Below are 57,671 nucleotides of genomic sequence, written 5' to 3'. Positions count from 1 at the left end.
GCCCGGCAGCACCCGCTTGATCCCTTTAAAGATCGTGTTGCGCCCGGTGGAAAATTGCAGCTGTAAAAAGGCATCGCGTGCCGTATCGCGCACCTGCGGCTTGACCAGCCCGGCCCCGATCAGGGCTTGGGGTTCTGATGCAAAGGCAAAGCCGCGTTGAGTTTCTGCATAATAAAGCGGTTTAATCCCGAAAGGGTCACGGCTCAGGATCAAGCGACCACGATCGGCATCATAAATGGAAATGGCAAACATACCGCGCAGATCATCCACAAAAGCAAGGCCTTTGCGTGCATAGAGATGCAGCGGAGGTTCACAATCCGATGCCGTTTTCATCGGCACATCGGGTAAGGCGGCGCGCAGTTCAACGAAGTTGTAAACCTCGCCATTGGCGCTGATCACATTGCCGTCGGGGCCATGGATGGGCTGATCGCCTGTTTCCAGGTCAATGATGGCCAGGCGGGTCTGAACGAGGGCAACGTTCTTTTCGCGAAAACGTCCATGACCGTCTGGACCACGGTGGGCCAGACAATTGGCAAACGCATCCAGCACTTCATCACTGGGTGAAGTTCCATCAATCGTCATTAATCCTGCAATACCGCACATCGCACACGCCCTCAGCTTAGTCGATCCGCCTCATTATCCAGCGGACATTCTTTATTTGTTATCTTTGGTCACTTTGTCAAAGAAGTCGAGATACTTTTGCACAACAACTGCTTCGGTAAAGTCCCGCTGGTAAGTTTCCCAACCAGCCTTTGCCAAATTATGGGCGAATTCCTGATCGCTGAAAACCCATTTAATCGCATCCCCCATGGCACGGTCATCATCAACGGGACAGAGTACACCATTATCGCCATGATTGATCAGAGTCCCGGGGCCAAGGCTGTCAGCCGCAATAACGGGGCGCCCCTGTGCCCAGCCTTCCAGTACAACATTACCCAGTGGTTCATGACGAGAAGGACAAATATAGACATCGCAAGCTGCCAGCAATGCTGCCGTATCTTCGCGCCAGCCGAGGAAACGCACGCGCGGGCGAATACCCAGCTCTTCAGCCAGACTTTCAAGTGCACGACGTTCCGGGCCTTCACCTGCCAGCCACAGATAGACACCGGGTACACGCGCCAACGCGCGCAGCAAGGTATCAAAGGCCTTATTTTCATGCAAACGCCCCATAGACAGCAGCAAAGGAGCATCTTCCGGTGTGGACAGATCCATACGTGATACCGGATCGGCACGTTCAGAATTCACAAAATTCGGCAGATAATGGGCGCGTTCTGCAGGCCAGCCTTCTTTGATGAGATAATCAACGATATCCTGCGTATTGCCCACCAGATGGTCGCAGTCCTGATAATATTTCAGATCGTAATAACCGCCCAGACGCGCGACTTTAACAAATTTGCCTTTACCCGCCGGGGTCTGTTTTGTTGCCCGGTTCATCCAGGTCAGCACCACATCAGGCTTGAACTTTTTGATCTCCCGCTTGATGGACATGCCTGTTCTGAAATCCAGCGCCCCACCGAACGAAAGTTGCAATGGCTCCACCCCGCCTTCACGCAACATACGTGCGCGCATACGGTTTTCACGGATGATCACCTGCTGTTCAACAGAGGTTTTCTGTAATGCAACGGCCAGACGGGTAAAAAACGCTTCCGCCCCGCCGAATTCAGCGCCAGCCATGGTTTGGAGTACACGCATCAGATCAATTCCTCAAACGCTTCACAGGCCTGTTCCCAGCCCCAGTTTCGTTGTGTTGCAAGGCAGTTTTCATGCTGTTCAAACCAGTGGGGTCCATCTGTCAACAGTTTGACCACACCTGCTGAAAAGCTTGGATCATCCTTGGCAACCACACCTGTCTTGCCATCCACAACCCGTTCCGCCATGGACCCGAAGTCCTGCACGACCGTTGGCGTCCCCAAAGCTTGGGCTTCGGCTACTGCCAAACAGTAAGTTTCGTTAATATCACCGCGATAACACATCAGACGGGCTTTTTGCAGCTCGTCAATCAGCTCAGTTTTAGTCGCAGGACCACGAAGCACGATACCTTGATCCGCCATACTTTCCGCCCGGTTGAAAATTTCTTCCATCAGGGCAGCTTTCTCAGCACCCACAGAACCATAAACACTTGGACCGCCAAAGACATGCAGTTCGGCATCAGGGGCTTTGGGGTGGATATCGCGTTCCCACAAATCCAGCAACCAGTCCAGCCCGCGCAATGGGTTAGATGTAAAGATTGCACGTGGTGCCGGAAGTTCAGTGCGTTTTTCAGCGTGGCGAAACATGTCGGGGATACCATAAGGGATCACCGTGCGCCCGCCGTCCGGTACCCAGCCCGGCAATGTGTCAGCATGGTACGTCCCGATGAAGACGATGGTCGGGCGTACCTTCCAGAATTTCTTGATATAGCGCCACTTCACCATGAAGCGACAAGGATTGTGGGTCCAGAAAACCGTCTTCTTGGCTTTCGGCATCAAATCAATCAGCTTATCACCCCGGTTGGCGATATAAAGGTCGGCTTCTTCCGGCATACCCTGATCAATGGGTGCCCAGTCCACACCTTTGTAAACCATCGGCGCTTTACATTTGTTGCGCACCAGCACTTCATGGCCGCGCTTGGCAAATTCTTCCATCATCAGGATCACGGAAGATTCCACACCGCCAAGGGCACGTTCTTCCAGTGTTTTTCCGTCAAATTCAATACCGTCATCGGCAAATACAATGCGCGCCATGGGATCAGTCTTTCTCTAGGGTCGCTTTGAGGTAGGAGAGTAAGGGATAAAGGCCTGCAAACAAGGCGATCAAAAAGCCATATCCGCCTTCTTTATAACCTTTGCGTGACACATAGCACTTGAAGAAGCGCGAGAAAAGCCTTCTTAGATTATTTATGAAACTTCCTGCCTGGCCACTTTCACGCAGGTCTTTGGCACGCGCAGTGGAATAGCTGTCCAGACGGCGGATCATGTCAGAAATATTGCGATCCACATAATGTTTGATGCGCCCTTTTAACATGTGGCCTTTCTTGCCCGACCACTTAAGGGAAGGATGCAGCCGTTCCGGCCCCCATTCCTTCACACCCTTTTTAAACAGGCCCGGATAAGCTGCCTTGCCGAAGGATGCCCCCCAGCCATGGCGTACCAGACGATCACCCACATAATTATCCACCAGCACCTCATGCCAGTCATATGTTGTGGTTTCAATCACCTGTCGGATTTCAGCGGCCAGTTCCGGCGTCATATGTTCATCAGCGTCAATTTCAAACACCCAGTCACCTGTGCAGTATGAAATGGCCGTATTACGCCGTTCGCCTTCCAGCTTCCACGCCCCGACAAACACCTTGTCCGTAAACTTCCGGGCGATCTCTTCCGTACCATCTGTACATTTGTCACAAACGACCACGATTTCATCAGCGAAATCCAATGTTTCCAGACAGGAAGCCAGACGGTCTTCTTCGTTATGGGCAGTGATGAGGGCGCTGAGCTTCATTAGAGCAAGGCCTCAAACTCAGCAGCCGCCATATCCCAAGTTTGTGTCCGCTGCATCATGCGGCAATCGCGGCTCATATTCTCGCGTGAGGCTGACTTGGTCAGCAGATGCACAGTGACATTGGCCATACTGTCCAGATCAGGCACCAGAAACCCTGTCTGTCCGTTCTTCACACGTTCAGAACATGCGCCAACAGGTCGGGCCACACAAGGCAGGCCAATAGCTTGTGTCTCTGCCAGTGTGGAACAATACATTTCCGTTTCCACACCGGGATAGAGGTGACAGGCGGCATGACGGTACGCCATTGCCATTTCAAGATCAGATCCCGGTTTGTGAACAACGATATTATGGCTATTCAGCGTCTGCACCTTATCGAAAATCGGTTGCAGTTTTTCCGGCACCGGGGCACCGCTTTGACCGCGATAAAGACCCGCGGAATAAATATGCAAACTGGCTTTCCAATCGACCTGCGGCAGGATTTTATCAACCCAAAGATCAAGCACGCCGTCCAGCCCATGCAAGGGGTTGGTCGTCACAATCACGCGCGGTGGATCTTCCGGGGTATATTCTGCTTCGGTCAGATACTCCTTGCGCACACCGGGGGTTACAATCCCTTTGCGGAAATATTTCCAAGGTTCCCACGTACGAAAATGCGTATCGCCCATAAAGACCACGATGGGGTTGTGTTTTTCCATCAAAGCCTGGTTCTTCGGCTTGTTCAAAAGCTTTGCAGGTGTTGCAAGCCACAGAAGTTTCTTTTCCACATCGGGGAATTCATCCAGCAGAGCAGGCTTTTTAACACAGATCACCACATCAGTTTCCGGCGGGCGGGGCCCATCAAACGGAACCCAGGACACCCCATCAATCATCGCGCCTTGTTCAATACGGTTAACCACACAGACGTCATGACCACGTTTTGCCAAAGCTGGTGCCAGACTGGCCACTGCTTTTTCTGTGCCGCCCATAGGCTGAACCATCGGGCTGTTGCCGTCATATGCAATGGAATCGTCGATGATGGTGATATGCATGGAAGTCCCCGTTCAGAAATCTGTTTGATGACTGTTATAAGGTGATTTTTTGCATCTGCAAAGACAAGAGCCTTGCGAAAATGATCAAAATGACCCACTTTCTTAAAAAACACCCCCACTCCAATAAAAACAGGCCTTTGAACATGTCTTTATCCACCACTGTTTTACCCAATCGCGGCGTCCTTCTGATCGAAGGGGATGACCGTCTTGAATTCCTCCAAGGTCTGATTTCAAACGACATCAATAAGGTGAGCGACAAAAACGCTATTTATTCCGCCTTTCTGACGCCACAAGGTAAATTCATCTGTGATTTCTTTGTGATTGGGTCCGGCGACGGCTTGCTGATTGACTTACAAGATGACGCCCTGCCCGCTTTCAAGAAAAAACTGACCATGTTCAAACTGCGCGCCAATGTCACCATCAAAGACGTCAGTGACGACTATGATGTAGTGGCTGTCTTTGGTGAGGGCAGCGTGGATCAAGACGGTGTCTTTGCAGACCCTCGCTTGAAAAGCGCAGGCTATCGCGGGATCATCGCCAAAGGAACAGCTGTCGAAGGGGCAAGCGAGGCTTCTTTTGAAGACTACGACCTGCACCGCATCAAGCTGGGCCTGCCAGATGGCAACCGCGACATGACGCCGGAAAAATCCATCCTGCTGGAAAACGGCTTTGACGAGCTAAACGGTGTGGATTGGGACAAAGGCTGTTACATGGGACAGGAACTGACCGCACGCACCAAATACCGCGCGCTGATCAAAAAACGTCTCTTCCCCGTGAAGCTATCCGGCGATGCCCCTCAAGCCGGGACCGATATTATCAGTGGTGAAAAGAATGTGGGGGAACTTCATTCTTCCCAGGGTGATTATGCGCTTGCAACTATCAAGCTGGATGCTGTGGAAACGGAACTTTCAGCCAACGGTGTGGCGCTAGAAGTGATCAAACCAGACTGGATGGTTATTCCAGAACCTAAATAACCCCCTTCTCTTCGTCATCCCCGCGAAAGCGGGGACCTAGTTCTACAGGAAACCGATGATTGTCTGGGTTCCCGCTTTCGCGGGAATGACAATTAAATAGATAAAAAAAAGCCCGCTGAACACATGCTCAGCGGGCCTTTTTCTTGGACGTATTTATAACTTACAGACCGCTAATCAAAATCCAGCCGATGGCAACCGGGGCCACAAAGCGGCAGATGAACAGCCACACACCCATGAATGGGAACGTTTTTTCACCTTCGTTTGTGACTTCATCCTGCATTTTTCCAGCCACAGACCAGCCAACAAAAACAGAGATCAGGATACCACCCACAGGCAACATGATGTTTGCTGTGATGTAATCCATAAATGTCAGGAAGTCTTTGCCGAAGATGTGGAAATCAGACCAGATGCCTTGCGCCAGTGACGATGGTACGCCCAGAGCAAAGATAATCAGGCCGAAAACAACAGCCGTAGCTTTAAAGTTCCAGCCTTTTTCATCCACAAAATAAGCAACGATGGGCTGTAATAGAGATACGGCAGAAGTCAAAGCCGCCACACTCAGCAACAGGAAGAACAGGATGCCAAAAAATTCACCACCCGGCATCTGTGCAAAAACAGCAGGCAGCGTAATGAAGGTCAGGGCTGGTCCCGCAGCCGGATCAAAGCCAAAGGCAAAAACAGCAGGCAGGATCAACAGACCCGCCAGCACAGCAACAGAACTATCCAGCGTACTGACCCACAGGGCCGATTTTGCGATATTTTCTTTTTTGCTGAGGTAGGATCCATAGGTAATCATCGCGCCCATCCCGATAGACAGAGAGAAAAACGCCTGAGACAAAGCCCCGTTAAAGGTATCGGCTGTGACTTTTGAAAAATCAGGCGACAAGAAAAATTCCAGACCTTTTTCTGCACCCGGCAACGTCACTGCACGACCAATGAGCACAATCAAAAGAACAAACAGCATGGGCATCAGGATTTTACAAGCCCGTTCAATCCCGCCGGATACACCGCCCAGAACAACGGCAACAGTCAGGATCATGAACAAGGCATGATAGAGAATTGGATCAACCGGATCAGAAATGAAGGCTCCGAACGTTTTACCCAATTCAGCCGCATCACCCGCAAGATTACCCTGTGCCATTTCACCGATATAAGCCAGTGTCCAGCCAGCAACAACACTGTAGAAAGACAGGATGATAAAACCTGCCAACACGCCCATGGCGCCAACCAGTGGCCACATTTTGCCTTTCAGAATGGCAAAAGCGCCAACCGGGTTACGCTGTGCCGCGCGACCAATGGCAAATTCGGCCAGCATAACACTGATCCCGATGGTGAAGACCAACACCAGATAGATGATCAAAAAGGCACCGCCGCCATTTTGACCCGTCATATATGGAAACTTCCAGATATTTCCAAGCCCCACAGCAGAACCAGCCGCTGCCAGTACGAAACCGAGGCGTGAACCCCATTGCTCTCGTGATTGCATTTTTATATTCCCTAACTAAATTTTGCGGGAAAAGTACAAAAAAATGCGAGAAATAGGCTTGCGAAGATTCACGCTTATTCAAAATATAAAGCTGACCAAACGGTCCACTTTGTAACTTTATTTCAAGAACATAAAAAACGGCTTCCCCTTTACGAGAAAACCGCTTTTCATCTCTCTCAAGCAGATTTAATTAAAAGGCCAAGGCCTCTTGTGCTTCAGCTGCTTCTTCTGGTGTCCATTGGCGCACAGGTGTCGGTGCAGCAATGCGGGTTAGTGGCAGGAAAGTGCCTTCGCCCGGCTCATCCAAGACAACGGACCCACCAACAGCCTGAACTTCAATGGCCCCTTCGTAAATCTGAAAACCATAATGCGGACGCCCCGCAGGCATGCCGACGGTCAATTCCCCGCCCAGAAATTCTGTGCCACGAATACCAATAGTCGCAACCGGGGTGCGGAACGTCAAATTATCATAATTTGCTTTCGCGATAGAGCCAGAGACAAAACTGAAAACACCGCGCACCACATCAATGGTTTGGGATTGCTTTTCTTCTTCCGGCTGATAAAGCAAATCGTCCACAATGATCAAGGCATTCTCACCCAAGGTCAGACGCGAACCATCTTTAAACTTAATCAACAAACGGGCCTTACTTTCGGTCTTAAGGGAATCATCCACATAGATGGTGCTGCCCAGGGCCAGTTCGCTAACGCCTGTCTCATTCGTGGCCGTCGCAATACCGCGGATTTTTTCTACCATGCCGGCAACTTCCTTTGCACTTAAAGGGCTTGTAAAAAGGAAAGTCACCAAAGCAATGGCGAAGATTTTCAGATTTAACATTCTTTTCTAAACTCAAATGATATCAATAGATTTAGCCCTTCTACGTAAGACGTGACAGATTAGATCACAAGGGGCAACGGCTTTTTATTTTTCAGGGTTTAACCCATCGCCGTAAACCGTTATCAATCTATCGGCTGATCAACCTGTTTGCCCTTTATCGCGAACGCGTGCGCGAAGCTGTACCGGAAGAAGGCATCGTCAGCCATATGAAGGCCCAATACCACACCCGTGACACTGGATATGGACCAAAGGCTAGAAATGAAAAAAGACTAGCTTTTATAAAGCATCTGAAACTCTTCAGAAATCGCGAACAACCGCTCAAAGGGGGAAGCTGTTGGGCTGATATCCAGGTGATCCATCACCCGTTGCATACCGACACGACCGAATTTTTCACGCACAGCCTCTTCCAGCCATTGCTTGGCCTGGGTATGACGTGCGGGGTTCAGGAAACTGTTGTCTTTTAAAAAGGCGACATGGGTGTCAAACGTCTCAACCAGCTCATCAATGCCTTGTTTATGCATGGATGACAGCAGCAAAACCGGAATATCCCATGGGTCTGCGCCCATACGCCCGGCCAGGTTCAGCGCGCCCTTCATATCAGACATGGCCCTGCGTGCAGGTGCCCCCATATCGGCTTTGGTCACCGCCACGATATGCGGAATTTCGACAATGCCTGCCTTGATGAACTGCAGACTGTCGCCTGATCCAGGCTGGACGCAGAAAAGGACACTGTCTGCCACACCGACGATATCGGTTTCAGACTGGCCTACGCCCACAGTTTCGATCAATACAATGTCATAGACAGCGCGCATCAAGACCATGCCCGATACGGTCAGGCCCGCAAGCCCACCCAGACGATCGCGTGCTGCCATGGATCGCACATAAATGCCCTGATCTTCCGGGTCGGTGGTAAAGCGCGTACGATCCCCCAGCAAAGCCCCGCCTGTGCGGCGCGAACTTGGGTCAACAGCAATGACCCCCACCGTGCGCCCCAAGGAGCGCCAGTGGGAAATCAAAGCGTTTGTAAGGGTAGATTTGCCCACGCCGGGGGGACCTGTGATCCCGATGACGTGGGCTTTTGGTTCCTGATAAGCACGATTGAGAAGGTCCAGCGTTTCACGTGCATCCGGGGCACGTTCAACTTGCGCGAGGGCACGGGCCATCGCTGCTTTCTTTCCCGATCTTAGCTCATCAAAATTAATCATTCAGGGCTGCCTGCGCTGCGGCCAGTCGTGCAATCGGCACACGGAAAGGCGAACATGAAACATAAGACAGACCGATTTTCTGACAGAAATGAATAGAGGCCGGATCGCCACCATGTTCCCCACAGATACCAAGCTTGATATCCGGGCGGGTCTCACGGCCACGTTCAGCACCGAACTTCACCAGCTCACCCACACCGTCCTGATCAATGGACACAAACGGATCAACATCAATCACGCCGCGTTCCTGATAGACACGCAGGAACTTACCCGCATCATCGCGCGACAAACCATATGTTGTCTGGGTCAGATCGTTGGTCCCAAAGCTGAAAAATTCAGCTGCTTCAGCAATATCACCTGCACGAAGCGCTGCACGCGGCAGCTCAATCATGGTGCCGACCATATAGTCGATTTCCACACCTGCTTCGGCGCAGACTTCTTTGGCAACCGCATCCACAACCGTTTTCATACGATCCAGTTCCACTTTCATGGACACAAGAGGGATCATGATCTCCGGCACAACAGGCTTGCCACCTGCTTTGGTCACGTTACAGGCAGCTTCAAAAATTGCGCGCGCCTGCATCTCATAAATTTCGGGGTACGTGATACCCAGACGGCAACCGCGATGGCCCAGCATAGGGTTTTGTTCGGCCAGTTCTTCAGCACGTTCTTTCACATGTTTGACTGACATGTTCGCAAGTTTGGCAACTTCTTCCATATCATGTTCAGTGTGCGGCAGGAATTCGTGCAAAGGAGGATCCAGCAGACGGATCGTGACTGGAAGACCTTCCATGATCTTGAACAAATCTTCGAAGTCCTGACGCTGGAACGGCTGAATATGGCCCAAAGCTTCACGACGCTTGGCTTCATCATCGGCTAGGATCATCTCACGCACATAGTTAATGCGGGTGTGATCAAAGAACATATGTTCCGTGCGACACAGACCGATACCTTCAGCACCGAACTTGCGTGCCATTTCGGCATCATGCGGAGTTTCTGCATTGGTGCGTACACCCATGGTGCGCACTTCATCAACCCAGCTCATGAGTTTCGCGAAATCACCGGACAGTTCAGGCTGAATGGTCGGAACCGTGCCTGCCATGACTTCACCACTGGACCCATCAAGGGTAATCACGTCCCCTTCGGCAAAGACACGGTTGTCCATAGTAATCACAGTACGCGCCTGATAATCCACCTTCATGTCCCCAGCACCGGACACACAAGGGGTGCCCATACCACGTGCCACCACAGCCGCGTGTGACGTCATGCCGCCACGTGTAGTCAGGATGCCTTCAGCCACATGCATACCGCCGATATCTTCCGGGCTGGTTTCCGTGCGCACAAGGATAACTTCTTCCTTACGCTTCACCCAGTTTTCCGCATCTTCTGCAGAAAAGACAATCCGGCCCGTTGCTGCACCTGGTGAGGCAGGCAGAGCTTGGGAAATCACATCGCGTGGTGCGTTCGGGTCCAGGGTCGGGTGCAGCAGTTGATCAAGCGAATGGGGTTCCAGTCGCATGATGGCTTCTTCTTTGCTGATCAACCCTTCTTCACACATATCAACAGCCATTTTCAAAGCGGCTTTGACCGTGCGTTTACCGACACGGGTCTGCAGCATCCAGAGCTTATCTTTCTGGATGGTGAACTCCATGTCCTGCATGTCTTTATAGTGACCTTCCAGCTTATGACGGATGTCATCCAGTTCCTTGAAGGTCGCTGGCATGACTTCTTCCATAGACGGCAGATCAGAAGACGATTCTTCTTTTTCAAAGATAGTCAAAGGCTGCGGCGTGCGAATGCCCGCGACCACATCTTCGCCCTGCGCATTGATCAGATATTCCCCATAGAAATGGTTGTCGCCTGTGGAAGGGTTGCGGGAAAAACAAACGCCTGTTGCGCAATCTTCACCCATGTTGCCAAAGACCATGGCCTGAATGTTAACGGCTGTGCCCCATTCCGCCGGGATATTGTGAAGGGCACGATATGTGTTGGCACGTGCATTCATCCAGGATTTAAAGACGGCACCGATGGCGCCCCAAAGCTGGGCTTTTGGGTCTTGTGGGAAATCTTCGTCCAGTTCTTCTTTGACCTTGGCTTTAAACTGTTCACACAGTTCCTGCCAGTCTTCGCCCGTCAGGTCGGTATCAAGGACATAGTCTTTTTCGTCCTTCAAATATTCCAGCAGTTCTTCAAAGATGTAGTGATCTACACCCAGAACCACGTCGGAATACATCTGGATAAAACGACGATAGCTGTCATAGGCAAAACGCGCATCACCGGATGCTTCAGCCAAACCTGCAACGGTAATATCGTTCAGACCAAGGTTCAGAACCGTATCCATCATGCCGGGCATGGACGCCCGCGCACCAGATCGTACGGACACCAGCAACGGCGAAGCCGGATTACCGAAACCTGCATCCATGATGCCCTCGATTTCAGCCATCGCAGCATTAACCTGATCATCCAGATCACCCGGATAATTGCGGTCATTGTCGTAAAAATGGGTGCAGACCTCGGTCGTGATCGTAAAGCCTGCGGGAACAGGCAGTCCGAGATTGCTCATTTCAGCCAGGTTGGCCCCTTTGCCACCCAGCAGTTCCTTCATGTCGGCACGCCCCTCAGCTGTACCGTTGCCGAAGGTGTAAACCCATTTGGTCATGTTACTTTCCTTTTTTCGCCACCTTCACCAACGGGGGCAAAGGTGGCAAGACTATGCCAAACGGTCTTTATCCCTCCAACTTGGAGAAATCTGCAAGGCCATCCAACGCACGCCCGATCTGCGACAGTAGACGCAGACGGTTGGCACGCACATTGGCGTCATCACAGTTGACCGTTACCTTATCGAAGAATGCATCAACCGGTCCCCGCAAGGAAGCGAGTGCCGCCATTGCCTCGGTGAATTTTTCTTCTTTAAGAGCAGCATCCAGAGTCCCCATGACTGGTTCTAGCTTCTCAAACAATTGCTTTTCCTCACTTTGTTCCAGAAGTGAGGCTTCAACAGCGTCATTATATTTAACGTCATCTTTCTTTTCTTCAATGCGCACGATGTTGGTAGCACGACGGTACGCCGCTACCAAGTTCGCGCCGTCATCGCTGTCCAAAAATGCTTTCAACGCATCCACACGCGCCATCAAACGCACCAGATCATCTTCATCCCCTTTGGCGAAGATGGCCGTGATCAGGTCATGCGCCACGCCCTTGTCTTTCAGATAGACCTTCAGACGATCGGCAAAGAAATGCAGCAACTGCGCTTCATTTTCTGATGTGTTGGCGGGTACGGAATTCAAACCATTGACGGTCGAAAAGGCCGTATGCGCTTGTGAAAAGACTTCCAGAAGGTTCAGACGCAGTTTGTTTTCCAAGACAAGACGGATCACCCCCAAGGCAGCACGACGCAATGCAAATGGATCCTTCGAACCCGTCGGCTTTTCATCAATGGACCAGAAACCAACCAGCGTATCGATTTTATCAGCCAGTGATACAGCAACCGAGTTTGGCGCAGACGGACAATCATCACCCGGGCCTTGTGGCGCGTAATGGTCCGCAATAGCTTTGGCCACCGCATCATTTTCGCCTTTATTCTTGGCATAATATTCCCCCATGATGCCTTGCAGCTCTGGGAATTCATAAACCATTTCTGAAACCAGATCGGCCTTTGCCAGATGGGCTGCACGGCACGCCGTACCCAGATCAGCACCTTCGATCATGCCGGACAGTTCACCCGCCAGCTTTTCCATCCGCTGAACTTTCTGGCCCATGGAGCCAAGCTTCGCGTGGAACAGCATGTCATCCAATTGTGGCAGCAGGTCTTCAAGATTTTTCTTGAGATCTTGATCCCAGAAGAATTTCGCGTCCGACAGACGCGCACGCAGCACACGCTCGTTCCCCGCAACAATGGCTTTGCCACCATCAGGGGCTGTCTTGTTGGCCACCACGATAAAGCGCGGCGCCAGGCTGCCGTCTGCATTCAGGCAGGAGAAATATTTCTGATGTGAACGCATGGATGTGATCAGACATTCCTGCGGCACCGCCATAAATTCATCATCAATCTGACCCGCATGAACCACAGGCCATTCAACCAGACCCGTGACTTCATTCAGCAGGCCTTCATCCGCCTTCAGATAATAACCTTCATCCTTGGCAACTTGTTCTGCAGCTTCACGGATCGCGTCTTTACGTTCTTCCTGATCCAGAATGACCTTATGTTCGCGCAGAAGGTTCTCGTAAGACGCAAAATCATCAACGCTGAAATCTTTTGGCGCAAGGAAACGATGACCACGGGTATAGCCGCAGGACGTAATTGGACCGAAGTCAAACGGCACAACCGCGCCGTCCATGATGCAGAGGATATTCTGCAGCGGACGCACCCATTTAAGGGAATTCGCACCCCACTTCATGGATTTCGGCCAAGGCAATGCATTCAGCGCTGTTGTGAGAATTTCCGGCAGAACCGCAATGGTATCCTGACCCTGTTTCTCAATCACAGCCACATAGAAGCTGCCTTTTTTACCTTCCTGAATTTCGCATTGTTCCAGCGTCAGGCCAGTAGACCCCAAAAAGCCCTGAATGGCTTTGTCCGGTGCCCCCACTTTTGGGCCTTTGCGTTCTTCACGAACATCAGGCTGCTTTTCCGGCAGACCATCAATGACCAGCGCCAGACGACGTGGTGTTACGTAAGAACGGACAATGGAAAAACCAAGGCCAGCTTTTTTCAGGCCATCTGTGACCAGACGTTTCAAATCGTCAGCGGCGCGCACCTGCATACGGGCCGGGATTTCTTCACTTAAAATCTCTAACAGTAACTCAGCCATGATTATGCCTCCTCGCCCACTTGTGTCTTCATCCAGGCTTCTGCACAGCCTTTCGCCATCGCGCGAACACGACCGATATAGGCCGCACGTTCGGTAACCGAGATTACCCCGCGCGCATCAAGCAGGTTAAAGGTATGGCTGGCACGGATACATTGCTCATATGCTGGCAGTGCCAATGGTTCGTCCAGACCAAGAAGGTGCGAACATTGTGTTTCAGCATCGCGGAAATGCTGAAAGAGGATATCTGTGTTGGCATGTTCAAAGTTATAGGCGGATTGTTCACGCTCATTTTGCAAGAACACATCACCGTACGTTACGCCTTCGCCGTTGAAGTCCAGATCATATACATTTTCAACGCCCTGAATATACATGGCCAGACGTTCCAGACCGTAGGTCAATTCCACCGCAACCGGGTCACATTCAATGCCACCGACTTGCTGGAAATAAGTAAACTGTGTGACTTCCATCCCATCAAGCCAGACTTCCCAGCCCAACCCCCAGGCACCCAACGTCGGGCTTTCCCAGTCATCTTCCACAAAGCGGATATCGTGAAGGTCCGTATCAATGCCCAGATGCTTCAGGCTTTCCAGATACAATTCCTGTGAATTGGCAGGCGATGGTTTCAGGATCACCTGGAACTGATAATAATGCTGCAGACGGTTCGGGTTTTCCCCGTAACGACCATCAACCGGGCGGCGCGACGGCTGCACATAAGCCGTTTTCCAGGGCTTGGGCCCCAGTGCACGCAACGTTGTAGCCGGGTGGAACGTCCCTGCACCGACTTCCATATCAAGCGGTTGCAGGATTACACAGCCCTTTTCGGCCCAAAAATTCTGGAGCGAAAGGATCAAATTCTGGAAACAGGTTTTTTTATTGGGTGTCGTGCCCATGGTCTTCACAATCATAAAAACGTTTTTTTGCAGTGCCGAAATTAGCGGAAAATCAAAGCGCGGGTCAAGCGCCAATCAGTCTATCTGTCGTATGGACAACCTTCTTTGCCACAACCGCTTCTTTTATCCGAAATAACATAGTCCCCGCATTTGGCGCAGGCGACCAATTCTTCATAGTCCGCTTCCTGCGCTTTGGGGGCAGCTTGTTCCGCTTTGGATGGTCCGCGTGGTGTTTGGGAAGATGCGTTTTTCTTCTGGTTTTCCTGCATCCGGTTGAACCATTTAAACCCGTACCAGACCACAATAATAATCGCGGCTGTAAAAAGCAGTTTCGTGGGGCTAAAGCCAAGCATGTCAAAGTGCCTATAATCAAGTACTACAAGTAAGAAGACATGTTTCTAGACTATTCTATTGCCAATGACAATCAGCTTCCCGCTTTAAAGTCTTCTGAAAAAGCATCAAAGCTTTCAAACTCGTCTGGTGCTTTTTTCTTTTTCTGTTTGGCTTTCTTTTCAACCGATGATCGCCCGGCAGGTTGCGGCTTGGCCGATGGCCGAGGGGGTGGGCTTGGTTTGGTCCGGATCGGTTCTGCTTCGCTCAGTTGTGTCGGATCATCTGAAGTCGCAGGTGCAGCAGGGGCTGCGGGAGCTTTGGGTGCGGCCATATCCGGCGCTTCATCATGATCCAGATTGACCGTGCGCGAAACTTCGATATCCCCAAGCGATGCAGGTTCAGCCGCAGCCGATGGCGCTTTGGGGCGTTTTTTAAACTCAGCAGCGGGTGGCATTTGTGAAGACGGTCGTCCGCCTCGCCCTTCCTGCAGGGCCTGTATCTGTACCTGTAGCGAGGCAACATCCGCGCGCAGACGTTCCACATTCTTTTCCATTTCCCCGAACGTTTCTTCGAGGTGGCCTTCCATGGTTTCCTTGAAACGTTTTCCGTCTTCCTTGTTTTCATCACGCATCCAGTTGATACGTTGCTTGGTGTCTTTATCGACCCATTCCTGCAGTTCTTTGACCTTTTTATCAAAGTCTTTGCGCACGCCAACTTTTACGTCGTAAATGGAATTGGCAACATTACCCAGATAATAAACGATGAAGAATCCAACCAGCACCGCAACAGCAACCCCGACGGTGATGGCAATGGTTGCCGTCGCGCTCATAGGAGGCCTCGCACAATATTTGTTCTGCGATGATCAAGGGTGGTGGCGAAAAACATTCACGTCCTCATAACCATGAAATTCAATTCATCTTAGTCTACATGGACTTAACAGAAACGCCATCAAAAAAGTGGCTATCCCCGCAAATCCAGCGCTGCCCCGTCTTTTAAGATCGCCGCTGCTTTTTCACGATAGCCGCCCTCATCTTCATGAATGACCAGACCGGAGGCAAATTTCATCGGTGTCTTGATGCCTTTGCGCCCCTGCAGAATAAACCGTTTGGCCCCACGCGCCTGCGCGCCTGTCGGGCTCATGGACCAAAGCGGAAAGAGAACCAAGTCCCCCAGCCTGCCCTGCAGCGCCGCCAATGTTTCTTCCAACCGCTCCACCCGGTTGATAAAGCTGATCGTGCCCTTGGGCTTGGTCATGCGTAACATATAATTGACCCAGTCCTGCAAGGATGCATCTTCTTCCATATGGGCGCGTGCCTTGATCTCATTGGGCGGGCGATGGCCGGACCCGCTTTCATAAAAAGGTGGATTCGCCATCACATGATCAAAAGAATTGGGTTCCGGGTCCATGGTTCTGTGCGTAACGTCCCCCTGAACAAACCGTACGGTTTCTTCTTTTTCATTCAGCTTTTTGTTTTTTTCCGCAATGGCGACCAGCGTTTCCTGAATTTCCAGCCCCGTAACATGCACACCGGGCACGCGCGCTTCCAGACAAAAAGTTGCTGCGCCTACGCCACATCCCACATCCAGAATTTTCTGATTAGGTTTGGCGGGAATGCTCGCGGCCAGAAAGACCGGGTCGGTTGCTGCGCGATATCCATCAACAGGTTGCAACAGGCGAACGCGACCGTCCAGAAACAGATCTTCGCTTAAGGCTGGCTCAGTCGGATTCACAGGTCATGTCTCCGTTTTGCAATGCTTCCAGCACCCGTTTGGCACGGTTGTAATGCTCATCACTCACCATAATGCGGTGCGATGCAATGGACATATCACCGGGGAAAAGGCTTCCGACAAACCCGTCAAAAACGTCGAATTCCACCTCTTCAACGCTGAGGTGATGGCGCAGTGCGGAGACCAAAACAAGGTCGCCCGTGGCAAGTAACTCTTTCATTAATTGTCATACCCTCTTCCAACGCTGGGCCAAACCTGCTATTCACTTGTCGCCTTATCCCGTTTCGTGGCGTATGGGTCAAGGCAAACAACGATAATTTTTAAGCTTATGGAATACCATGGATAAGTCCTCGTCAAGCCCTACTGCAGTTGAAACACTCACCAATCTGGTTGCAGACGACCTCAAGGCTGTAAATGAAGCCATCTTGGAACGCATGCAAAGCCCTGTGGTTCTGATCCCACAGCTGGCTGGCCACATCATCGCAGCGGGCGGCAAACGCCTGCGCCCGATGCTGACCCTTGCAAGCGCGCAGATGCTGAATTACGACGGCGACAAGCACATTGGTCTGGCGGCCTGTGTTGAATTTATCCATACCGCCACTTTGCTCCATGACGATGTGGTCGACGAAAGTGACCTGCGTCGCGGCCAGGACAGCGCCAACGCCATCTGGGGCAACAAAGCCAGCGTTCTGGTCGGTGACTTCCTGTTCAGCCGCAGTTTCGAATTGATGGTGCAGGCTGACAGTTTAAAAGTGATGGAAATCCTGTCTCACGCGTCTTCCGTTATCGCAGAAGGTGAAGTGCTGCAGCTTATCACCGCCAATGATGCAGATGCAACCGAAGAAGCTTACCTGGAAGTCATTCAGGCCAAAACCGCACAGCTCTTTGCCGCGGCCTGTCATGTGGGCGGTCTGGTTGCCAATGCAACACCAGAACAGGAAGAAGCCCTGCAGTCTTACGGCAACAACCTGGGCATTGCCTTCCAACTGATCGACGATGCGCTTGACTATTCCGCCAAACAGGCCGATCTGGGCAAGGCCGTCGGTGATGATTTCCGCGACGGTAAAATGACCCTGCCGGTTATTCTGGCCGTAGCCCGAGGTGACGCAGAAGAAAAAGCCTTCTGGAAACGCACACAGGAAGACCAGAACTTCCAGGATGGCGATCTGGAACACGCCCTTTCTCTGCTGACCAAACACAACACGCTCGACGACACCGTCACCCGTGCACGCGAATATGGCGAAAAAGCCATCAACGATCTGAACGTTTTCCCAGAAACGCCCGCGCGCGAAGCCCTTAAAGGCATTGTGGAATTCTGCATCGAGCGGGCTTACTGATTTTTTAATTCCCGCCCCTTGCACCGATCATAATGATCCGCTATACACAGCGCCCGCCACCAGCATCAACAAAGCAGACACCGATATCTATAAAAACGATTTGATTTCCTTAAGTTACATCTCTATTAGTATTGAAGTTTAAAGTATTATGGTGAGTTATGACAAAGGCCTTTATCAGTTATTCAATTAAGGATGAACCCATCGCCCGACAGCTTCATTCTGCCCTAGTTGGAGGGGGTGTGGAAACATTCTTAGCAAGCCTGTCTATTGAAGCCGGGGGTAAGTGGGCGGATAATATCTTCGATAGCTTAAATAAAGCGGAGTGGGTCTTCTTTCTTGCATCAAAAGACTCTTGTGCATCCCACGCTGTCCAGCAAGAATTAGGTGCATCTCTTATTCAGAAAAAAACCATTGTTCCAATTCTTGTGGATATTGAGCCGGAAGAATTACCCGGCTGGGTCAGTCAGCACCAAGCTGTCAGAGTAAATGATGCACCAGAAGTTATTCAATCAGTTATTTCTAAAGTTTCAGAAACTGTAAAAAGCGATAAATTTAAAACTGGCGTTATTTGTGGTGCCTTATTGGCTGGTTTTTTTATGTTGCTTAAAAAGTAGTTTTCATACGTATTGGTGGGCTGATTAAAGAGCGTAAATCTTGGATATTTATGAAAATATTGTAATAGGTAATTTCCTTGTTGGTCTGGGCTATGAAATCAGAGAACTAGGAAATGAGCTTGGCGTTAGTGTTAACTTATTGCAACAAACGCCGATGGATACAGAAATTGGGGACATACTAATTCAAGGTCTAAAATCATTAGTAATTCTCGAATTCAAAAGACATGAAAGTAGCAGCGATAAAGAAACTCAAAAGGTGGATGCGTTAAAAGACGCTCTTCATTCAGAAAGAAATCGTGACTTACAACCAGTTTCTAGGTCTATACACTGGTATATTGAATCTGAAAACAGAGATGAAAGCTTTACTTGCCACGCTAGTCCGTATTTGGACTACAAAGAAAATTTATCTGATATTGCGCTTGATAAATTGGTAAAAAAAGTAGCTAAAAGTATTGTTAACCCTCCTGCTGATGCTAATTGGACGCAACTCTGTATTTCGTATTTGGATTTATTGCGAACACTATACAAGAAGAGAAAAACATCCTCAGGAGCTTTGATTTTCTTTGCCTCTGACTCTGGCTTCAAATATTTAGCGGTTTCTAATTTTTCGGACTTGAGCAAGTCATTAGGAAAGGCGCTCGCGCACAATCTCGAAAAATCTAATGATCATGTTCCTGAATTTAAACGTGTTTATCAAAGAGGTCTTTAAAGGTGAAGTCCGAAGCAAAAATCATGGAAGAAATATTTCAGCGTTGCGATAGATTAACTCAAACGTATGAAGACTTGGCTCAAAGAGCATCTGAGCAACAGAATAACATTGAAAGACTTTCCCAAAGCTCAAACCACCAAATATCTAGCGAAGTTTCTAGTATTGTACATAAATATGAAGCTGGTGTTGCTATATTACGTACACAGTTCACCAGTGATGTTGAGTCACTAAGAAAAGATATTGATGAGTTAAATGTGGTGGTTGCTGCGTATCAAAAGAAATTATCCATTAACAGACCTTTTAGTTCATTAATGGCTGTTATACTCATAGTGTTAATTACTTCTGGCCTACACTATCTCATTCCAATTCTAATTGAGTTTCTTCCTGCTTTTTCAATATGATACGTATGTGCCTATATTATGCCTGACTTGGCTTGGTTTATTCCCTCGCCATCGCCTTTAATCGGATTATTAGGCGATCACCAACATTGCCCTGTCAAAACAGCGCTCCTTGCCCCCAACCAGCACAAGACCGACATGGCGCTAAAAACACATTTTCCAGTGTAGAACCAAGCCAGTCTACGTACATCCCCTTAACCAATTGGTCAGTTTGATCTTATAAAGTGAATAGCCAGAAAAAAATAATCCGCCTCTTGCAAAATTGGTAATACCCATTTTCTCTCATAAAAATAAGTTTTAACAATACCTAAAACAACAACTTATAATATTTCTAAATATCAACCATAAATACGAACGGGCTCTGTGCCTTTCCGCAAGAAAATTACAGATTTTTTAATTTTTTGTGGCGTTTTTATGTGTTTTAATGCGCCGAATAACGAAATTCCCGTGTATCGTTTATAGGCTAAAAATGAAACCCACCAACACAACTGATCCGGCCCACTTTCATAAAGTGGTCGATTGCCAGTATGCGTGTCCGGCGCATACGCCAGTTCCTGAATATATCCGTCTGATCCTCGCGCGCAGGTATACGGATTCATATATGGTGAACTGGGAAGCCAATGTTTTTCCCGGTATTCTGGGTCGGGTGTGTGACCGCCCGTGTGAACCGGCATGTCGTCGCCAGCGCGTTGAAGAAAAGCCCGTTGCCATCTGTCGCTTAAAGCGCGTGGCCGCAGACTATAAAGAAGATATCAAGGACCGCCTTCCGAAAATTCCAACCCAGAAAAACGGCAAGAAAATTGCGTTGTTGGGCGCGGGTCCGGCATCCCTAACCGTTGCACGTGACCTGATGCCATTGGGGTATAACTGTACGTTGATTGAACGTGACGCAAAAGCGGGTGGCATGATGCGCACACAAATCCCGTCCTTCCGTCTGCCGGCTAAAACACTGGACAGCGAAGTCGATACGGTGCTGGATTTTGGAGTTGAAACCCGCTTTGGTGAAGAGATCACCTCGCTGAAATCCATCATTGATGAAGGCTATGATGCGGTTGTGGTCGGCACCGGTGCCCCAAGTGGTCGCCCGCTGAAGATCGAAGGACTGGAAGAGTCTGGCGATCACGTTCAGATCGGGATCAACTGGCTGGCTGGTGTAACCTTTGAACATGTGAAAGAAGCGCCCAAACGCGTTGTCGTTTTAGGTGGTGGTAACACGGCCATGGACTGTACGCGTACGGCGCGTCGCCTTGGGGCAAGTGAAGTCAAAGCCATCGTTCGTTCAACCTATGATGAGATGAAATCCTCGCCGTGGGAACGTGAAGACGCCATGGAAGAAGGCGTTGAAATTATCCCGAACCACACGCCGCTTCGTTATGTGGTTAAAGACGGTAAATTCATTGGTGTTGAATTTGAACGGGTTGAAACCCATTGGGAAAAAGGCAAACGTAATCTCGTCTCCACCGGGGAAACTCTGCTGGTGGAATGTGACCTTGTCTTGGTGGCCGTTGGTCAGGATGCAAGCTTCCCCTGGATTGAACGCAACATCGGTATTGATTTTGATGATTGGGGCATGGCGGTTGTCAATAAAGACACGCTGCAATCCACCCACGAGAAAGTCTTCTTTGCAGGTGATGCCGCCTTTGGTCCGGAAAATATCATCACGGCCGTGGCCCATGGTCATATTGCTGCAGCATCTATTGATCGCATGTTGTCCAAGGATAAAGAGCTAAACGACATTCCCATCGGTGATTACACCATGGAATCCCAGAAGATGGGTATCCATGAATGGTCTTATCAAAGTGCTGTTTCCAATGACCCGCGCAACAAGGTGCCGGTCATGAATATGGAAGAAGCCATGAAAGACATGCTGGCCGAAGTCGAACTGGGCTTTGATGAAAAGCTTGCCCTGAAAGAGGCGTCACGGTGCCTGAGCTGTGATGTTCAGACCGTCTTTATGGCAGAGCGTTGCATTGAATGTGTGTCCTGTGAAGACATCTGTCCCATGGACTGTATCAACTTCATTGATAATGGCGACGAAGATGACCTGCGTTCGCGCCTGCACGTTCCTGCCGTTGGCAATGACAGAGACATTTATGTATCGGGTGCTTTGAAAAGCAAACAGATCATGGTCAAGGATGAGGATGTCTGTCTTCACTGTGGCCTGTGCGCCGAGCGCTGTCCAACAGGCGCCTGGGACATGCAGAAATTCCTATTTAAAGCGACACAGGTAGAGGTGGCTTAACGATGAAACACATTAATTCCGTAAACGAATTCGTTATTCGCTTTGCCAACACCAATGGTACAGGTTCAGCAAGCGCCAACAATATGTTCGCCAAAGCTATTTTCCGCATGGGTATCCCGGTGAGCCCGCGCAACGTCTTTCCCTCCAACATTCAGGGTATGCCCACATGGTTTGATGTGCGCGTTTCTGAAAAAGGATACCTCAGCCGTCGTGAAGGTGGCGCTGACATCGTGGTTGGCATGAACGCCCAGTCCATGGTGGCGGATGTGGACCATGTGCTGCCCGGCGGCTATTTCCTTTATGACTCCACCAAAGAGATTGACCCGCAGCTGCTGCGCAAGGACATTACCTTCTTAGGATTGCCGATCTCTGATGTATGTCGCAAGGAATATTCTGATCCACGCCAGCGCCAGCTGTTCAAAAACGTGATCTATGTTGGTGCGCTAGCGGCCTTGCTGGATATGGACTTTGAAATCTTGAAAGGTCTGGTGGCTGATCAGTTCCGTGGTAAGGAAAAGCTGATTTCCCCCAACGTCTATGCGTTGGAACTGGGCTATCAGATGGCGACCAGCAATTTCACCTGCCCGCTGACCATTACGGCAAAAACCAGTGACCAGGTCGGATCACGCATCCTGATTGATGGCAACACGGCCTGTGGTCTGGGGGCTGTTTATGGCGGGGCGACCGTCGCGGGCTGGTATCCGATCACGCCGTCGACATCGGTTGTTGAGAATTTTGAAAAATATTGTAACCGCCTGCGCATTGACCCGGCGTCCGGTAAAAAGAACTTCGCCATCATGCAGGCCGAAGACGAACTGGCCGCCATCGGTATCGCCATCGGCGGCGGCTGGAACGGGGCACGCTCCTTTACTGCCACGTCCGGTCCGGGTGTGTCTTTGATGACAGAATTCTTAGGCCTGGCTTACTTTGCAGAAATCCCGGTTGTTTTGATGGATGTGCAACGTGCCGGACCGTCAACGGGCATGCCGACACGTACGCAGCAGTCTGACATTCTGGCCTGCGCTTATGCATCGCACGGCGATACAAAGCAGGTGATGATCTTCCCATCTTCGCCCAACGAATGTTTTGAAATGTCTGCCGCCTCTTTTGATTATGCAGAACGTCTGCAAACCCCGATCATTTTGATGACAGACCTTGATCTGGGCATGAACGATCATTTGACGGACGAGCTGGATTGGAACGACGATCGCGAATATGACCGTGGTAAAGTCCTGAACGCCCAACAGCTGGATGAGGTCAAGGAATTTGGCCGTTATCTGGATGTGGACGGTGATGGCATTCCGTACCGCACCTATCCGGGCACCCACCCGGAAAAAGGCATCTTCTTTACCCGTGGGACATCGCGTGATGAATATGCAGTCTATACGGAAAAAGGCGAAGACTATGTGCGCAACATGGAACGTCTGGAAAAGAAATTTGCAACAGCCGCTGAATATCTGCCACAGCCGGAACTGCATGCGGACAATTCAGGTTCCCGCGTTGGTGTGATCTATTTTGGCACCACCGCACAAGCCATTGATGAAACCTTCGACATGCTTTCCGAACAAGGATATACGGTTGACGGCATGCGCCTGAAATCCTTCCCGTTCAGCAATCAGGTTGCAGAATTCGTCAAATCCCATGACCAGGTTTTTGTTGTCGAACAAAACCGCGATGCACAAATGCGCACCCTGTTGATGAACGAGTTGGAAATTGATCCGGCCAAACTGGTTGCAATTACGCACTATGACGGCATGCCGATTACAGCCTCTTTCATCAGCGATGCGATTGTCAAAGACATCGCGATCAAGCCCACCAAGAAAAAAGCAGCGAGCAAAGGGTAAGAAACATGAGCTATTTAAAATCCAAATTTCACCACCCGAAACTGCCACGCAACGATCTGGGTCTGACCTATCGTGAATATGAAGGTTCGCTCTCCACACTCTGTGCGGGCTGTGGTCACGATGCTGTGGGTGCAGCCCTGGTTCAGGCCTGTTTTGAACTTTCCATTCCCCCGCACGAGATTGCCAAACTGTCCGGGATCGGTTGCTCTTCCAAGGCACCAACTTATTTCCTGGGGAAATCCCACGGGTTTAACACGGTCCATGGTCGTATGCCGTCCGTCGCCACTGGCGCCAATATGGCAAACCGCAGCCTGAAATATATCGGCATGTCCGGGGATGGGGATACGGCTTCCATCGGTATGGGCCAGTTTGCCCATGTGGTGCGTCGTCGTCTCAACATGACCTATGTGGTTGCCAACAACGGTGTCTATGGGCTGACCAAAGGCCAGACAGCGGCCACGGCGGACCGTGGATCAAAAACCAAAAAGGGGGAAGAAATTGTCTGGGGGGCGATTGACCTGCCAACGATGGCCCTGCAACTGGGGGCGACTTTCGTTGCGCGCAGTTTCTCTGGCGATAAAGAACAACTGGTTCCGCTGTTGAAAGCCGCCATCTGCCATGACGGTTTTGCCTTCATCGACATCATGTCCCCTTGTGTGACTTTCAACAACCACGCGACCTCCACACGCTCTTACGACTATGTGCGCGAACATGTAGAAGCAGGCAACATTGCCGATTTCGTGCCCAGCCGCGAAGAGATCACCACGCAATATCCCGAAGGTGAAAGCAAGGACATCTGCCTGCATGACGGCTCTATCATCCGCCTACACAAAGGCCAGGGTGGATACGATCCATCCGATCGCTTTGCCGCCATCAACGCCATTGAAAAGCACCGTCAGGAAGGTGAAATCCTCACTGGCCTGCTTTACTGCGACCCAACCCTGCGCGACATGCACGACTTCCTGGGCACAACGGACACCCCGTTGAACCAGCTAAACACCAAAACACTGTGCCCGGGCAACCACGCGCTCAAAGGCATCAACGACAGCTTCCGTTAAGGTCGATTGTCATTCCAAATAAAAAAGCCACTGACTGCATCTGCACTCTGTGGCTTTTTTATTGTCGGTGTTAAATCCCTGTTCCCTACTCCAATTATTCGTCTCCAAGGATAATATGGAGCATCAGAAGAACGTTTTTCCACAAAAAACTGAAAACCTAGCCTTTGCGCAAATTTCTGACAAATTGACGAAGCTGGGCATCCAATTTTTCCGCCTGCGACTGCAAATCATCAGATGCGGTTAAAACCTGTTGGGAACGTCCCACATTACTTTGGGCACCTTCTTTCACCTCTGACACAGTTGAAGAGACCAAATTGACGTCTTGTGCTGTCTGCGATGCATTACCGGCAATTTCACGCGTAGCGGCCCCTTGTTCTTCAATTGCTGCAGCAATGGCAGCTGATGTTTCCTGCACAGCGCTGATCGCGGTGTTAATCCCGGAAATACCACTGACGGTTTCTTCGGTTGCGCCAACCACATTGTTGATCTGATTTTCAATCTGTTCTGTCGCCTTGGCAGTCTGGTTCGCAAGGTTTTTCACCTCACTGGCGACAACGGCAAACCCCTTGCCAGCGTCCCCGGCCCGCGCAGCTTCAATAGTCGCATTCAGGGCCAAAAGGTTGGTCTGGTTGGCAATATCGGAAATCAAACCAACGACTTCTGAAATTTCAGAAACACGACTGGAAAGGCTTTGCACATTTTCAGTAGCTTCCCTGCTTGTATTTGCTGCCATTGTTGCCTGTTCACTGGAACTATTAACCTGCCTTGAAATTTCATCAACCGAAGCTGACAATTCTTCAGATGATGCCGCCACCGCTTCGACGTTCCCCGTAATATTTAGCGCGGCACTCGAAGCATTTTCTGCGTTCTGCCCAACCGTTTCAGCAGCACCGGACATGCCTTGCGCCAGGGATTGCAGGCTACTTGCGGCTTCTTTCACCGAGACAACAATGCCGCTGACTTCATCTTCAAAGGCCGTTGCCATATCCTCCAATGCTTTGCGTCTTTCTTCCTCACTCCGTTCTGCAGCCTTTTCATTTTCAGAAGCCAGTCGGTCCATTTCAATCGCATTTTCCTTGAAGACCGTGACAGCCTGCGCCATTGCACCGATCTCGTCATCCTCGTCACGGCTGGGGATATCAATGTCCTTTTCCCCTGCAGCCAGGCGGGTCATGGCCGCCGTCATCCCCATCACCGGTGCAGCAACCCATTTACGCACCAACAGGCCAAGAAGCACGATGATCGCGGTCACAGAAAGAATGGCCGCAATAATCGCTGTCGTTCTGAATTTTTGCTGTTCTGCATAGGCAAGATCACGATCAATCGCAAAACCCAAAGACCAATTGACACTTGGCAATCCGGTTACTGGAAAAAAGGCAAACATTTGATCGCCATGTTCAGCCAGTTCCGTTCCGGTTGCCAAACTGGGCGTATTATCCGGATAGACCTCTGCCAATTTTTTAAGGCTTTGTTCCTTGTCGGGGTGAATCAGGACGATCCCCTGATCATTCACCAGAAAAGCATAGCCGATCCCGCCTAGATCAAGGCTTCGAACGATATCCACCAAAACTCCGATCTTGATATCCCCGCCAACAACCCCCAGCAGGTCTTTATCCTTAAACACCGGAGATGCCATGGTAACAATCAATTCGCCTGAAAACGCATCCACATACGGTTCCGTCAGCGTGCTCGCCCCTGCCTTGGCGGCATCTCCATACCATGGACGTTTGCGCGGATCATAACCATCAGGTAGTTCAGAGTCTGGGAACATCAGCATATCACCTTGCGCCGTCCCGAGATAAGAAAACATGAAGGTTTTTTCTAAAATCGGGCGACGGATCAACGTTTTCACCATATCCGTTGCACTGTCCTGTGCAATATTTTGCCCCAGGTTTTCGATCATCAAGGTGCGACCTTCAACCCAGTTTTCAATACTTTTAGACGCAAGCTCGCCAGTTTCCTGAAGTTTGGATTTCAACGATTGTGTCGTCGCCTGAGATTGAGTCAAATCAAAGTAAAAGATAAAGATCGTATAAGCCAACAAAACGATCAACGCGGCTGCACATAGAATTTTACTACCAATATTAAGTTTCATCATTTCCCCCACAGTTGCAGTCCATTAATCTGATATGGGAAATCTATTGGAAGATAAAAGGTATATTTTTACCATAGAAAAAGCAGGTAAGCGTCACACTTACCTGCTCCTTCAAAGAATCTTTTTGAGAACTTGGAGGTAACTCAGACAAAAGGCCCCTTAACCGTAAAATACGTGTGGCAACCATGTGGCGATGGATGGCCAGGCAACCAGCGCTGCAATCATAAAGAACATCGCCATCACAAATGGGAGTGCCCCGACGATCACATCATTTACCGCCCCGCCATTGGGTCGCACGCCCTGGACCACATAGAGATTCACCCCAATCGGTGGTGTGATCAAGGCTGTTTCCAGCAAGACCATCAGCAAGATGCCAAACCAGACCGGATCATAACCAAGCCCCACCACAATCGGTGCAATCAGCGGCACAGTTGTGATCATCATGGAAAGGGTCTCCATAAAACAGCCGACCACAAGATAGAAGCAAATGATCATGAACAAGGTCATTTCAGGCGACAGACCCAGGGCAGAAATGCTGTCGGTCAATTGCTTGGTCAAACCAATACTGGACAGAACAAAGTTCAGGAAATAAGCCATCAGGATGATCAGCATCACCATGGCAGTTGTACGCATGGTCCCCACCAAAGCCTCTTTCATCATGGCAAGACTGAACTGCCCGTAATAGATACACAGACCAATAGAGGCAACCACACCCAAGGCAGCGGCTTCGGTCGGCGTTGCCCATCCGGCATAGATGGATCCAACGACGATCATAAACAGACCAACAGGTGGCAACAGGTGACGTAGTGCGGCCAGACGCTGGGCTGGGCTTGCCGGGTTCGTCTTGCCCCCCCAACCGGGGCGCAGGATACAAAAGACGGCGATGGACACCATAAACACACCAGCGAGCATCAGACCAGGCAGAATACCTGCGAGATACAGCTGCGGCACGGAGGTTTCGGTCAGTACGCCATAGATGATCAGGTTGATCGAAGGCGGAATGAGAATTCCTAGCGTCCCACCCGCTGCCAATGATCCCAAGAAAAGACGGTCATTATACCCATTCTTCTGACCTTCCGGGATGGCAACCGTACCGATGGTCGCAGCGGTCGCAACACTTGAACCGGATGTGGCGGCAAACAAGGCACTGGCAGCGATATTGGAATGCATCAATCCACCGGGGATACGACCCAGCCAAAGTTCAAGGGCCGTATACATCCGCGCTGAAATCCCGCTTCTGACCAGAATTTCCCCCAACAGGATAAACATCGGGATGGCGGCCAGCAGGAAATCTGTGCTGACATGCCAGGTGATTTCCCCAACAGCCTTATAAAGCGGGAATGGGGAATAGACCATATCCAGGATAAACCCGACCCCACCCAGAACAGCCGCTACAGGCACGCTTAGGGCAATCAGGGTCAGAAGGACGGCAATTGCAGTTAACAACATGACTTAACCCTCCTTCTCATTTAACGGGTGGGGTTGCGCACCGACTTCATCTTCAATGTCATCATTGACGGTGCGCGCACCCAAAAGCTTATGCACAGTCTCAAAATCCCCTTTCAGCAAAGAAAGGATGGAGACAAAGCTTTGATAGGCAAAGACAATCAGGAAAGCGACAAAACCGATAAACCACAGCCCTTGCGGGATCCAAAGCGGTGTTGCCAAAGGTGTGTTGGCGTGGCTGTCAAATTCGATAGATTCCACCAAAACATCCCAGATATAAACGGAACTTACCCCAAGGACCGCGCCCAAAACCACAAGCGCGATGACATCCAGCACAGCGGCCAATTTGTCCGGCAGCATGGCGTAGAGCGCATCAACCCGGATGTTGGCCCGACAGATCAGGGTCAGGGCAAAAGCCCAGCTGGACCCGATCCCCAGCGCGTAGCCCGAAAGTTCATCCGCACCGCCGATGGAAAAGTTGGCCAGTTTCCTTAAGAACACTTCAACAGTTACCAAAAAGGCCGATGCGAGGATAAGCGCACCACCGCACAGGGCCATGTTTTCGCTTATTTTTCGTAAGTTTCTCTCAATCAAATTCATTGTTTGATCCTCGCAAAAAAAAGATGGATGGCGCACATCATGCCCGCCATCCATCACAACAAAGGGCTTAGTTCGCAATTACTTTGCCGACAGTTGCCTGCCATTGGCCTGTGCAGTCATCGCCACAACGTTTAAACCATTTTGGAAGAACGGTTTCATTGAGCACGTCTTTGAGTTTTTGTTCGTCTTCGCTTGAGACCGGAACGAAAGTCATCTTAGCGGTTTCACCAAAATCACACTCCCCACGACCTGTATTACAGTTGATGCCCTGTTCGGATTCATAGGCTGCGGCTTTCCAGATGCGACCTTCCAGTTCAGTGACATTTTCCTGCAGGAAGGTTTGGACTTCCGGCTTCAGCTTGTTCCATTTTTTCAGGTTCACCGCATGCATCACCTGGGACCAACCCACGGGCAGTTCATAAAGGTGGGTGGAAACCTCGTTCCATTTGGCGGAATAACCGGACAGAGAACCAGTGATCGCACAATCCACCACCTTGTTTTGCAGACCCAGCACAACTTCGCTAAAGGCCATGGTCACGCCTGTACCACCCAAAGCACCAACAAACTCAGCCAGCGTGCGGTTTGCGGTACGGACTTTTTTGCCTTTCAGGTCAGCCAGACCTGTGATGGGTGCGTTACAGAAGAGAACCTGTGCAGAATAGGGCCAAATACCAAGCAGTTTCACGCCATATTTTTCTTCATATTTTTTGGTCAGCGCAGGCTTGAAGGCTTCTGTCACTTTTTGCGCGGTTGTCACATCGGGGCTTAGACCCGCCAGATCGATCGCTTCGTTCATCGGGTCGTCTGCTGCCAGATAGCCCATGATGGTGGAGCCAAAATCAATCACGCCTTTACGCATCAGGCGCACAACTTCCGCACCTTTAAGGCCCATGTCGTTAAAGCCTTGAACTTGGGCGGTTACCGCACCGTTAGAACGTTCAGAAATTTCTTTGGCCCAGAAAGGCTGTTCGAAGTTTTTGAACTGGCTTAAGTGGCTCCAGGTGCCGACGACGGTTACTTTGGTTTTTGGCAAATCAGCAGCATTGGCGGCTGTAGCCATGCCCATCGTGCCCAACATCAATGAGGTCGCAATAACGCTTTTCCCCATCCATTTCATCAACTTCATTTTCTTCTCCATAATTAAAGCCTTCCTTTTAAGATAGTGACATTTTTGAATTTTTAATGTCTGTAATAAGCATGCACCCGGGTTCATGGGTGATAAAAAACGGGATGTCGGCATTGTGGACGGCCACTTGCGGGGTCACACCACATGCCCAGAAAACAGGAATTTCACCTATTTTCACATCAACCGGATCCCCGTAATCCGGTTTGGATAAATCTGTAATGCCGATTTCAGCCGGATCCCCAAGGTGAATAGGTGCGCCATGCACACGGGCAAAATCACCGGAAACCTGAATAGATGTAATCGCGTCCTGCGCATTAAAGGGACGCATCGTAACCACCAGCTCTCCTTTAAAGGCACCTGTTGGTTCAGTCTGAATATTGGTGCGATACATGGGCACATTGCGGCCCATGGTGATATGGCGTACATCCAGATCAACATCTTGCAAGGCACCTTCAAAAGAATAAGAACATCCGATCACGAACGTCACCAGATCGTCCTGCCAGACATCCGCGATATCATCGACAGTGCGCATAACACCATTTTCAAAGACACGATACTTCGGCACGTCATAACGGATATCAATATCATCACCCAGCATATCCAGCGCCGGGTTACCCGCTTCGCCGATACCAACGATGGGACAAGGCTTGGGGTTCTGAAAACAGAATTTTAGAAAATCAAACGCATATTTCTGTGGCAGGATCACGAGGTTGCCCTGCACATAACCCGCTGCCAGACCAGAGGTTTGTTCCGTCCAGTCACCAGAGCGGATTAATTTTCGTGCAGCTTGGGGGTTTTGGATATTTTCTTTCACTGACATAAAAACAGTCCCAATCGTTAATTCAACTGTCTTTATGATCCACTTCTTGAGGTATTATCTCAAATTCTTTGTTTTTATAAAAAGTTATAAATTTTATTTATAGTGATCTCTGTTTTCTGCGACCTCTAAGGCCTTATCCGCGATAATGCTCAGCAAGGGGTTTGTGGTGCCCTGCGGATAGGTCACGGTAAAGTCCAGTTCCGGCAGGGTCATTTCCACATCCAGGAATTCGAGATTCCCGGCACTGTAATGTATTTGCAAAACCTCTTTGGGCAAACATGCCACCCCACCCCCGGTTGCCACCAGGTGAATGATGGTTGCCAAAGATCCGGACGTCATAATCCGTGCATCTGATATCCCGGCTTTGCGCAGACTTTCGCGCAAAGCGACATAGGGGCGCGTCTGACGTGGGTAACACAGGATGGGATGTTCTGCGATTTCGTGTAATGTCAGGGGGCGCCCCCCCAATCCCAGATCAGGATGCGCAGCCCAGAAGACCTGATATCGATCCAGATGCTGGTTCAACATGGTGGGTTCGGACACCGGCCCCATCAGAAAAGCAATATCCAGTTCCCGCTTGGTCAGAGAATTTCGAAGACTGATGGTGGTGTCCACTTCCATCTCCACCACCAGGTTGGGATAATCATCCTGCAACTGCTTTAAAAGATCTGGCACCCAGGTATGAACAAGGGTTTCAGACGTCCCCAATCGCACCACGCCTGCCAATGACGTCGGACTTGCGATTTTCTGGCAAAGTTCGTGATTGAGTTCAATCATCCGTTCGGCATAGGGCACAAGTTCCCAGCCCTTTGGGGCCAGCACCATCTTGCCCTTGGCACGATGAAACAAGGCCACGCCCAGTTCTTCTTCCAACTGAGTGATCCGGTTGGAGATAGAGGGTTGAGTGGTATGGAGCTTTTCAGCTGCCGCACTAAAACTGCCCAGCTTTACAATCGCCAAAAAGGTTTCCAGATTTTTCAGACGCATCGACGCGTGCCCCCTGCTAACCTAAACATCAGATAGCTATCTTATTCGCAAAACGTCTACAAAAACAAATAATCAATATTTACATGGTCCATAGATGACTATTTCACCCGCATCAGCCAGTCTTCGATAAACGTTTGATACTGCCCGGATTTTTTCATCTTGATCAGGATCGCATCAAAGGTTTTCAAAACGTCGCGATGCTTGCTTTTTTTCGAGAAAGTCAGATAACTTGCCACCGTTTCCACGGGCGATCTGGAATTGCGCAAATCACGAATGCCATATCCCTTCCGCTGATAAAAACGCGCAACAATCCGGTTTAAAGGCACCGCATCCACCTTGCCTTCTGCCAGCATTTCCACCAGTTGTTCATCATCATTACCAATAAACTGTTTCTGCACCGCGCCACGACCAAAGATCCCGTCAATGGTGCTGCCATAGCTAAACCCCCGTCGTTTTGAGATCTGAATATGACGTTTTTCAAGCAGCGAAGAAATGGTCGAAAAACTGCTTTCCTGTGCGACAAATAAAGAGACTTCCTGCATCAACAAAGGTTCAGCGCCATAATCAAGATAAGCTTCGCGTTCCAGGGTCTTATAGGCGGTAAAAAGCATATCTACATTGCCTTTACGCGCCAGATAAAGCGCACGCGACCAAGGATAAACCTCGATATTCACCCGCACGCCCGCCTGCCTTGCGATATGACGCACCAGCGCGACTGAAAGCCCATCCACCTGATGTTTTTTCACCGCATAGGAATAGGGTGGGAAATGAAGCGTCGCTGCTTTTAACGTTATAGTCTCAGCGCGCGCTGAAAAGGCCATTGTCAGGATAAAACAAACGACACTGCCCACATAAAATAATGATCTGATCATCATGCCTTAGTCTCCTTCCATAGGTCTTTCACATCCCTTTTCTTTGGCCTTATGATGACCATTTTCTAAATATTCTCTGATAGGTGCCGTCTGCCTTGATACGACGGATTTCTTTTTCAAATTGCCTGGCCAGATACACCATTTCACTATGTTTGGAAAAGGCGATATAGCTGGGCACGCTCTGTACCAGTGGCTTCAGTTCGCGGATTTGATAATCCAGCCCATTGCTGTGCATCAACGTGCGTGCCACCAGTCGATTTAAGGGCACCAGATCGACACGCTGGTGGGCCAGAAGCCGCAAAAGATTAATGTCATCACTGGCTTCCCAGATATCACTAAAACCGCCGGAATGGATCAATCGATCCATCATCGGGCCATAGCTGATTTTCCGACGCACCCCGATCTTCAAATCCCCCGTCTGCAACACGTCATGAAAACTTCGAAGAGACGAATTTTTATAAACGAAAACAGCTACTTCCTGCGGCATAATCACTTCATTGACGTATCTTAAAAACTCTGCACGTTCTTCCGTAAAATAGGCAGTAAAAATCAGATCAGACGCCCCCATTTCCACATCTTTTAAAGCGCGCGCCCAGGGCAGAACCTCGATCTCTATATCCAGTTTTAAACGCTGACAGATTTCTTTTACCGTTTCCACAGCCAACCCGGCAGCATTTCCGTCACCATCTGTATATTCATAAGGTGGAAATTCAAACGTTACGGCTTTGATAGGGCGCGTGTCTGCACCTGCATGGGACGGCAGTGCGGCAAAAACAAACAGGAAAACCAGCAGAATCAATCGATAAACCATCGTGCGACGATCTCCCGATAGCTGCCATCGCGTTTCATGTCACGTAAAGTTCGTGCAAACATATCAGCGATGGATTGTGTATGGAGGACCTTGGAAAAAGCAACAAAACTGTCCACCCGTTCAATAGACGGATAAATCTCGCGCACTCTGCCAAAGACACCCAAGTCTTCCATATGGTAATAGGCCACATGACGGTTCATCGGTACCACATCCACCCGGGCTGAGACCAGTTTTCGCAACAGTGCCGGGTCAGAATTGGCATAAGAGATATTGTGCCATTTCTTCTGGTCAATCTGCTTTGAAAACCACGCCCCGTAGTTAACCGCACGGCGCAGGCCGATCAGAACGTCTGGCGTTTCAGCGACTTCTTCCGGTTTGAAGAAAAGGCTTTGGTAACGCACAAACAAAGATACATCCTGTTGAACGAGTACTTCATCCACATAGTTCAGGAATTTCTCGCGCTCAGGCGTTCTAAAGATGGTGAAGATGCCATCGGCCTTGCCGGATTTTACGGCCGATAAAGAGCGCGCCCAGGGCAAGATGGTGATTTCAGCCTTCAACCCCAGGCGTCTGGAAATTTCACGCACCAGATCACTGGCCACCCCGGTTACCCGACCCGCCTTTTCAAAGATAAAAGGCGGGTAGGCTAACGAGACGAAATGAACGGATGTGTCATTTTCTGCGTTTGTTTCAGCTTCTGCATCACCACTTCCCCACAGCAATACAAAAAGAAATACCAGGACCCTTAACATTGGTTCTATCCTTCTTGTTGGAGAATTTCCTTTGCGTAAGTTTTCTGGTTCTGTGCAGATTTGCGCAATTTCTCAATCACCATTTCCACATTGCTGTCCAGTGCAATAATCTGCTGGGCGGCATTGCCGGAGGCATCTCGCACTTTGCCTGACAGCCCCTTGGTTTTTTCCGCATCACTAAAGACCGTGTTGATGCCCATATGGACTTCTTCGGTCTTATCCGCAGCTGTGCGCATATTTTCTGAGATTTCAGCCGTTGCCTGACCTTGTTCTTCAACCGTTTGCGTAATAGTCACGGCAATTTCATTGATCTGCGTGATGGTATTGGAAATATTGCCAATACTGCCTGCTGCATCTTGCGTTGCCGACTGGATTTCACTGATATGGGATGAGATTTGATCGGTTGCCTTGGCGGTTTGATCCGCCAGAGATTTCACTTCGGAAGCCACCACGGCAAAACCTTTGCCATGATCACCTGCCCGTGCAGCCTCAATCGTTGCATTGAGCGCCAGAAGATTGGTCTGTTCTGCAATATCAGAGATCAAATCGGTTACCTTGCCAATACTTTGGGCAGCCTGGGTCAGGCTTTCCACCTTGGCATTGGCATCATCAGATTGGGCTTGTGCGGCAACTGAGATTTCAGATGAATGGGTCGCTTGGCGTTGAATTTCAGAAATTGTCGCCGCCAGTTCTTCGACAGCAGCCGCAACTGTGCCCACTGCATTGGATGTTTCCTGTGATGCGCCTTCGGCAGATTGACTGCGTGTGCGGGTATCCCCGGCAACCGCATCCAGTGAATCTGCTGCATCTTGTAACAGGCCGGACTGATCTTTCACACCATGGGCCAGTTCCTGCACGTCTTCTTCCAGAGCAGCAGCGATCTTTTCAAGTTCACCTGCCAGTTCGATCTTCTGGTTATATTCTTTAACCCGATCTTCAGCTTTCATTTCTTCGATCTGCACCGCGTTGGTCTTAAAGACTTCAACGGCTGCAGCCATCTTGGAAATTTCATCCGACCCTTTGGTTTCCACCTCTACATTCAGATCGCCGCGCGACAAGGAACGCATGGTCTGATGCAGGCGTGTCAAACGAACACCAACGTTTTTAATCACATAAAACCAGACGGTCACAAGGGAGACCAGCAAGCTTGTCGCCGTTGCCCCGGCCACAGCCAGCAGCATCTGATCACTGACCTGTTTGGCGTTCGCGCCAGCAACTTCAATGTTAGTGTTCAACTCATTTTTCAAATCGCCAACAACCTTGCCCAGCTTATCCAGATTGACATAAAGATTGGCAATCAGTTCCTGCGCTTCGGCTGTGGTTTCCAAAACTTCTGTGCGTAATTCAATGATTGAAGAGCTTTCGTCACTCCCTTCAGCAAAGCCTGCCAGGTTTTCAATGATCTTGCTGAACACGTCCTTCATCTGCGGATTGAATTTTTCAGAAATCTCGCGTGATTTGTCCAGCAGGACAGAGGTTTGAATACCCGCCAGCATCAGTTTGGACGGATCATTCACTTTCAGGATGTTTTTAAGCGCACTTTCATATTCAAAACTTAGACGTTCCAGTTCGGAATAGATCAAACGGTCTTCGGTCGCTGTGATCACATCTTTCAAAATCTGTTCTGCTGTTGCAGGATCACCCAGTTGTTCCGGCTGATCTTCCATCACAAACTTGCCGTTTTCGATCTGTCCTTTGGTGAAGGAATAGGCCGGGGCCAGATTGGCGGTAATGCGTTTACGTTCATTTTCCAGCTTGTCAAAATTTTCCAGCAATTGATCGCGTGCACTCAGTTTCTTGACCTGAACGATCGCGATTTCGTTAAAGCTCGCCGTGATATCGCGCACGATGGCTTGCGTATCTTTGACCTGTTTATTTTCAGGATACTGACTGACCAGCACGTTTAACTGGCTTTGCACACCAAAGAACAGTTTACCAATATCGGCCTTGGCCTGTGGCAGTTTGTCAGCTTCTTCTTCAGAAGCATAGGCGCGAATATCGGCGGCCAGTCGTTCGCTGTTGCGCAGCAAATCGCTGGCGGAAATCATCGGGGGGATTTGTTTATCGGTGATATTTCTAAGCTCAACCCCTGCCGTTTCAAAAGCGAAAAAAGCAACAACACCTGATGTGACTGCAAGGGCCGAGACCGCACCAAAGGCACCAATTAGTTTTTGACGTACTCCCAGCGCGGTTTTTATTTTTTTTACAAAGCTGAGAGGTTTTCTTTCTTTTAACATAGCGAAAATCCTCTGCATTTTAGCGTTTTAATAGTATTACACTGACATTTTGTCAGTTTTGGGTTTTAAAAAAAAGGGGCGACTCTCATAGACGTCTTAAAAGCCGCCCCCCAAGGTTTAGGGAGCCTCTTCTAGGGAAGTCGTTAGACAAGGGCTCCCAATTGGCGACACGCCAAGGACAGCAAAAAATAATCCGGCGTTTCTGCCGCATTGATCTCGTTAATCAAATTGGCAAACCGGCTTTTGCGTGGATGATCGTTCACACTCACTTTCTTTGCGTCAAGGGGGGACAAACCCTCGCGTGTCAATGCTGCCTGGATTAGGGAGACGTCATCCAGTAGCGCAGCAATACTCAACTTCTGCCATTTCGAAGTTGGTTTCAGGTTTTGAATATGAGATCTCAACACATTCAATTTATAGGTGCGACCTGCCCCTAAAAAGACGTCACAGGCCGCATCATTTTTACAGTTCATTTCTTCGATGATCTTGGTGACATCCAGTGCAGCCGTATTCAGCCCCACCAGTGCCATTTCCATCAAGACCGCATCGGGCACGCCACGGGTAGACAGGTTCAGCAATTCCCCACCCAGCAGTTGACGTTCGTCCTTATCCAGTTTTTCTGCAATCTTTTCCCGCACGCCAAAGACACGCGGTTTATATTGATTGACCACCTCGCCATGGCGACGTTCCAGGCGGCCTTCTTTCATCAGCCACAACACGCATTGTTCAATCGATCTGTTAAGGATCGCAAGCAGACGCATCTGGCATTTGAAATTCGTTTTCTGATCCAAATCCTCGATGGATTTCCACAGGCCTTTCAGCCCAAAAATATCACGACAGACAAAGAAAGCCTGAATAACCCGCTGGGCGGTTTGTCCGGATCGTTCCATCACACGGGCAACAAAGTTCCCACCAATACGGTTAACCAGTTCATTGGTCAAAACGGTTGCGAGAATTTCGTTTTTCAGCGGATGGTTCAGCATATCGGCTTCATATTTCGCGCGCAGTTGCGCGGGGAAATAATCAAGATAATCATAGATCAAACAGCCTGATTGAATGAAGTCACATTTTAAGACCTCATCCAGCAACCAGATTTTGGAATAAGACATCATGATCGCAATTTCAGGGCGGGTCAGGGCTTCACTACGCTGAACCTTGGCGATAATCTGACGATCAGATGGCAAAGCTTCCAGATCACGCGCCAAAAGTTCAGCGTTATCAAAAACATTTAACAGACGCAATTGGTCATCCAGCACACTGGTGCCGGGAAATTCATAAAGGCTCAACGCCTGTGTCTGATGATAATTGTTCTTCAACACCAGACGAGCCACATCATTGGTCATGTCGCTTAAAAGCTTATCACGGGCTTCTTCATCCAGACGTTTGTCTTTAACGGCAGCGCCCAGCAGGATCTTCAAATTCACTTCATGATCTGAACAATCCACACCGGCTGCATTATCAATCGAGTCCGTATTCAGACGTCCGCCGTTCAAGCCATATTCAATCCGACCCAGTTGGGTCAGGCCCAAATTCGCCCCTTCGCCAATGACTTTGCAGGAAAGTTCATCCGCATTAATACGCAACGAATCATTGGCTTTATCACCCACATCCAGATTATTTTCAGATGCAGCCTTGATATAGGTCCCGATGCCACCAAACCACATAAGCTCAGCTTCAGATTTCAGGATATGCTGGATCAAGGCATTTGGGGTCAGGCTGTCTTCAGTGATGGACAACAGCGTTTTCATTTCTGCACTAATCGCAATGGTCTTGGCCGTGCGTAAGAAAACCCCGCCCCCTTTGGAAATCAAATCGCGATCATAGTCATCCCAGCCTTTGACCGCATCAAACAGGCGTTTACGTTCCTGCCAGGAAATATCCGCATCCGGTTTTGGGTCAATGAAGATGTGCTTGTGGTTAAAGGCCGCGACCAGCTGGATATGATGGGACAGCAACATGCCGTTACCAAACACATCCCCACCCATATCGCCGATCCCAACGACGGTAAAATTCTCTTTCTGAATGTTCTTGCCCATCTCGTTGAAATGGCGCTTTACAGATTCCCAGGCACCGCGTGCCGTGATACCCATCTTCTTATGGTCATAGCCCGCAGACCCACCCGAAGCAAACGCATCACCCATCCAAAACCCTTTGGAAACAGAAATGGCATTTGCAATATCAGAAAATGTCGCGGTGCCTTTGTCGGCTGCCACCACAAGATACGGGTCAGGGTCATCCAGACAGACCACACCAGATGGCGGGATGATCTCATCGCCTTTGCGGTTATCGGTGATATCCAGAAGGGCGGTGATAAACTGTTGATAACATGCCACACCCTCTTCCTGTATGGCGGCACGATCACTTAGGCCTTGAAGCTGCTTGGCCACAAAGCCACCTTTGGAACCAACCGGCACAATCACTGTGTTTTTAACCTGCTGGGCTTTGACCAGCCCTAAAATCTCGGTTCTGAAATCTTCATGACGATCCGACCAGCGAAGGCCACCACGCGCAACCGGGCCACCACGCAAGTGTACACCTTCGATCCGTGGACTATAGACCCAGATCTCGCGCCAGGGTGTCGGGCGCGGCATACCATCAATGGCGGCACTTTTCAGTTTGAAGCACAGATATGGCGCGCGGGTGCCATCATTTGCTTTCTGGAAGAAATTGGTGCGCAGGATGGCAGAGATCAGATTTTCGAAATGACGCAGAATCCGGTCCTGATCCGCATTTGTAACTTCATCCAGTAAAGCTGCAATTTCACTTTTACGCTGCGTGATACCCGCTTCTTCAGCAATCACATCCGGGTTGAAGAGATAGTGGAACAACTGGACCAATTTAGCCGTAATTACAGGGTTTTCAGAAAGCGCGCGTTCCATATAATTTTCAGAAAACGGGATATTGATCTGTTTCAGGTACTTCGCCAAAGCACGCACCAGCACCACATCGAAATATCGCAAACCCGCTGTCAGGATCAGCTTGTTGAAACAGTCGTTTTCAACGCGTCCCTGAAGGACGTTTTTGATGGTGGTCGCGATATCGGGACAGACCGTGCTTTCATCACTGATCGCAATGTCTTTTGTGGAGACATCAAAGTTACAGACAGAATACAAACGATCTACAGACTGAAACTTGAATGAGTGTTCATCATGCACTTTAAAACCTAGATTTTCAATTACAGGTAGAACATCAGACAAAAAAAGTTCATCCCCTGCCGATAGAACCTTCAAAACCATCGGGTTGGTTTCAGCGTCAGAAATCAGTTCAACCCCAATGCCACCATCGATTTCAAGATGATGAAGTTCAAACACATCGGCTGCTGCACGGGCAGGTTCAGTCTGATCACGAAAACTGATCGACATCATGGAATTGAATTGGTCAAACAGGCTGGTGGCCGTATCTACATCAACCAGATATTCAAGCTTGCTGCGAAATGCATCTGTCCAGTTTGTGACGAATTCGTCAAGGCTGTTATGGGGTTGCTTGTCCATGGGATTACACCGCTGATCCGATATTCATTTCATCAAGGGCCAGCACATCCAGCCCGTTTTCTTTCAAACCTTTTAAGATAAAGGCCGCACTTTCACAGGCCTGTGGTGTGTCACCATGCACACAGATACTGTGGATTGGGGTCGGCAGAACTTTGCCATCGATGGACACCAATGCGCCTTTTTCCACCATTTCCAAAACACGGGCCAGGCAAGTTTCAGCGTCATGAATGACAGAACCTTCAATTTTGCGGCTAACCAGTGTGCCTGTGTCCGTGTAAGCCCGATCTGCGAAAATTTCTTCTGCCACACAAAGACCTGCACGTTTGGCCGCACTTGAAAGTTCAGACAAAGCAGGCGCCAGAAAAATCAGATCTTTATCAATATCTTTCACCGCCTTACAGATAGCATCAGACAGGTCAGCATCTTCACAGGCCATATTGTTTAGCGCGCCATGGGGTTTCACATGGGTGACCTTGCCGCCCTGGCTTTGCGCCATCCCCATCAAAGCACCAACCTGATAGATGGTCATGGCGTAAACTTCAGATAAAGCCATATTCATCGGACGGCGACCAAAGCCCTGCAGATCGGGAAAGCCCGGATGCGCACCAAGGGAAACGCCTTTGGCAATGGCATTTTTAACCGTTTCTTGCATCACAACGGGATCACCCGCATGAAAGCCACAGGCGATATTGGCGGACTTGACGGAATCCAGAATAGCTTCGTCATCGCCAATTGTGTAAGCGCCAAAGCTTTCACCCATATCTGCGTTTAGGTTGATGGCTTTCATCTTATTCATCCTCATCCTGTAGGGATCCGGGAAAGTGGTCAGGCTTTGCCATATCGACCACGCCTCCGATTAAATTCGTTTCATATAGCGCCTTCAGGTTAACAAACCCATTTGCGCTCGCCGCAACGATTAATGATTTCATCCGATCCAACGCCAGTTTGGCTTCCCGCGCGATCAGGCAAGCCTCCTGCGCAGAAATCGCTTCAAACTTAAGCTGTGTACCCGGCAAGGCATTTGCTACACGGTGCAGGTCTGATGAAATCACAGTTGCGATCTTGGGATAGCCCCCGACCGTCTGCCCATCATTTAACAAAACAATCGGCTGACCATTGCCAGGGACCTGAATGGTGCCGGGGACAACGCCATCAGAAATAATCTCGCTGCCTTTGTCTTCCTTATGTTTCAGGGTCGGGCCTTCAAGACGTGCGCCCATACGGTCACTTTCTTTAGACACCAGATATTCAAAATTCAGAAACTGATCAATTGAGGTTTGATCAAAATAATCTTCCTGTGGCCCCAAGACCACACGGATCGGCCCGGTTTCAACCGTCGGCGGACTTGGCTGAACTTTATCGGCTTCGCAAGCCTGTTTAACGGCTTCTTTGGTAATTTCTATTCTGTCACCGACCTGCAGAAGGTGACCATTCAAGCCACCGATTTCAGATCGAATATAAGTCGATACACTGCCCATCACCGGATCAGCCTGCACCCCACCCGAAATCGCGAGGAACCCCGCAACAGAGTTTTCAAGGCTGCCGATTTTCAGTTTCTCGTCCGGGTTCAGGGTAAAGCTGCGCCAACCCGGAACCTTACGGCTATGCGTGCCACTTTCCGACTCGCTGATCACTTCAGCAGTTACATCGCCACAGATTGCCAGTTTCACAGGCGCATCAAACGCCTGCAGGGTTGGGCCAAGCACGCGGAACTCAATACCCGGCGCATCAGCCTTGTTACCAACCAGATTGTTGCCCAGCTCCATCCAATGGGGAACCACGCTGCCACAAAGCGGAATGCCATATTCCTGAAAGCGCCAGCGCCCCTTATCCTGTATTGAACTTTGAAAGCCCGAGGATTGTATTTCAAGATACCCCGACATTAAGCAACCTCTTTAATCTGGCATTCAGCACGGTAGGAATAACCACCCGCCGCCACTGCTGCTTCAATTTTCTTATATTCTGCTTCTGATACCGCATGAAAACCCACCCGGTCACCTGCTTTTAGCAAAGCCGCGTCTTTCTGGCGAATATCAAAAAGTTCAATCGGTGTGGATCCGATCAGGTTCCAGCCACCCGGACTCACCGTTGGATAGATCGCGGTCAACTGATCTGCAATCGCGACCGATCCTCGTGGCACGGCTGTACGTGGTTCCGAACGGCGTGGCAGTTGCAGGCGTTCATCCAGCAAACCAAGGAAAGCGAATCCGGGCAGGAAGCCCAGCATGAACACATCAAACACTTCTCTTTGATGGATATCTACAACCTCTTTAATCGTTAAGCCTGTCTTTTCAGCCACATCAGCAATATCCGGGGCATAGTCCCCTTCATAACACACAGGGAAAGACCAGTGGGTGGAGTCGCAATTCACACTGCCGCCTGCTTTAATATAAGGGGCAACCAATGCTTCGACTTCATCAGCCAGCAATTCCAGCGGGTCATAATGGACCGTTAATGAGCGGAAAGTCGGCACAGTTTCTATGATTCCGGTGATCAGGCCTTGTGCAATCGATTCCTTTAATTGGGCGTGTACACCCAGCACATGATGGCTGACTCTTCTTGAAATAACAGAACCAAACTCAAACGTAATAGCTCTGTCGCCCAAATTTAAAACCCGATACTCCATAAGGAACCTCACTGTTTTCGGTCATTTATTAACATTCATTGACGTTAAATTAAAATATCATTGACAATTTGTCAACGATTTATCATTATAATCTCGACATTGTAACTTGGAGGTAACTTAAATGTTCAAATTTTCGAAGTTTGCACTTGCTGCAGCAGCACTCGTCGCTCTTAGCGGGCAAGCATCTGCAAAAGACGTCTGGAATATGCCAACGCCTTATCCGGACGGAAACTTTCACACTGTAAATATCAAAGCCTTTGCTGATGACGTGCGTGCCGCCACCAACGGCGAACTCGATATCAAGATTCACAGTGCTGGTTCTCTGGTGAAACACCCGGAAATCAAAAACGCCGTGCGTAAAGGCCTGGTCCCTGTTGGCGAATTCTTCCTGTCACGCCTCAGCAACGAAAACGCCGTCTTTGGTGTGGATTCCATCCCGTTCCTGGCAACCAACTATGAAGATGCCAAGCGTCTTTGGGATGCATCACGCCCAACCATTGAAAAAGAACTGGAAAAGCAACGCCTGAAAGTTCTCTTCTCTGTGCCATGGCCGCCACAAGGTCTTTATGCCAAGAAAGAAATCAACTCTGTTGACGATCTGAAAGGCGTTAAAATGCGTGCTTATAACGCATTGACCGAACGTCTGGCCCGTCTGTCCGGCGCGGTTCCGACACAGGTTGAAGTTCCTGATATCCCACAAGCTTTTGCAACGGGTCAGGTTGAAGCCATGATCACATCCCCATCTACGGGTGCAAACTCCAAAGCATGGGATTTCGTAAACAACTTTGTTGATGTTCAGGCCTGGATTCCTAAAAACATCGTTGTTGTAAACGCAAAAGCCTATAACAAACTTTCTGACGAAGCCAAAGCCGCTGTTCAAAAAGCAGCAGAAGCCGCTGAGGCTCGCGGTTGGGAAGCAAGTAAAGCTGAGACCGCAAGCAAGATTAAAATCCTCAAAGACAACGGCATGAACGTGTCCACACCTTCTGCTGATCTGTTGAACGGCCTGAAAGATGCAGGCACAAAAATGACAGCTGACTGGGCGAAGAACTCAGGGGCTGCCGGTGAAGGCATTCTGTCTACTTACCAAAAATAATCTAATAACGTGGCGGAGGTTATCCTATCTCCGCCACAACTATATTTGGAGACTTCACCATGAGGGCTTTTCTAGACAATTTATATCGCGCAGGCGGCGTGCTGGGAGCCATCTTCCTGTTTGCGATTTTTACCATCGTACTCTTGCAAGTCGGCGCCAATCTCATTGATTTTATCGCCGCATCCGTTACCGGACATGCCATTGGACTTGCGATCCCATCTTACGCCGAAATCGCAGGCTTTATGCTGGCAGGTGCTTCTTTCCTCGCCCTGCCTTATGCCCTGCAGCACGGCACCCACATCCGCGTGAACCTGTTTATTCAACGCATGGGTCCGGGTGGCCGTCGCATCACCGATACCTGGTCCTTCCTGGTTGGGTTTATCCTGATTGCCTGGTTGTCCTTTTACGCTTGGGAACTGGTGCTTGAATCATACGAATTTGGGGATTTGTCCCCCGGATTGATCGCCGTGCCAATCTGGATCCCGCAAATCACGCTGGGTCTGGGCACCACTTTGATGGCGATCTCCCTTCTGGATGGATTTATCTCATCCCTTTTAAACAAGAATTTCTTTATCACAGGCGATGCTGACGAATTGGGGGCTGAATAATGAGTGATATTTTATTTCCCGCCCTTTTGATCCTGATCGTCCTGTTCTTTATGCTGGGTACTGGCGTCTGGGTGGCAATTTCCCTGATCGCCGTTGCAACCTTGTCCATCGTTGTTTTTGCCGCAACTGACACAGGTGCGCTGATGGCTTCCACCATCTGGGGGCATAGTAACCTCTGGTCCCTGGCCGCGCTGCCGCTCTTCATCTGGATGGGGGATATCCTGTTCAGATCACGCCTGTCAGACGATATGTTTGAAGGCCTGCAACCCTGGATGGGCGGCCTGCCCGGCAAGCTGTTGCACGTCAACATCATCGGTTGCGGTATCTTTGCTGCCGTATCAGGTTCATCCGCTGCCACTGCGGCCACCATCGGTAAAATCTCGATCCCGGAACTCAAACGCCGCGGATATGATGAAAAAATGATCCTGGGTACATTGGCAGGTTCTGCCACGCTCGGCCTATTGATCCCACCATCCATCATTCTGATCGTATATGGGGTTGCAACCGAACAATCCATCGCCCGCCTGTTTGTCGCAGGTGTTGGTCCCGGCATTATGCTGGTGGGGATGTTCATGGCCTTTGTTGCCATCTGGTCCGTTATCAACAAAGATAAAATGCCCGGTGAAAAAGAAAGTTTCACCTGGAAACAGCGTCTGCACAGCATCAAGAGCCTTGGCCCTGTGGTCCTGTTGATCCTGGGCGTGATCGGATCCATCTATACCGGGATTGCATCGCCCACAGATGCAGCTGCGGTTGGTGTGTTCCTCGCGCTATGTCTGACCAAATTTACTGGCGATCTGACCAAGGAAAGCTTTATAGACGGCATCCTGAGCGCCACACGCACATCCTGTATGATCGCCTTTATTCTGGCGGGCGCGGCCTTTTTGACAACGGCCATGGGCTTCACCGGAATCCCTGCAAGTCTTGCCAGCTGGATTGGGGAAATGAACCTTTCTCACTACCAGTTGCTTGCAGCCCTCACCGTCTTCTTCATCGTTATGGGCTGTTTCCTTGATGGCATTTCTGTTGTGGTACTGACCACTGCTGTCATCCTTCCGATGGTCGAAGCGGCTGGTATCGATCCGCTCTGGTTCGGGATTTTCATTGTGATTGTGGTTGAGATGTCACAAATCACCCCGCCCGTCGGCTTTAACCTGTTTGTTATTCAATCGCTATCAGGTCGCAACATTCTGGTTGTTGCAAAAGCGGCCCTGCCCTTCTTCCTGATCTTGATTGCCGCCGTCGGGGCCATCACTGTCTTCCCTGAAATCGTCACATGGTTACCCAACAACATGTCCTGATCGGATATGGTTCGGAGTTGAAAATGAAACTATCCAAAATCATGGTCTATCAAGACGACAATGCCCATTGCGTCAACTGGACCAAATACGCCGCCCATCTGGCGACCCAACAAGATGCCCAGTTAACCGGCTTGTTTGTTGGACCAAATACCAGCAATCTGGGGATGTTTGACGATGCCTTGCAAAAAGCCATCAAGAAAAACATCGATCAGGACAGCCAGCCCTCCAGCCTTGCAAAAGCCCAGTTTGATGACACGATTGGCAAGTTTGACATCGCGTCAAACTTCGTCATCACCAATGATGACCCATCCATTGCACTGCGTCGAAAAGCGCGTTTTTACAATCTGGTGGTGACCGGACAGCCTGATAACGCCAGTTCTGCCATGCAAGACGAAAAAGGCGCACTGTCTCATCTGTTGATCGGCAGCGGTCGCCCGGTGATTGTGGTGCCACGTGATCATGCCAAAGAACCCGACTTTTCCCGCATCACCATCGCCTGGGATGGCGGGCGTGAAAGTACACGGGCCTTTTTTGACAGTCTTCCCTTTTTGGAAACTGCCGAAAGTGTGGAAGTCGTGACCATCAAGTCAGACGACCACAGCCGCCCCTTCAGCATAGCAAAGACAGATGACGTCACTGCCATGCTGACGGATTTGGGGATTAAGGCGACCAGCAAAATTCTGGAAGCCAAAGAGAAACGATCAGGTCAGTTGATTTTGGAGAGTGCGCAAAATCACCAAAGTTCCCTGATCGTCATGGGTGCCTATGGCCATTCGCGCCTGCGTGAAATGGTTCTGGGCAGTGCAACGCGCTCGCTCATCATGAATACGGACATCCCCGTTTTCATGTCACATTAGGAAGAGAATATGCGCAGAGAAGAATACACCTTTGAAGTCTTTAACAAGGACGTTCACGCCCACCTGCAGGAAAACGGTGAACACCCGGAATTCAGCGATTTCTGGGGAAGCCGCCGTCGCTTCACCGTTGAAGCATGCAGCACGGAAGAGGCCCGCAAGAAGGTCGATAAGAAATATCCCGAAGATAAAGGTTTCATCGTCACTTTTACCTCCTGATCACGCTCGCAGCTTGTCTTATCGGTATTTTATCTGTAACTTATAGATAAAATACCGATTAAGGAGGCAGTAAAATGGACAAATCAGAAGACGATTATCCCTATAACAGACACATTGTGTCATCCGAACATCTGGCGTCCGAAGAAGGCTGGCAGCTCAGCGAGTTTGAATACGGCCTGATCATTTCCTTTAACGCCTTCCAAAGATGGATGACCCGCTGCATGGCAGCCGTAGGCGAAAGTGATTTCAGCCCCCTTGATGTATTGGTCCTGCACAACGTTAATCACCGCGCCAAAGACAAGCGCCTGGTTGATATCTGTTTTGTGCTCAACATCGAAGACCAGCACACAGTCAATTATTCCCTGAAAAAACTGATCAAGGCCGGCTTTGTCGAAGGTGACAAACGCGGCAAGGAACGGTTCTATTCCACCACCGAAGAAGGCCAGCGCCTCTGCACCGAATACCGTCGCATCCGTGAACGCTGTTTGGTCAGCGCCTCCAAAGCCTTTGAAAACGGCGGGCTGGATTTATCGGATGTTGCGACCCTGCTGCGCGGCCTGTCCGGTCTTTATGATCAGGCATCACGCACGGCGAGTGCGCTTTAATACATCAAGATTCTTCACTCTCCTGCGGGAAATCACGGATCAAAATTTCAGCCGGGATATGGAGGTTGGTATGCAAAAGTTGCATCTGGCTTCTGGATAACCCCTTCATATTCCCGGTTCCATTCAACAGTTCTGAAGCCCGTGGTTTACTGCTTAAAATTCTTGCCAGATCAGACTGATCAAGACCGTGAATTTCCAACGCGTATTTAACCGCATGTCGGGGGTCAGGATCATCCATGGGAAAGCGTTTGCGTTCATAACTTTCTGCCAAAACAGATAGGATATCCAGTTCCTGTAAAGCAAGGCTCCCATCCTCAGGCCCGTCACCGTCATTCAGGTCCATCAGCGTATCAATGGCTTCCATGGCAAGCTCATAATCCGCATCCGTATAAATCGGAAAAACATTCATGTCAGAGACTCCTAAATCTGCGTGATGTCCGCAATGGCATCATATTCTTTATGCGTGCCTGCAAATTTAACCCTGGCAATGGGCACTCGGTAGTTAAACTGGACAACCAGACGGTATTTGTTCCCACAAATATTAAAAACCATCCGGTTATTCTTCACATGATCTGCAGAAGAAAACTGCGCCTGAACATCCGTTGTCTTGGTCCAGTCAGCATCTCTTACCTCTGCACGCCACGCTTTTAAAGCTTCACGAAGGATTGCGCCTTGTTTGGGGTTTTGCGCCTCTTCTCGCTCAATCAGCTGTGTCAGCACCCCGGTGCCTAACAATCTCATGCTTGCCTCACCTGCCATTATACCAAGTTCCAAAATTTGGAACAATGGAAAAGTTCCAATTTATGGAACCGTTTCATATCCTGACAGGTGCTATGAACGGATTAGTGGGTTATTTCTCAAACCCTTTGAGGATCCCCAGCATTTTCGGAATAATGGCGTCTGCAGTCATAAGTTGCGTCTCATGCAGGCCGATTTTGAGTTTCAGGTCGGGGCCGTAGTCCATTTCCATATGGCAGAAGGGGGAACGCTGCGTAGCAAGTGCCGGACAGACGAAGGCGATAGGGATTTGACCGTTGGGGTTGACCATCACTTCAAACAGTTCCGGGTTGCGATCATAGGGGCAGACCTTGAAGGTTTTCCAGTTTTTCTCGCAACGTTCCAGATAGCCATCTTTAAAATAGATATCTTCCACCTTTTCGCCGGGTAGTTTTTTAAACAGATCGAACGACAATTTGTATTTTACGCCCGGCCCCCCTTTGAACATAATCTTGGTTTCTTCGCTATAGGGACGATAGTCCGGCAGGGTGACGACCATGTGAATTGAGTTTTTGGCCTCACCCGCCCAGTTGGGCTTGTACCACAGATAAGCTTTGGGGATTTCAAACTGATTGTTCCCGAGTTTTAAAGAGACAGGGGTGAGATCGCTTGTATTGCCGAAATCATCCAGTTGCGGCTGCATAAACGGGATCATCAGAACCAACACCAGCATCACGCAGATGGCAGCAATGGTGATTAATAAGCTTTTCTTGGACATGATCTGTACTCAACTCCGTCTGACATGCCCTTAAAGTACAATAATCTTTGCGAAAGAAACATTACCTTTCGTCAAATTAGCTCCACCTAAAGTGTGAAATTCCAACTAATTGACGAAACTCAAGTTAATTAGAAACCCTCTCAGGTACCTTCGGTGACCATAAAACGTATATGTGCCTGAAATTCTGGACGCCCTATACGTATTTTGTTTTTTAGGAGATTACCATGCAAGAGCGCTTAACCATCAGCGCCGCTCGAAATATCTTTTTTGGGGGTACAATTTTCTTCTTTGCTGTCTTTGCTCTGCTTGTAGTGCAGTCGGTCATATTTGTGAACGACGAAGCTTCAAATCCAGAAGGCATCACAGAAGAAGTCGCCTTGGGTAAAGAGGTTTGGGAGCGGCATTCATGTATTAACTGTCACTCACTTCTGGGTGAAGGTGCCTATTACGCACCTGAGCTTGGCAATGTTTGGGTTCGTCGCGGTGGAAAGGACGATGCCGAGGGGGCATCTGAATTCATCAAAGAATGGATCAAGTCACAGCCTACTGGCATTGAAGGCCGTCGCCAAATGCCCCATTACGACCTCACAGAGGCCGAATTGGAAGGTTTGGTTCAGTTCTTTAAATGGACCAGCGAAATCAACACCCAAAACTGGCCGCCTAACGACGCCGGTTAATTCACTGAAAGGGTGAGGACAAGATTATGAAATATCAATCTCAAAAAGTCGCGCTATACTATTTTTATGGTGCTCTGGCTTTATTCGTGGCGCAGGTCCTGGGCGGCCTTATCGCCGGTACAATTTACGTAATGCCGAACTTCCTTTCGGACCTGGTACCGTTTAACGTCATCCGTATGATCCATACAAACGCGTTGATCGTCTGGCTGCTGATGGGCTTCATGGGCGCGGCATATTACTTAATTCCTGAAGAAGCTGAAACTGAACTTCACAGTCCGAAACTGGCAATTCTGCAGTTCTGGCTGTTTCTGATCGGTGCAGGCGCTGCTGTTGTTGGCTACCTGTTTGGTATCCACGGCGGTCGTGAATTCCTGGAACAACCCCTGTGGATCAAAGTTGCGATCGTAATCGTGGCCTTGATGTTCCTGTTCAACCTGTCCATGACAGTGTTGAAAGGTCGTAAAACAGCTGTTTCCCTGGTTCTGCTTATTGGTCTTTGGGGCGTTGCCGTCTTCTTCCTGTTTGCTTTCTACAACCCAACAAACCTCGTGCTGGACAAAATGTTCTGGTGGTGGGTCGTTCACTTGTGGGTAGAAGGTGTCTGGGAATTGATCATGGCTTCCATTCTGGCCTTCCTGATGATCAAACTTACAGGTGTTGACCGTGAAATCGTTGAAAAATGGCTGTACCTGATCGTATCTCTGACACTGTTCACAGGTATCCTTGGTACTGGTCACCACTATTACTGGATCGGTACACCTGGTTACTGGCAGTGGATCGGTTCCATCTTCTCCACGCTTGAAGTTATTCCTTTCTTCTCCATGGTTGTCTTTACGTTCTACATGGTATGGAAAGGCGGTCGCTCGCATCCAAACAAAGCAGCTCTGCTGTGGGCGCTCGGTTGTGCAGTCTTCGCATTCTTCGGCGCTGGTGTATGGGGCTTCATGCACACCTTGTCTTCCGTGAACTACTACACACACGGTACACAAGTCACTGCTGCTCACGGTCACCTGGCATTCTACGGCGCTTATGTAATGGTCAATATTGCGATCATGACTTACGCCCTGCCTAACCTTCTGGGCCGCAACCCATTCAACCAGACCCTCAACATGTGGGGTTTCTGGATCGCAGGTTCCGGTATGTCCTTCATGACCTTTACTCTGACATTTGCCGGTGTTGTTCAAACACACATGCAACGTGTACTGGGCGAAGACTTCATGGACGTACAAGATCAGCTTGAGCTGTTCTACTGGATGCGTCTGGGTTCTGGTGTCGTCGTTGTCCTTGGCGTCCTGCTGGTCGTCCTGGCGCTTGTCCTTCCAGGCAAGAAAGACGAAGCCGCTGTAGCACAAGCTGCAGAATAATAAATACACGAACTTTGTGCCGGGGTCTTATTAACGGTCCCGGCCTTTTTTCTCACAAATCGATTTTTTGCTTTTTTCAAATTCTAACCTTTAACACCTTCTATTCGTTATATCCTTTTCAAAAATAAGAGTACTCAATCATGAGCCAGCACATCCCACACTACGTCCCGAGCGCCAACGAATGCGAACTCTTTGAACATGCCTATAAAAACAAACTGCCCTTGCTGCTGAAAGGGCCAACAGGCTGCGGAAAAACGCGTTTTGTCTCTCATATGGCGGCGAAACTCGGCCTGCCGCTTCATACGGTTTCCTGTCATGATGATTTGACAGCCGCTGATCTGACAGGGCGTTATCTTTTAAAAGGTGGCGATACGGTCTGGACTGATGGCCCACTGACCCGTGCGGTGCGCCATGGCGGCATCTGTTATCTGGATGAAGTCGTAGAAGCACGCAAAGACGTCACCGTCGTTCTCCACCCGCTGACCGATGACCGTCGTGTTCTGCCGCTGGATCGCACAGGCGAAGAATTGGTGGCCCCCGACAATTTCATGCTGGTGGTATCTTATAACCCCGGCTATCAGAACATCATGAAGACGCTGAAACCCTCCACCCGTCAGCGTTTCCTGGGCGTGGAATTTGATTTCCCCCATCAGGATATCGAAGCACAAATTGTCGCCAAGGAAAGCAATCTGGACCTGGACCGCGTCAAACCGCTGATCCGTTTGGCCGGACAATTGCGCGGCCTGAAAGGTCAGGATCTGGAAGAAGGTGTTTCCACCCGTCTGATCGTTTATTGTGCCAGCCTCATTCAGGCCGGGATGAAAGTGGATGAAGCCATCCTTCATGCCATGATTGAACCACTGACGGACGAGCCGGATGTCAAAGAAGGTTTGCTTGAAGTCGTTTCCGTAACCATGGGATAAGGCCATGTCTGTTCTCGACGTCTTAGAGGTTGAAGAATTTGTCGGCCACCAGTGGGATAAGATCATTGGCGGGGCGGAAAGCTATACCTCTTTTCCCGAAGCTGCCATCACACTGGAAGAAGTGCGCGGACCTTTGGCCGTTTTCTTTCGCACGCTGGGGGGCCTGCGCGGCATGGAAATCGCCGCCAGCAAGCATGAAACCTCCAAACACCGTCTGTCGTTTCGCCAAAAGCTTGGCATGGCAGAAGAAAAAACCATGCGACCGACCATGGATGGGCAAACCTTGATGCTGCCCCAAACCATTGATACCTTCCCGGAAGTCAGTCTGAACCGGGCGCTTTATTTCTGGCTGGCGGCCTATTTTGCATCTGAAGACCAGACACCACCAGCATATGAAGAAGACCCGCTGAAACGCGATCTGCTTTTCCTGCGCCGGGCTTTACGCCTGCAGGAACGGATCATGGAAGAAATGCCCGGCATGCGTCCGGTCTGGACCAAACTGTCCCAAGCCTTCCTGATGATGCGCCCCAAACGCAGCCTGCCGATTTCAGAACGCAGTCTGGAAGAAATCCTGCAATGGATGCTGGGTGCTGCGGAGCCTGACGCCAATAACTATCTGGCTTTCGTGTTAGGTGATGACAATGTTGCAATTGTGCCTGCGCCACCACAGTATCGCCCTTTCCTGCCCGTTCCGCTTTGGGGGGAAGTGATTGCCCCCCCAACAGGTGGTGGTCGCAAAGGCAATGAAGAGCGTGGCGGCAACAGTTCCAAGAATTCAAAAGATAACCGCAAAATCCGTGCGCAACGCCGCAATCTGGATCAGGCCAACCGGGATGACGGGTTCTTCCTGCATATCTATGACAAGATCATGTCTGTCGCAGATATGTTAAACGTCAATCGCAACACCGAAGATGACGATGAAGACGAAGCGTCCAAAACAGCCGATGATATGGACAGTATCACGGTGGGCGAACATGACAAAAAGGCCGCAACCAAGATCAAGCTGGACCTGGACCTGCCCGCAGATGAGGTGGAAACCGACCGTCTGATCGATGAACGTCTGGTTCCTGAATGGGATTATAAACGTCAGGTCTATCATCCGGATCATTGCAGCATCCAAATCCGCACAGCAACCGAAGAAGGCGAAGACTGGAAACCGAACGAAGCGGCCAAACGCCGCATCCGCCGGGTCAAACGCCAGTTCGAAGCCCTGCAGGCCAAGCGCGAAACCCTGCGTGCACAACCCGACGGGGAAGAACTGGATATTGAAGCGGTCGTGCGTGCACGCGCTGATTTGAAAGCCAATGGCGTTTCATCCAACCGCATTTATACCTCCACCAAAATCCAGAGCCGCGATCTCGCGGTCTCCATTCTGGTCGATGTCTCGCTTTCCACCGACAGCTGGCTGGATAACCGCCGGGTCATCGATGTGGAAAAAGAAGCCCTGACCATTTTAGGCAATGGTCTGGCGGCCTGCGGGGATGATTTTGCCATCCATACCTTTACCTCACGCAAGCGCAGCTATGTGCGCATTGACGAGATCAAGGGCTTTGATGAAAAGTTTAACCAAACCGCCCTTCGCCGGATTTCTGCCCTGAAACCGGGCTATTACACCCGCATCGGCGCGGCTGTGCGTGCAATCTCTGAAGACCTTGCCAAACGACCGAACCGTCAAAAGCTGTTGCTGGTCATCACGGATGGCAAGCCCAATGATGTGGATCATTATGAAGGGCTTTATGGGATTGAGGACAGCCGCAAGGCGGTATCGGAATGTAAACAGATGGGCGTCACCATCTTTGGCGTGACCGTGGACCGTCAGGCACAGGAATATTTCCCCTATATCTTTGGGCGGGGGTCCTATCAGATCATCAGCCATGTCTCCAAACTGTCCACCGCTTTGCCTAAAATCTATCGACAGTTGGTGCGCGGATCATGAAGGACGTCGTGATGGAAGAAAAAGCCGGATGGGGGGCACTGGACAATCTGCCCGGCAACCCCATGATGTGGATTTTGATCATCAGTGAGCTGCTGGTCTTTGGCGCTTTTTTCGTTGGATTTGCGGTCAATCAGGTGTTGGAACCTGACGTCTTTATGGAATCGCAAAACAAGCTGGATCGCTTTATGGGCGGGATCAATACCCTGATCCTGATCACCAGCGGCTATTTGGCCGCCCTTGCCACCCACGCCGTCCAGCAGGGTGACATCAAAAAGACACGGGCCTGTCTGTTGGGTGCCATGGCGTTTGGTGTGATGTTTGGTATCGTCAAATTCGTTGAATATGGCGACAAGGCCGCACAGGGCATCAATATTGAAACCAACGACTTCTTTACCCTGTTCTATCTGATGACTGGCTTTCACTTCCTTCATGTGATTTTCGGCCTTGTGTTATTGGGTATTGCCGTTGCCAAACCCAAACCCCAGACACTGGAAACCGTCTGTGCCTTCTGGCATATGGTTGATTTGATCTGGGTTCTGTTGTTCCCTCTGGTCTATCTGGTGCATTGAAGATGGAAAACCAACACCCCGGCCCCAAACGCCTGACGCTGATCTGGGCAATCCTGTTTGTGCTGACTGTTTCCAGCATGATTTCCGCACGCGTCGATCAGGCGGTGATTGAACCGTTAAGCCCGCTGATCATTGCTGTGATTTTCGGCCTCAGCCTGTTCAAAGCCTTTGCTATCCTGTCAGATTTCCTGAACCTGCGCGCAAGTACACCGGGCTGGCGCATCGGGTTTAAGGTAGCACTTGGGCTGATCAGCGGTCTTTTGTTTGCGCTATCAGTTGTGAACTAGCCGCAATATCTTCCGGGCTATTAGCGTTAAAGAATGGGTCCACCGGGTCCGTTGACCATTCCACCGTTGCGTAGGAATAACGCGAAATCCATTTCTTCAGTTTGCGGATATCTTCTTCGACCAGAGCTTTGCGCAAATCTTCACGCAAAGCCGTCGGCCAGATGCCGACCACCGGATGATCATAACCGCCGGACCGCGCCAGTACGATTGCTGCTTCACCCTTTTCAATCGGCGCATAAAGCTTTGCGACCAGATCATCGGGCAAAAAGGGGGTATCTGTGGGGACAGACAGGATATGGCTATATTCATTCAGCGCATCCATCCCGGCAAGAATGCCTGCTAATGGCCCCACAAACCCTTCTACACTGTCACTGACCACAGGCAAGCCGTAGCTATCAAAACGACTGCCTTCCCCATTGGCATTGATCACAATCACATCCGTCTGAGGTTTGATGCAATCCAACACCCGGTCAAGGATCGCTTTCCCATCCACCTGTTTCAGCCCCTTGTCGCCCCCGCCCATGCGGGTGGCCAGACCACCAGCAAGAAGAACACATCCGATTTTTGTCATGCTTTTTTCCTACGTTCCACCATGGAGACACCCTTTACCTGGGCATATAGATTCTGTCCGACTTCAAAATCAAAACTGTTTAAAGACCGGGTCGTAATCCGCGCAATCAGTTTAGCTGCGCCCATTTCCAGCACGACGTTGATGCGGGCATCGTCAATGGCGGCAATTTCCGCGATCCTGCTTTCAAACACATTCAGGATCGTTGTCTTTGATGGCTTTTCCAGCGCGAGACTGACGTCGGTTGCCAGAATGCGTACACGTCGTGTTTCCCCCACCTGCCCCACATAGCCGGGCACAAACAGTTCTTTATCTGCGATTTTCAAGGTGGTCAGGTGATCCCTCTCATCAAACTTCGCAATGGCGGCTTCCAGCACACTGGCGGTCTTGGAACTTTTAGCGATAAACAGTTTCGGGTCTGCCAGCATATCCAGCAAAGCCCCACTTGCGGTGATGCGCCCTTTTTCCATCAAGATCAGATGATCGGCCAGCCGTTCCACTTCCTCACTATCATGGGAAATATAAACAACCGGGATGGACAGGCTTTCATGCAGCCGTTCCAGATACGGGATAATCTCATTCTTTGAAAATCGGTCCAGCGCGCTTAACGGTTCGTCCATCAGCAACAAGCGTGGATTGGACAACAATGCCCGACCAATTGCGACCCGTTGCTTTTCCCCGCCAGATAAGTCACCGACCGCGCGCTCCAACAGATTTTCCAGTCCCATCAATTTGATGACTTCGTTAAAGTCCGGGCCTTCTTTTGCCTTGCTTCGTTTTTGACCGAACAGAAGATTATCCCGCACATTCAGATGGTCAAACAGGTTGGCATCCTGAAACACATAACCGATGGGACGTTTATGAGCTGGTAAAAAGGTTGTTTCATCTTGCCAGACTTCACCCGCGACAGACAGATAACCATCCGCCACCTGTTCCAGACCTGCCAGGCAGCGCAGAACCGTCGTCTTCCCACAACCGGACTGTCCAAACAACGCAGTCACCCCTTCAGCCGGAATGGTGAAATCAGCATCCAGATCAAAGCGATCAAACGATCCTTTCAGGCGGGCGATGATATCTGTCATGCGGCCCTCTTACGTAATCGTTTTTCCAGCACCATCATGGCAAGGATCACCAGAAAACTGAACCCCAGCATACCTGCGGACAGGATATGTGCTTCGGTCCATTCCAGGTTTTCCACATGGTCATAGATCGCAATGGAAAGCACCTTGGTTTCGCCGGGGATATTGCCACCGATCATCAAAACAACACCAAATTCCCCGACCGTATGGGCAAACCCGAGAACAGCGCCTGTCATCAAACCGGGACGTGCAAGCGGCAAGGCGACACTGAAGAACGTATCGAGGGGTGAGGCACGCAGCGTGGCCGCAGCTTCCAGCGGTTTATCGCCAATGGCTTCAAACGCATTTCTGACAGGTTGTACGACAAAGGGCAGGGAATAAACGACCGAACCAATGACAAGGCCTGCAAAACTGAACGGCAGCGCATGCCCAAAAATGGAAATCACCAATTGCCCCAGCGGACTTTGCGGTCCCAGTGCAATCAACAGATAGAACCCAAGTACGGTTGGCGGCAGAACAAGCGGCAAAGCCACCACCGCGCCCACAGCTTCTTTAAACATATTGTCCGTGCGCGCCAACCACCAGGCAAGCGGCGTTCCGATGATCAACAGGATCAACGTCGTCAGGCTGGCAAGTTTCAGGGTAAGGACAATGGGTTCAAGCATTTAGGTTTCCGGATCAATAAGTTCTTCGCATTTAAGCAACGCTGGAGCTTATATGCAATGACTTTCAGTTAGGTCTGGGCATAAGGGGGAAAGTGTGAAAAAGTAACCCCAAGTTTTTATTGATTTGGCGAACCACGACCATGAAGCTTTCGCGCAAAATTTTCATCATCACCTTTACCCTGTCGATCCTGCCCTTGCTTTTGGTTGCACTTCATACGACCGAACAAACCCTGCTGATTTTGAAAGAACGCGAAGTCGCCAGTGCAGAACAAAATGCCCGTGCTGCCATCAATGAATTCAGTAATGAAATCGACCGCCTGAAAAACCTGATCCGTATTCTGGCAGCAACGCGGGCAGCCAAGCTGCTACCCGAACTGCCGCAGGATCAAAACCGCGAAACCTTGCAACTGGAACTGATCGAACTGTTTCGCACCATTCTGCGCCAAAACCCGTCTTATGATCAGGTCCGCCTGATCGGGGCCAATCAGAAGGGGCTAGAGGTCGTGCGTGTAGATCGTCACGGTGAAGGTATTGCTAATGTGGCAGGCCCCCAGTTGCAGGAAAAAGGATCGCGCTATTATTTCAAGGAAACCATC

56 protein-coding genes (2 of these 56 cut by a window edge) are annotated in these 57,671 nt (G+C 50.0%); 21 read left to right on the top strand and 35 right to left on the bottom strand.

Annotated elements, in window-relative coordinates; translation table 11 throughout:
* The 5 genes in view from asnB to RYZ26_RS06330 are tightly spaced (at most 51 nt apart) and all read right to left on the bottom strand, a layout consistent with a single transcriptional unit that may run on beyond the window.
* Positions 1-603, bottom strand: the 5' end (the start) of a protein-coding gene (asnB, locus tag RYZ26_RS06350; protein ID WP_317682329.1) for an asparagine synthase (glutamine-hydrolyzing). The gene continues 1,158 nt to the left of window position 1, outside the view; only the first 603 of its 1,761 coding nucleotides appear in the window; the start codon lies at positions 601-603; its stop codon lies beyond the left edge, outside the window.
* A 51-nt stretch (positions 604-654) separates the two neighbouring features.
* Positions 655-1,692, bottom strand: a complete 1,038-nt coding sequence (locus RYZ26_RS06345) for a glycosyltransferase (protein ID WP_317682328.1) — start codon at positions 1,690-1,692, stop codon at positions 655-657.
* Complete coding sequence (locus RYZ26_RS06340) at positions 1,692-2,723, bottom strand: glycosyltransferase family 4 protein (protein WP_317682327.1); 1,032 nt, start codon at positions 2,721-2,723, stop codon at positions 1,692-1,694. The genes RYZ26_RS06345 and RYZ26_RS06340 overlap by 1 nt, the downstream gene beginning before the upstream one ends.
* A 4-nt stretch (positions 2,724-2,727) precedes the next feature.
* Entirely contained in the window at positions 2,728-3,477 is a 750-nt protein-coding gene (locus RYZ26_RS06335; protein WP_317682326.1) for a glycosyltransferase family 2 protein, read from the bottom strand.
* Entirely contained in the window at positions 3,477-4,505 is a 1,029-nt protein-coding gene (locus tag RYZ26_RS06330; RefSeq protein WP_317682325.1) for a glycosyltransferase, read from the bottom strand. The genes RYZ26_RS06335 and RYZ26_RS06330 overlap by 1 nt, the downstream gene beginning before the upstream one ends.
* 143 nt (positions 4,506-4,648) lie before the next feature.
* On the opposite strand from RYZ26_RS06330, the gene ygfZ reads away from it, so the two are divergent.
* Entirely contained in the window at positions 4,649-5,479 is an 831-nt protein-coding gene (gene ygfZ, locus RYZ26_RS06325) for a CAF17-like 4Fe-4S cluster assembly/insertion protein YgfZ (protein WP_317682323.1), read from the top strand.
* A gap of 160 nt (positions 5,480-5,639) precedes the next feature.
* On the opposite strand, the gene RYZ26_RS06320 is transcribed toward ygfZ, so the two are convergent.
* The 10 genes from RYZ26_RS06320 to RYZ26_RS06275 all read right to left on the bottom strand — a co-directional run bounded on the left by RYZ26_RS06320 (position 5,640) and on the right by RYZ26_RS06275 (position 16,984).
* Positions 5,640-6,965: a sodium-dependent transporter gene (locus tag RYZ26_RS06320; protein WP_317682322.1), complete on the bottom strand. Its 1,326-nt coding sequence runs from the start codon at positions 6,963-6,965 to the stop codon at positions 5,640-5,642.
* 190 nt (positions 6,966-7,155) lie between these two features.
* On the bottom strand, positions 7,156-7,719 hold the full coding sequence (locus RYZ26_RS06315; protein WP_317682321.1) for a FecR family protein: 564 nt from the start codon (positions 7,717-7,719) through the stop codon (positions 7,156-7,158).
* A gap of 350 nt (positions 7,720-8,069) precedes the next feature.
* Positions 8,070-9,002, bottom strand: coding sequence for an ArgK/MeaB family GTPase (locus RYZ26_RS06310; protein ID WP_317682415.1), 933 nt, complete (start codon positions 9,000-9,002; stop codon positions 8,070-8,072).
* On the bottom strand, positions 8,998-11,661 hold the full coding sequence (gene ppdK, locus RYZ26_RS06305) for a pyruvate, phosphate dikinase (RefSeq protein ID WP_317682320.1): 2,664 nt from the start codon (positions 11,659-11,661) through the stop codon (positions 8,998-9,000). Before ppdK ends, RYZ26_RS06310 begins: the two co-directional genes overlap by 5 nt.
* 67 nt (positions 11,662-11,728) lie before the next feature.
* Positions 11,729-13,813 carry a glycine--tRNA ligase subunit beta gene (gene glyS, locus RYZ26_RS06300; RefSeq protein ID WP_317682319.1) on the bottom strand — a complete coding sequence of 695 codons (2,085 nt, stop codon included), beginning with the start codon at positions 13,811-13,813 and terminating at the stop codon, positions 11,729-11,731.
* 2 nt (positions 13,814-13,815) lie between these two features.
* Positions 13,816-14,703, bottom strand: coding sequence for a glycine--tRNA ligase subunit alpha (locus RYZ26_RS06295; RefSeq protein ID WP_317682318.1), 888 nt, complete (start codon positions 14,701-14,703; stop codon positions 13,816-13,818).
* 80 nt (positions 14,704-14,783) lie between these two features.
* Positions 14,784-15,056, bottom strand: a complete 273-nt coding sequence (locus RYZ26_RS06290) for a hypothetical protein (RefSeq protein WP_317682317.1) — start codon at positions 15,054-15,056, stop codon at positions 14,784-14,786.
* A gap of 71 nt (positions 15,057-15,127) precedes the next feature.
* On the bottom strand, positions 15,128-15,865 hold the full coding sequence (locus RYZ26_RS06285; RefSeq protein WP_317682316.1) for a hypothetical protein: 738 nt from the start codon (positions 15,863-15,865) through the stop codon (positions 15,128-15,130).
* A 131-nt stretch (positions 15,866-15,996) separates the two neighbouring features.
* Positions 15,997-16,767, bottom strand: a complete 771-nt coding sequence (locus RYZ26_RS06280; RefSeq protein WP_317682315.1) for a tRNA1(Val) (adenine(37)-N6)-methyltransferase — start codon at positions 16,765-16,767, stop codon at positions 15,997-15,999.
* The gene (locus RYZ26_RS06275; RefSeq protein ID WP_317682314.1) at positions 16,754-16,984 is read right to left on the bottom strand and encodes a putative signal transducing protein; all 231 of its coding nucleotides are present in this window, start codon (positions 16,982-16,984) and stop codon (positions 16,754-16,756) included. The genes RYZ26_RS06280 and RYZ26_RS06275 overlap by 14 nt, the downstream gene beginning before the upstream one ends.
* Before the next feature lie 118 nt (positions 16,985-17,102).
* Between RYZ26_RS06275 and RYZ26_RS06270 the strand changes: the two genes are divergently transcribed.
* The 7 genes from RYZ26_RS06270 (at position 17,103) to RYZ26_RS06240 (ending at position 24,966) form a co-directional block, all read left to right on the top strand.
* Positions 17,103-18,101 (top strand): polyprenyl synthetase family protein, encoded by a 999-nt coding sequence (locus RYZ26_RS06270; RefSeq protein ID WP_317682313.1) that lies wholly within the window; start codon positions 17,103-17,105, stop codon positions 18,099-18,101.
* A 158-nt stretch (positions 18,102-18,259) separates the two neighbouring features.
* Positions 18,260-18,715 (top strand): toll/interleukin-1 receptor domain-containing protein, encoded by a 456-nt coding sequence (locus RYZ26_RS06265; protein ID WP_317682312.1) that lies wholly within the window; start codon positions 18,260-18,262, stop codon positions 18,713-18,715.
* Positions 18,716-18,755: 40 nt separating this feature from the next.
* The gene (locus tag RYZ26_RS06260; RefSeq protein ID WP_317682311.1) at positions 18,756-19,424 is read left to right on the top strand and encodes a hypothetical protein; all 669 of its coding nucleotides are present in this window, start codon (positions 18,756-18,758) and stop codon (positions 19,422-19,424) included.
* Between the two features lie 2 nt (positions 19,425-19,426).
* Complete coding sequence (locus tag RYZ26_RS06255; RefSeq protein ID WP_317682310.1) at positions 19,427-19,825, top strand: hypothetical protein; 399 nt, start codon at positions 19,427-19,429, stop codon at positions 19,823-19,825.
* 466 nt (positions 19,826-20,291) lie between these two features.
* On the top strand, positions 20,292-22,064 hold the full coding sequence (locus RYZ26_RS06250) for an FAD-dependent oxidoreductase (RefSeq protein WP_317682309.1): 1,773 nt from the start codon (positions 20,292-20,294) through the stop codon (positions 22,062-22,064).
* A 2-nt stretch (positions 22,065-22,066) separates the two neighbouring features.
* Positions 22,067-23,908, top strand: coding sequence for a 2-oxoacid:acceptor oxidoreductase subunit alpha (locus tag RYZ26_RS06245; protein ID WP_317682308.1), 1,842 nt, complete (start codon positions 22,067-22,069; stop codon positions 23,906-23,908).
* A 5-nt stretch (positions 23,909-23,913) separates the two neighbouring features.
* Positions 23,914-24,966 (top strand): 2-oxoacid:ferredoxin oxidoreductase subunit beta, encoded by a 1,053-nt coding sequence (locus RYZ26_RS06240; RefSeq protein WP_317682307.1) that lies wholly within the window; start codon positions 23,914-23,916, stop codon positions 24,964-24,966.
* Between the two features lie 157 nt (positions 24,967-25,123).
* On the opposite strand, the gene RYZ26_RS06235 is transcribed toward RYZ26_RS06240, so the two are convergent.
* The 14 genes from RYZ26_RS06235 to pxpB form a co-directional block, all read right to left on the bottom strand.
* The gene (locus RYZ26_RS06235) at positions 25,124-27,064 is read right to left on the bottom strand and encodes a methyl-accepting chemotaxis protein (protein ID WP_317682306.1); all 1,941 of its coding nucleotides are present in this window, start codon (positions 27,062-27,064) and stop codon (positions 25,124-25,126) included.
* Between the two features lie 156 nt (positions 27,065-27,220).
* Complete coding sequence (locus tag RYZ26_RS06230; protein ID WP_317682305.1) at positions 27,221-28,510, bottom strand: TRAP transporter large permease; 1,290 nt, start codon at positions 28,508-28,510, stop codon at positions 27,221-27,223.
* A gap of 3 nt (positions 28,511-28,513) precedes the next feature.
* On the bottom strand, positions 28,514-29,107 hold the full coding sequence (locus tag RYZ26_RS06225) for a TRAP transporter small permease subunit (protein WP_317682304.1): 594 nt from the start codon (positions 29,105-29,107) through the stop codon (positions 28,514-28,516).
* A gap of 67 nt (positions 29,108-29,174) precedes the next feature.
* Positions 29,175-30,245 carry a TRAP transporter substrate-binding protein gene (locus tag RYZ26_RS06220; protein WP_317682303.1) on the bottom strand — a complete coding sequence of 357 codons (1,071 nt, stop codon included), beginning with the start codon at positions 30,243-30,245 and terminating at the stop codon, positions 29,175-29,177.
* 16 nt (positions 30,246-30,261) lie between these two features.
* A complete protein-coding gene (locus RYZ26_RS06215; RefSeq protein WP_317682302.1) occupies positions 30,262-31,053 on the bottom strand; it encodes a putative hydro-lyase in 792 nt (263 codons plus the stop codon).
* A 93-nt stretch (positions 31,054-31,146) separates the two neighbouring features.
* On the bottom strand, positions 31,147-32,040 hold the full coding sequence (locus RYZ26_RS06210; RefSeq protein WP_317682301.1) for a LysR family transcriptional regulator: 894 nt from the start codon (positions 32,038-32,040) through the stop codon (positions 31,147-31,149).
* Positions 32,041-32,138: 98 nt separating this feature from the next.
* Positions 32,139-32,915, bottom strand: coding sequence for a substrate-binding periplasmic protein (locus RYZ26_RS06205; RefSeq protein ID WP_317682300.1), 777 nt, complete (start codon positions 32,913-32,915; stop codon positions 32,139-32,141).
* Positions 32,916-32,961: 46 nt separating this feature from the next.
* Positions 32,962-33,723: a substrate-binding periplasmic protein gene (locus RYZ26_RS06200; protein WP_317682299.1), complete on the bottom strand. Its 762-nt coding sequence runs from the start codon at positions 33,721-33,723 to the stop codon at positions 32,962-32,964.
* A complete protein-coding gene (locus RYZ26_RS06195) occupies positions 33,708-34,475 on the bottom strand; it encodes a substrate-binding periplasmic protein (protein ID WP_317682298.1) in 768 nt (255 codons plus the stop codon). The genes RYZ26_RS06200 and RYZ26_RS06195 overlap by 16 nt, the downstream gene beginning before the upstream one ends.
* A gap of 5 nt (positions 34,476-34,480) precedes the next feature.
* Positions 34,481-36,712, bottom strand: a complete 2,232-nt coding sequence (locus RYZ26_RS06190; RefSeq protein WP_317682297.1) for a methyl-accepting chemotaxis protein — start codon at positions 36,710-36,712, stop codon at positions 34,481-34,483.
* Positions 36,713-36,855: 143 nt separating this feature from the next.
* A complete protein-coding gene (locus tag RYZ26_RS06185; protein WP_317682296.1) occupies positions 36,856-40,203 on the bottom strand; it encodes an NAD-glutamate dehydrogenase domain-containing protein in 3,348 nt (1,115 codons plus the stop codon).
* Between the two features lie 4 nt (positions 40,204-40,207).
* Positions 40,208-40,990: a LamB/YcsF family protein gene (locus RYZ26_RS06180; protein ID WP_317682295.1), complete on the bottom strand. Its 783-nt coding sequence runs from the start codon at positions 40,988-40,990 to the stop codon at positions 40,208-40,210.
* 1 nt (position 40,991) lies between these two features.
* Entirely contained in the window at positions 40,992-42,086 is a 1,095-nt protein-coding gene (locus tag RYZ26_RS06175; RefSeq protein ID WP_317682294.1) for a 5-oxoprolinase subunit C family protein, read from the bottom strand.
* On the bottom strand, positions 42,086-42,829 hold the full coding sequence (gene pxpB, locus RYZ26_RS06170) for a 5-oxoprolinase subunit PxpB (RefSeq protein ID WP_317682293.1): 744 nt from the start codon (positions 42,827-42,829) through the stop codon (positions 42,086-42,088). Before pxpB ends, RYZ26_RS06175 begins: the two co-directional genes overlap by 1 nt.
* A 121-nt stretch (positions 42,830-42,950) precedes the next feature.
* Between pxpB and RYZ26_RS06165 the strand changes: the two genes are divergently transcribed.
* The 6 genes from RYZ26_RS06165 to RYZ26_RS06140 all read left to right on the top strand — a co-directional run bounded on the left by RYZ26_RS06165 (position 42,951) and on the right by RYZ26_RS06140 (position 47,512).
* A complete protein-coding gene (locus RYZ26_RS06165; protein ID WP_317682292.1) occupies positions 42,951-43,925 on the top strand; it encodes a TRAP transporter substrate-binding protein in 975 nt (324 codons plus the stop codon).
* A gap of 59 nt (positions 43,926-43,984) precedes the next feature.
* Positions 43,985-44,533: a TRAP transporter small permease gene (locus tag RYZ26_RS06160; protein ID WP_317682291.1), complete on the top strand. Its 549-nt coding sequence runs from the start codon at positions 43,985-43,987 to the stop codon at positions 44,531-44,533.
* Positions 44,533-45,834: a TRAP transporter large permease gene (locus tag RYZ26_RS06155; protein ID WP_317682290.1), complete on the top strand. Its 1,302-nt coding sequence runs from the start codon at positions 44,533-44,535 to the stop codon at positions 45,832-45,834. Before RYZ26_RS06160 ends, RYZ26_RS06155 begins: the two co-directional genes overlap by 1 nt.
* Before the next feature lie 23 nt (positions 45,835-45,857).
* A complete protein-coding gene (locus RYZ26_RS06150; protein WP_317682289.1) occupies positions 45,858-46,691 on the top strand; it encodes a universal stress protein in 834 nt (277 codons plus the stop codon).
* 9 nt (positions 46,692-46,700) lie between these two features.
* Positions 46,701-46,907, top strand: coding sequence for a hypothetical protein (locus RYZ26_RS06145; RefSeq protein WP_317682288.1), 207 nt, complete (start codon positions 46,701-46,703; stop codon positions 46,905-46,907).
* A 74-nt stretch (positions 46,908-46,981) separates the two neighbouring features.
* Positions 46,982-47,512, top strand: a complete 531-nt coding sequence (locus RYZ26_RS06140) for a winged helix DNA-binding protein (RefSeq protein WP_317682287.1) — start codon at positions 46,982-46,984, stop codon at positions 47,510-47,512.
* A gap of 4 nt (positions 47,513-47,516) precedes the next feature.
* On the opposite strand, the gene RYZ26_RS06135 is transcribed toward RYZ26_RS06140, so the two are convergent.
* The 3 genes from RYZ26_RS06135 to RYZ26_RS06125 all read right to left on the bottom strand — a co-directional run bounded on the left by RYZ26_RS06135 (position 47,517) and on the right by RYZ26_RS06125 (position 49,007).
* Positions 47,517-47,921: a helix-turn-helix domain-containing protein gene (locus RYZ26_RS06135; protein ID WP_317682286.1), complete on the bottom strand. Its 405-nt coding sequence runs from the start codon at positions 47,919-47,921 to the stop codon at positions 47,517-47,519.
* Positions 47,922-47,932: 11 nt separating this feature from the next.
* Positions 47,933-48,253, bottom strand: a complete 321-nt coding sequence (locus RYZ26_RS06130; protein WP_317682285.1) for a type II toxin-antitoxin system HigB family toxin — start codon at positions 48,251-48,253, stop codon at positions 47,933-47,935.
* Positions 48,254-48,362: 109 nt separating this feature from the next.
* Complete coding sequence (locus tag RYZ26_RS06125) at positions 48,363-49,007, bottom strand: hypothetical protein (RefSeq protein ID WP_317682284.1); 645 nt, start codon at positions 49,005-49,007, stop codon at positions 48,363-48,365.
* A gap of 224 nt (positions 49,008-49,231) precedes the next feature.
* Between RYZ26_RS06125 and RYZ26_RS06120 the strand changes: the two genes are divergently transcribed.
* From RYZ26_RS06120 to RYZ26_RS06095, 6 genes are all read left to right on the top strand, one after another.
* A complete protein-coding gene (locus tag RYZ26_RS06120; RefSeq protein ID WP_317682283.1) occupies positions 49,232-49,684 on the top strand; it encodes a c-type cytochrome in 453 nt (150 codons plus the stop codon).
* Positions 49,685-49,710: 26 nt separating this feature from the next.
* On the top strand, positions 49,711-51,048 hold the full coding sequence (locus RYZ26_RS06115) for a cbb3-type cytochrome c oxidase subunit I (RefSeq protein WP_317682282.1): 1,338 nt from the start codon (positions 49,711-49,713) through the stop codon (positions 51,046-51,048).
* 140 nt (positions 51,049-51,188) lie between these two features.
* Positions 51,189-51,971 (top strand): CbbQ/NirQ/NorQ/GpvN family protein, encoded by a 783-nt coding sequence (locus RYZ26_RS06110; RefSeq protein ID WP_317682281.1) that lies wholly within the window; start codon positions 51,189-51,191, stop codon positions 51,969-51,971.
* Between the two features lie 4 nt (positions 51,972-51,975).
* Positions 51,976-53,907: a nitric oxide reductase activation protein NorD gene (locus RYZ26_RS06105; protein ID WP_317682280.1), complete on the top strand. Its 1,932-nt coding sequence runs from the start codon at positions 51,976-51,978 to the stop codon at positions 53,905-53,907.
* Positions 53,904-54,476 carry a cytochrome c oxidase subunit 3 family protein gene (locus tag RYZ26_RS06100; RefSeq protein ID WP_317682279.1) on the top strand — a complete coding sequence of 191 codons (573 nt, stop codon included), beginning with the start codon at positions 53,904-53,906 and terminating at the stop codon, positions 54,474-54,476. Before RYZ26_RS06105 ends, RYZ26_RS06100 begins: the two co-directional genes overlap by 4 nt.
* Positions 54,477-54,478: 2 nt before the next feature.
* The gene (locus RYZ26_RS06095; RefSeq protein ID WP_317682278.1) at positions 54,479-54,763 is read left to right on the top strand and encodes a cytochrome C oxidase subunit IV family protein; all 285 of its coding nucleotides are present in this window, start codon (positions 54,479-54,481) and stop codon (positions 54,761-54,763) included.
* Here the strand turns inward: RYZ26_RS06095 and mobA are convergent.
* The 3 genes from mobA to modB are packed head-to-tail and all read right to left on the bottom strand — an operon-like array spanning position 54,726 to position 57,075.
* Positions 54,726-55,334, bottom strand: coding sequence for a molybdenum cofactor guanylyltransferase MobA (gene mobA, locus RYZ26_RS06090; RefSeq protein ID WP_317682277.1), 609 nt, complete (start codon positions 55,332-55,334; stop codon positions 54,726-54,728). The genes RYZ26_RS06095 and mobA overlap by 38 nt on opposite strands.
* Positions 55,331-56,413 (bottom strand): molybdenum ABC transporter ATP-binding protein, encoded by a 1,083-nt coding sequence (modC, locus tag RYZ26_RS06085; protein ID WP_317682276.1) that lies wholly within the window; start codon positions 56,411-56,413, stop codon positions 55,331-55,333. The genes mobA and modC overlap by 4 nt, the downstream gene beginning before the upstream one ends.
* The gene (modB, locus tag RYZ26_RS06080) at positions 56,410-57,075 is read right to left on the bottom strand and encodes a molybdate ABC transporter permease subunit (protein WP_317682275.1); all 666 of its coding nucleotides are present in this window, start codon (positions 57,073-57,075) and stop codon (positions 56,410-56,412) included. The genes modC and modB overlap by 4 nt, the downstream gene beginning before the upstream one ends.
* Positions 57,076-57,215: 140 nt before the next feature.
* Here modB and RYZ26_RS06075 point away from each other — a divergent pair, with 140 nt between their 5' ends.
* Positions 57,216-57,671: the 5' end (the start) of a sensor histidine kinase gene (locus RYZ26_RS06075; RefSeq protein ID WP_317682274.1), read on the top strand. It continues 1,422 nt past the right edge of the window; the window shows 456 of its 1,878 coding nt (coding positions 1-456); the start codon lies at positions 57,216-57,218; its stop codon lies beyond the right edge, outside the window.

Origin of the sequence: Terasakiella sediminum (assembly GCF_033100395.1) — a bacterium.
Lineage (GTDB): Bacteria > Pseudomonadota > Alphaproteobacteria > Rhodospirillales > Terasakiellaceae > Terasakiella.
Note: the sequence above shows the minus strand (reverse complement) of the source record. Positions and strands in the feature narration are given on the sequence as shown.

Coding starts and splice junctions, on each gene's coding strand:
- RYZ26_RS06345 (WP_317682328.1), bottom strand. CDS start 1,692: ATGCGTGTACTCCAAACCATGGCTGGCGCTGAATTCGGCGGGGCGGAA.
- RYZ26_RS06120 (WP_317682283.1), top strand. CDS start 49,232: ATGCAAGAGCGCTTAACCATCAGCGCCGCTCGAAATATCTTTTTTGGG.
- RYZ26_RS06195 (WP_317682298.1), bottom strand. CDS start 34,475: ATGTTAAGGGTCCTGGTATTTCTTTTTGTATTGCTGTGGGGAAGTGGT.
- RYZ26_RS06105 (WP_317682280.1), top strand. CDS start 51,976: ATGTCTGTTCTCGACGTCTTAGAGGTTGAAGAATTTGTCGGCCACCAG.
- RYZ26_RS06160 (WP_317682291.1), top strand. CDS start 43,985: ATGAGGGCTTTTCTAGACAATTTATATCGCGCAGGCGGCGTGCTGGGA.
- RYZ26_RS06200 (WP_317682299.1), bottom strand. CDS start 33,723: ATGGTTTATCGATTGATTCTGCTGGTTTTCCTGTTTGTTTTTGCCGCA.
- glyS (WP_317682319.1), bottom strand. CDS start 13,813: ATGGCTGAGTTACTGTTAGAGATTTTAAGTGAAGAAATCCCGGCCCGT.
- RYZ26_RS06285 (WP_317682316.1), bottom strand. CDS start 15,865: ATGAGCGCGACGGCAACCATTGCCATCACCGTCGGGGTTGCTGTTGCG.
- RYZ26_RS06315 (WP_317682321.1), bottom strand. CDS start 7,719: ATGGTAGAAAAAATCCGCGGTATTGCGACGGCCACGAATGAGACAGGC.
- RYZ26_RS06135 (WP_317682286.1), bottom strand. CDS start 47,921: ATGAATGTTTTTCCGATTTATACGGATGCGGATTATGAGCTTGCCATG.
- mobA (WP_317682277.1), bottom strand. CDS start 55,334: ATGACAAAAATCGGATGTGTTCTTCTTGCTGGTGGTCTGGCCACCCGC.
- RYZ26_RS06245 (WP_317682308.1), top strand. CDS start 22,067: ATGAAACACATTAATTCCGTAAACGAATTCGTTATTCGCTTTGCCAAC.
- RYZ26_RS06265 (WP_317682312.1), top strand. CDS start 18,260: ATGACAAAGGCCTTTATCAGTTATTCAATTAAGGATGAACCCATCGCC.
- RYZ26_RS06270 (WP_317682313.1), top strand. CDS start 17,103: ATGGATAAGTCCTCGTCAAGCCCTACTGCAGTTGAAACACTCACCAAT.
- RYZ26_RS06100 (WP_317682279.1), top strand. CDS start 53,904: ATGAAGGACGTCGTGATGGAAGAAAAAGCCGGATGGGGGGCACTGGAC.
- modC (WP_317682276.1), bottom strand. CDS start 56,413: ATGACAGATATCATCGCCCGCCTGAAAGGATCGTTTGATCGCTTTGAT.
- RYZ26_RS06110 (WP_317682281.1), top strand. CDS start 51,189: ATGAGCCAGCACATCCCACACTACGTCCCGAGCGCCAACGAATGCGAA.
- RYZ26_RS06320 (WP_317682322.1), bottom strand. CDS start 6,965: ATGCAATCACGAGAGCAATGGGGTTCACGCCTCGGTTTCGTACTGGCA.
- RYZ26_RS06095 (WP_317682278.1), top strand. CDS start 54,479: ATGGAAAACCAACACCCCGGCCCCAAACGCCTGACGCTGATCTGGGCA.
- RYZ26_RS06125 (WP_317682284.1), bottom strand. CDS start 49,007: ATGTCCAAGAAAAGCTTATTAATCACCATTGCTGCCATCTGCGTGATG.
- pxpB (WP_317682293.1), bottom strand. CDS start 42,829: ATGGAGTATCGGGTTTTAAATTTGGGCGACAGAGCTATTACGTTTGAG.
- RYZ26_RS06155 (WP_317682290.1), top strand. CDS start 44,533: ATGAGTGATATTTTATTTCCCGCCCTTTTGATCCTGATCGTCCTGTTC.
- RYZ26_RS06250 (WP_317682309.1), top strand. CDS start 20,292: ATGAAACCCACCAACACAACTGATCCGGCCCACTTTCATAAAGTGGTC.
- RYZ26_RS06230 (WP_317682305.1), bottom strand. CDS start 28,510: ATGTTGTTAACTGCAATTGCCGTCCTTCTGACCCTGATTGCCCTAAGC.
- RYZ26_RS06225 (WP_317682304.1), bottom strand. CDS start 29,107: ATGAATTTGATTGAGAGAAACTTACGAAAAATAAGCGAAAACATGGCC.
- RYZ26_RS06175 (WP_317682294.1), bottom strand. CDS start 42,086: ATGTCGGGGTATCTTGAAATACAATCCTCGGGCTTTCAAAGTTCAATA.
- RYZ26_RS06130 (WP_317682285.1), bottom strand. CDS start 48,253: ATGAGATTGTTAGGCACCGGGGTGCTGACACAGCTGATTGAGCGAGAA.
- RYZ26_RS06215 (WP_317682302.1), bottom strand. CDS start 31,053: ATGTCAGTGAAAGAAAATATCCAAAACCCCCAAGCTGCACGAAAATTA.
- RYZ26_RS06330 (WP_317682325.1), bottom strand. CDS start 4,505: ATGCATATCACCATCATCGACGATTCCATTGCATATGACGGCAACAGC.
- RYZ26_RS06340 (WP_317682327.1), bottom strand. CDS start 2,723: ATGGCGCGCATTGTATTTGCCGATGACGGTATTGAATTTGACGGAAAA.
- RYZ26_RS06235 (WP_317682306.1), bottom strand. CDS start 27,064: ATGATGAAACTTAATATTGGTAGTAAAATTCTATGTGCAGCCGCGTTG.
- RYZ26_RS06205 (WP_317682300.1), bottom strand. CDS start 32,915: ATGATGATCAGATCATTATTTTATGTGGGCAGTGTCGTTTGTTTTATC.
- RYZ26_RS06115 (WP_317682282.1), top strand. CDS start 49,711: ATGAAATATCAATCTCAAAAAGTCGCGCTATACTATTTTTATGGTGCT.
- RYZ26_RS06220 (WP_317682303.1), bottom strand. CDS start 30,245: ATGGAGAAGAAAATGAAGTTGATGAAATGGATGGGGAAAAGCGTTATT.
- RYZ26_RS06165 (WP_317682292.1), top strand. CDS start 42,951: ATGTTCAAATTTTCGAAGTTTGCACTTGCTGCAGCAGCACTCGTCGCT.
- ppdK (WP_317682320.1), bottom strand. CDS start 11,661: ATGACCAAATGGGTTTACACCTTCGGCAACGGTACAGCTGAGGGGCGT.
- RYZ26_RS06150 (WP_317682289.1), top strand. CDS start 45,858: ATGAAACTATCCAAAATCATGGTCTATCAAGACGACAATGCCCATTGC.
- ygfZ (WP_317682323.1), top strand. CDS start 4,649: ATGTCTTTATCCACCACTGTTTTACCCAATCGCGGCGTCCTTCTGATC.
- RYZ26_RS06180 (WP_317682295.1), bottom strand. CDS start 40,990: ATGAAAGCCATCAACCTAAACGCAGATATGGGTGAAAGCTTTGGCGCT.
- RYZ26_RS06185 (WP_317682296.1), bottom strand. CDS start 40,203: ATGGACAAGCAACCCCATAACAGCCTTGACGAATTCGTCACAAACTGG.
- RYZ26_RS06275 (WP_317682314.1), bottom strand. CDS start 16,984: ATGAAAGAGTTACTTGCCACGGGCGACCTTGTTTTGGTCTCCGCACTG.
- modB (WP_317682275.1), bottom strand. CDS start 57,075: ATGCTTGAACCCATTGTCCTTACCCTGAAACTTGCCAGCCTGACGACG.
- RYZ26_RS06295 (WP_317682318.1), bottom strand. CDS start 14,703: ATGGGCACGACACCCAATAAAAAAACCTGTTTCCAGAATTTGATCCTT.
- RYZ26_RS06140 (WP_317682287.1), top strand. CDS start 46,982: ATGGACAAATCAGAAGACGATTATCCCTATAACAGACACATTGTGTCA.
- RYZ26_RS06290 (WP_317682317.1), bottom strand. CDS start 15,056: ATGCTTGGCTTTAGCCCCACGAAACTGCTTTTTACAGCCGCGATTATT.
- RYZ26_RS06210 (WP_317682301.1), bottom strand. CDS start 32,040: ATGCGTCTGAAAAATCTGGAAACCTTTTTGGCGATTGTAAAGCTGGGC.
- RYZ26_RS06240 (WP_317682307.1), top strand. CDS start 23,914: ATGAGCTATTTAAAATCCAAATTTCACCACCCGAAACTGCCACGCAAC.
- RYZ26_RS06190 (WP_317682297.1), bottom strand. CDS start 36,712: ATGTTAAAAGAAAGAAAACCTCTCAGCTTTGTAAAAAAAATAAAAACC.
- RYZ26_RS06145 (WP_317682288.1), top strand. CDS start 46,701: ATGCGCAGAGAAGAATACACCTTTGAAGTCTTTAACAAGGACGTTCAC.
- RYZ26_RS06335 (WP_317682326.1), bottom strand. CDS start 3,477: ATGAAGCTCAGCGCCCTCATCACTGCCCATAACGAAGAAGACCGTCTG.